General features: G+C 65.1%; 49 protein-coding genes, 3 tRNA genes and 4 pseudogenes (1 of these 56 running past the window's edge). 27 read left to right on the top strand and 29 right to left on the bottom strand.

Annotated elements, in window-relative coordinates; genetic code table 11:
- Positions 1–124: 124 nt before the first annotated feature.
- Positions 125–1282 (top strand): CaiB/BaiF CoA transferase family protein, encoded by a 1158-nt coding sequence (locus tag AC10V3_RS28040; RefSeq protein WP_022538622.1) that lies wholly within the window; start codon positions 125–127, stop codon positions 1280–1282.
- A complete protein-coding gene (locus AC10V3_RS28035; protein WP_022538621.1) occupies positions 1279–2262 on the top strand; it encodes a Bug family tripartite tricarboxylate transporter substrate binding protein in 984 nt (327 codons plus the stop codon). Before AC10V3_RS28040 ends, AC10V3_RS28035 begins: the two co-directional genes overlap by 4 nt.
- 99 nt (positions 2263–2361) lie before the next feature.
- Here AC10V3_RS28035 and AC10V3_RS28030 read toward each other — a convergent pair whose 3' ends face one another.
- Positions 2362–3063 (bottom strand): nitroreductase, encoded by a 702-nt coding sequence (locus tag AC10V3_RS28030; RefSeq protein WP_022538620.1) that lies wholly within the window; start codon positions 3061–3063, stop codon positions 2362–2364.
- Between the two features lie 65 nt (positions 3064–3128).
- Entirely contained in the window at positions 3129–4541 is a 1413-nt protein-coding gene (locus tag AC10V3_RS28025) for an MmgE/PrpD family protein (RefSeq protein ID WP_022538619.1), read from the bottom strand.
- A 318-nt stretch (positions 4542–4859) separates the two neighbouring features.
- Between AC10V3_RS28025 and AC10V3_RS28020 the strand changes: the two genes are divergently transcribed.
- The 8 genes from AC10V3_RS28020 (at position 4860) to AC10V3_RS27985 (ending at position 13237) form a co-directional block, all read left to right on the top strand.
- On the top strand, positions 4860–5819 hold the full coding sequence (locus AC10V3_RS28020) for a LysR family transcriptional regulator (RefSeq protein ID WP_022538618.1): 960 nt from the start codon (positions 4860–4862) through the stop codon (positions 5817–5819).
- 136 nt (positions 5820–5955) lie between these two features.
- Positions 5956–6426 carry a MaoC family dehydratase gene (locus AC10V3_RS28015; protein WP_022538617.1) on the top strand — a complete coding sequence of 157 codons (471 nt, stop codon included), beginning with the start codon at positions 5956–5958 and terminating at the stop codon, positions 6424–6426.
- Positions 6427–6654: 228 nt separating this feature from the next.
- Positions 6655–7545 (top strand): HpcH/HpaI aldolase/citrate lyase family protein, encoded by an 891-nt coding sequence (locus AC10V3_RS28010; RefSeq protein WP_041681781.1) that lies wholly within the window; start codon positions 6655–6657, stop codon positions 7543–7545.
- 45 nt (positions 7546–7590) lie between these two features.
- Positions 7591–8046, top strand: coding sequence for a MaoC family dehydratase (locus AC10V3_RS28005; protein ID WP_022538615.1), 456 nt, complete (start codon positions 7591–7593; stop codon positions 8044–8046).
- Between the two features lie 22 nt (positions 8047–8068).
- Positions 8069–9262, top strand: a complete 1194-nt coding sequence (locus AC10V3_RS28000; RefSeq protein ID WP_490923771.1) for an acyl-CoA dehydrogenase family protein — start codon at positions 8069–8071, stop codon at positions 9260–9262.
- A 71-nt stretch (positions 9263–9333) separates the two neighbouring features.
- Entirely contained in the window at positions 9334–10578 is a 1245-nt protein-coding gene (locus AC10V3_RS27995) for a CaiB/BaiF CoA transferase family protein (protein WP_490923769.1), read from the top strand.
- Positions 10579–10791: 213 nt separating this feature from the next.
- Positions 10792–12183: an IS4 family transposase gene (locus AC10V3_RS27990; RefSeq protein ID WP_490923767.1), complete on the top strand. Its 1392-nt coding sequence runs from the start codon at positions 10792–10794 to the stop codon at positions 12181–12183.
- An 88-nt stretch (positions 12184–12271) separates the two neighbouring features.
- The gene (locus AC10V3_RS27985; protein ID WP_454753109.1) at positions 12272–13237 is read left to right on the top strand and encodes a Bug family tripartite tricarboxylate transporter substrate binding protein; all 966 of its coding nucleotides are present in this window, start codon (positions 12272–12274) and stop codon (positions 13235–13237) included.
- A gap of 21 nt (positions 13238–13258) precedes the next feature.
- Here the strand turns inward: AC10V3_RS27985 and AC10V3_RS27980 are convergent, their stop codons facing one another.
- On the bottom strand, positions 13259–13906 hold the full coding sequence (locus AC10V3_RS27980; RefSeq protein ID WP_022538611.1) for a TetR/AcrR family transcriptional regulator: 648 nt from the start codon (positions 13904–13906) through the stop codon (positions 13259–13261).
- Between the two features lie 219 nt (positions 13907–14125).
- On the opposite strand from AC10V3_RS27980, the gene AC10V3_RS27975 reads away from it, so the two are divergent.
- On the top strand, positions 14126–15028 hold the full coding sequence (locus AC10V3_RS27975) for a LysR family transcriptional regulator (protein WP_022538610.1): 903 nt from the start codon (positions 14126–14128) through the stop codon (positions 15026–15028).
- Positions 15029–15051: 23 nt separating this feature from the next.
- On the opposite strand, the gene AC10V3_RS27970 is transcribed toward AC10V3_RS27975, so the two are convergent.
- From AC10V3_RS27970 to AC10V3_RS27950, 5 genes are all read right to left on the bottom strand, one after another.
- Positions 15052–16584 carry a class I adenylate-forming enzyme family protein gene (locus tag AC10V3_RS27970; protein ID WP_022538609.1) on the bottom strand — a complete coding sequence of 511 codons (1533 nt, stop codon included), beginning with the start codon at positions 16582–16584 and terminating at the stop codon, positions 15052–15054.
- 161 nt (positions 16585–16745) lie between these two features.
- Positions 16746–17903: an acyl-CoA dehydrogenase family protein gene (locus AC10V3_RS27965; RefSeq protein ID WP_022538608.1), complete on the bottom strand. Its 1158-nt coding sequence runs from the start codon at positions 17901–17903 to the stop codon at positions 16746–16748.
- Between the two features lie 39 nt (positions 17904–17942).
- Positions 17943–19151 (bottom strand): acetyl-CoA C-acetyltransferase, encoded by a 1209-nt coding sequence (locus AC10V3_RS27960; protein ID WP_022538607.1) that lies wholly within the window; start codon positions 19149–19151, stop codon positions 17943–17945.
- A gap of 49 nt (positions 19152–19200) precedes the next feature.
- Positions 19201–20502, bottom strand: a complete 1302-nt coding sequence (locus tag AC10V3_RS27955; RefSeq protein ID WP_490923764.1) for an acetyl-CoA hydrolase/transferase family protein — start codon at positions 20500–20502, stop codon at positions 19201–19203.
- 47 nt (positions 20503–20549) lie between these two features.
- Positions 20550–21443: a MaoC/PaaZ C-terminal domain-containing protein gene (locus tag AC10V3_RS27950; RefSeq protein ID WP_490923762.1), complete on the bottom strand. Its 894-nt coding sequence runs from the start codon at positions 21441–21443 to the stop codon at positions 20550–20552.
- Between the two features lie 298 nt (positions 21444–21741).
- On the opposite strand from AC10V3_RS27950, the gene AC10V3_RS27945 reads away from it, so the two are divergent.
- The 4 genes and pseudogenes from AC10V3_RS27945 to AC10V3_RS27930 all read left to right on the top strand — a co-directional run.
- Positions 21742–22092: a helix-turn-helix domain-containing protein gene (locus AC10V3_RS27945; protein WP_349605934.1), complete on the top strand. Its 351-nt coding sequence runs from the start codon at positions 21742–21744 to the stop codon at positions 22090–22092.
- Between the two features lie 72 nt (positions 22093–22164).
- Complete coding sequence (locus tag AC10V3_RS27940; RefSeq protein WP_022538603.1) at positions 22165–22455, top strand: hypothetical protein; 291 nt, start codon at positions 22165–22167, stop codon at positions 22453–22455.
- Positions 22456–22662: 207 nt separating this feature from the next.
- On the top strand, positions 22663–23898 hold the full coding sequence (locus AC10V3_RS27935) for a bifunctional alpha/beta hydrolase/OsmC family protein (protein WP_022538602.1): 1236 nt from the start codon (positions 22663–22665) through the stop codon (positions 23896–23898).
- 183 nt (positions 23899–24081) lie between these two features.
- Positions 24082–24837 (top strand): annotated as a pseudogene (locus AC10V3_RS27930) (ISNCY family transposase); the annotation flags it as partial.
- A 41-nt stretch (positions 24838–24878) separates the two neighbouring features.
- On the opposite strand, the gene AC10V3_RS27925 reads toward AC10V3_RS27930, so the two are convergent.
- The 3 genes from AC10V3_RS27925 to AC10V3_RS27915 form a co-directional block, all read right to left on the bottom strand.
- A complete protein-coding gene (locus AC10V3_RS27925; protein WP_022538600.1) occupies positions 24879–26936 on the bottom strand; it encodes a recombinase family protein in 2058 nt (685 codons plus the stop codon).
- Between the two features lie 286 nt (positions 26937–27222).
- Complete coding sequence (locus tag AC10V3_RS27920; protein ID WP_022538598.1) at positions 27223–27690, bottom strand: helix-turn-helix domain-containing protein; 468 nt, start codon at positions 27688–27690, stop codon at positions 27223–27225.
- 170 nt (positions 27691–27860) lie between these two features.
- The gene (locus AC10V3_RS27915; protein ID WP_490923638.1) at positions 27861–28166 is read right to left on the bottom strand and encodes a DUF5372 family protein; all 306 of its coding nucleotides are present in this window, start codon (positions 28164–28166) and stop codon (positions 27861–27863) included.
- Between the two features lie 23 nt (positions 28167–28189).
- Between AC10V3_RS27915 and AC10V3_RS27910 the strand changes: the two genes are divergently transcribed.
- From AC10V3_RS27910 to AC10V3_RS27885, 6 genes are all read left to right on the top strand, one after another.
- Positions 28190–28912, top strand: a complete 723-nt coding sequence (locus tag AC10V3_RS27910) for a transposase family protein (protein WP_490923761.1) — start codon at positions 28190–28192, stop codon at positions 28910–28912.
- Between the two features lie 156 nt (positions 28913–29068).
- Positions 29069–30415, top strand: coding sequence for an ISNCY family transposase (locus AC10V3_RS27905; protein WP_490923760.1), 1347 nt, complete (start codon positions 29069–29071; stop codon positions 30413–30415).
- Between the two features lie 173 nt (positions 30416–30588).
- Complete coding sequence (locus AC10V3_RS27900; protein ID WP_022538595.1) at positions 30589–31068, top strand: carboxymuconolactone decarboxylase family protein; 480 nt, start codon at positions 30589–30591, stop codon at positions 31066–31068.
- Positions 31069–31274: 206 nt separating this feature from the next.
- A complete protein-coding gene (locus AC10V3_RS27895; RefSeq protein WP_454753103.1) occupies positions 31275–32780 on the top strand; it encodes an efflux transporter outer membrane subunit in 1506 nt (501 codons plus the stop codon).
- Positions 32777–33955 (top strand): HlyD/EmrA/EmrK family protein, encoded by a 1179-nt coding sequence (locus AC10V3_RS27890; protein ID WP_022538593.1) that lies wholly within the window; start codon positions 32777–32779, stop codon positions 33953–33955. Before AC10V3_RS27895 ends, AC10V3_RS27890 begins: the two co-directional genes overlap by 4 nt.
- 27 nt (positions 33956–33982) lie before the next feature.
- Complete coding sequence (locus AC10V3_RS27885; protein ID WP_490923758.1) at positions 33983–35506, top strand: MFS transporter; 1524 nt, start codon at positions 33983–33985, stop codon at positions 35504–35506.
- A 76-nt stretch (positions 35507–35582) separates the two neighbouring features.
- Here the strand turns inward: AC10V3_RS27885 and AC10V3_RS27880 are convergent.
- The 5 genes from AC10V3_RS27880 to AC10V3_RS27860 form a co-directional block, all read right to left on the bottom strand.
- Positions 35583–35657: transfer RNA gene (locus AC10V3_RS27880), tRNA-Thr, on the bottom strand.
- Between the two features lie 33 nt (positions 35658–35690).
- Positions 35691–35766 (bottom strand) — tRNA-Gly (locus AC10V3_RS27875).
- Positions 35767–35771: 5 nt separating this feature from the next.
- Positions 35772–35847, bottom strand: a tRNA-Asn gene (locus AC10V3_RS27870).
- A 146-nt stretch (positions 35848–35993) separates the two neighbouring features.
- Positions 35994–41498, bottom strand: a complete 5505-nt coding sequence (locus tag AC10V3_RS27865) for a trifunctional serine/threonine-protein kinase/ATP-binding protein/sensor histidine kinase (protein WP_490923756.1) — start codon at positions 41496–41498, stop codon at positions 35994–35996.
- A gap of 364 nt (positions 41499–41862) precedes the next feature.
- Complete coding sequence (locus tag AC10V3_RS27860) at positions 41863–42900, bottom strand: LysR family transcriptional regulator (protein WP_022538590.1); 1038 nt, start codon at positions 42898–42900, stop codon at positions 41863–41865.
- Between the two features lie 431 nt (positions 42901–43331).
- Here AC10V3_RS27860 and AC10V3_RS27855 point away from each other — a divergent pair, with 431 nt between their 5' ends.
- Complete coding sequence (locus AC10V3_RS27855) at positions 43332–43703, top strand: response regulator transcription factor (RefSeq protein ID WP_022538589.1); 372 nt, start codon at positions 43332–43334, stop codon at positions 43701–43703.
- Between the two features lie 29 nt (positions 43704–43732).
- Here AC10V3_RS27855 and AC10V3_RS27850 read toward each other — a convergent pair whose 3' ends face one another.
- The 6 genes from AC10V3_RS27850 to AC10V3_RS27825 form a co-directional block, all read right to left on the bottom strand.
- On the bottom strand, positions 43733–44407 hold the full coding sequence (locus AC10V3_RS27850; RefSeq protein ID WP_022538588.1) for a response regulator transcription factor: 675 nt from the start codon (positions 44405–44407) through the stop codon (positions 43733–43735).
- Between the two features lie 166 nt (positions 44408–44573).
- Positions 44574–45419: a class II glutamine amidotransferase gene (locus AC10V3_RS27845; RefSeq protein ID WP_041681779.1), complete on the bottom strand. Its 846-nt coding sequence runs from the start codon at positions 45417–45419 to the stop codon at positions 44574–44576.
- A gap of 244 nt (positions 45420–45663) precedes the next feature.
- Entirely contained in the window at positions 45664–46449 is a 786-nt protein-coding gene (gene pcaD, locus AC10V3_RS27840) for a 3-oxoadipate enol-lactonase (protein WP_022538586.1), read from the bottom strand.
- Positions 46450–46542: 93 nt separating this feature from the next.
- A complete protein-coding gene (locus tag AC10V3_RS27835) occupies positions 46543–47556 on the bottom strand; it encodes a tripartite tricarboxylate transporter substrate binding protein (RefSeq protein WP_022538585.1) in 1014 nt (337 codons plus the stop codon).
- Positions 47557–47593: 37 nt separating this feature from the next.
- On the bottom strand, positions 47594–47872 hold the full coding sequence (gene catC, locus AC10V3_RS27830) for a muconolactone Delta-isomerase (protein ID WP_022538584.1): 279 nt from the start codon (positions 47870–47872) through the stop codon (positions 47594–47596).
- Between the two features lie 34 nt (positions 47873–47906).
- A complete protein-coding gene (locus tag AC10V3_RS27825) occupies positions 47907–49043 on the bottom strand; it encodes a muconate/chloromuconate family cycloisomerase (RefSeq protein WP_454753099.1) in 1137 nt (378 codons plus the stop codon).
- 112 nt (positions 49044–49155) lie between these two features.
- On the opposite strand from AC10V3_RS27825, the gene AC10V3_RS27820 reads away from it, so the two are divergent.
- The gene (locus AC10V3_RS27820) at positions 49156–50052 is read left to right on the top strand and encodes a LysR family transcriptional regulator (RefSeq protein WP_454753098.1); all 897 of its coding nucleotides are present in this window, start codon (positions 49156–49158) and stop codon (positions 50050–50052) included.
- A gap of 4 nt (positions 50053–50056) precedes the next feature.
- Here AC10V3_RS27820 and AC10V3_RS27815 read toward each other — a convergent pair.
- Positions 50057–50338: pseudogene (locus AC10V3_RS27815) on the bottom strand (LysR substrate-binding domain-containing protein); the annotation flags it as partial.
- Between AC10V3_RS27815 and AC10V3_RS27810 the strand changes: the two are divergent.
- Both AC10V3_RS27810 and AC10V3_RS27805 read left to right on the top strand, forming a co-directional pair.
- A pseudogene (locus AC10V3_RS27810) lies at positions 50325–50543 on the top strand (benzoate 1,2-dioxygenase electron transfer component BenC); the annotation flags it as partial. The pseudogenes AC10V3_RS27815 and AC10V3_RS27810 sit on opposite strands and share 14 nt — an antisense overlap.
- A 23-nt stretch (positions 50544–50566) precedes the next feature.
- Positions 50567–51360 (top strand): annotated as a pseudogene (locus AC10V3_RS27805) (1,6-dihydroxycyclohexa-2,4-diene-1-carboxylate dehydrogenase).
- A 23-nt stretch (positions 51361–51383) separates the two neighbouring features.
- Here the strand turns inward: AC10V3_RS27805 and AC10V3_RS27800 are convergent.
- Positions 51384–51779 (bottom strand): cupin domain-containing protein, encoded by a 396-nt coding sequence (locus AC10V3_RS27800; RefSeq protein WP_349605982.1) that lies wholly within the window; start codon positions 51777–51779, stop codon positions 51384–51386.
- Positions 51780–51834: 55 nt separating this feature from the next.
- Positions 51835–52233 (bottom strand): DUF1801 domain-containing protein, encoded by a 399-nt coding sequence (locus tag AC10V3_RS27795; protein WP_041682064.1) that lies wholly within the window; start codon positions 52231–52233, stop codon positions 51835–51837.
- A 176-nt stretch (positions 52234–52409) separates the two neighbouring features.
- Between AC10V3_RS27795 and AC10V3_RS27790 the strand changes: the two genes are divergently transcribed.
- Complete coding sequence (locus tag AC10V3_RS27790) at positions 52410–52907, top strand: hypothetical protein (RefSeq protein ID WP_022538578.1); 498 nt, start codon at positions 52410–52412, stop codon at positions 52905–52907.
- A 38-nt stretch (positions 52908–52945) separates the two neighbouring features.
- On the opposite strand, the gene AC10V3_RS27785 is transcribed toward AC10V3_RS27790, so the two are convergent.
- Complete coding sequence (locus AC10V3_RS27785) at positions 52946–53962, bottom strand: 1-aminocyclopropane-1-carboxylate deaminase (RefSeq protein WP_022538577.1); 1017 nt, start codon at positions 53960–53962, stop codon at positions 52946–52948.
- Between the two features lie 179 nt (positions 53963–54141).
- On the opposite strand from AC10V3_RS27785, the gene AC10V3_RS27780 reads away from it, so the two are divergent.
- The gene (locus AC10V3_RS27780) at positions 54142–54657 is read left to right on the top strand and encodes an Lrp/AsnC family transcriptional regulator (RefSeq protein WP_454753097.1); all 516 of its coding nucleotides are present in this window, start codon (positions 54142–54144) and stop codon (positions 54655–54657) included.
- 326 nt (positions 54658–54983) lie between these two features.
- Here the strand turns inward: AC10V3_RS27780 and cyoD are convergent, their stop codons facing one another.
- The 3 genes in view from cyoD to cyoB are tightly spaced (each overlapping or abutting the next) and all read right to left on the bottom strand, a layout consistent with a single transcriptional unit that may run on beyond the window.
- Positions 54984–55421, bottom strand: a complete 438-nt coding sequence (gene cyoD / locus AC10V3_RS27775; RefSeq protein WP_022538575.1) for a cytochrome o ubiquinol oxidase subunit IV — start codon at positions 55419–55421, stop codon at positions 54984–54986.
- Positions 55418–56077, bottom strand: coding sequence for a cytochrome o ubiquinol oxidase subunit III (gene cyoC / locus AC10V3_RS27770; RefSeq protein ID WP_490923751.1), 660 nt, complete (start codon positions 56075–56077; stop codon positions 55418–55420). Before cyoC ends, cyoD begins: the two co-directional genes overlap by 4 nt.
- On the bottom strand, positions 56070–56327 hold the end of the coding sequence (gene cyoB, locus AC10V3_RS27765) for a cytochrome o ubiquinol oxidase subunit I (RefSeq protein WP_490923749.1). Its footprint extends 1746 nt past the window's final position; the window shows 258 of its 2004 coding nt (coding positions 1747–2004); the start codon falls outside the window, past its right edge; the stop codon is at positions 56070–56072. The genes cyoC and cyoB overlap by 8 nt, the downstream gene beginning before the upstream one ends.

Genomic DNA, 56327 nt, shown 5'->3' with positions numbered 1-56327 from the left:
TGGCAAGTTGAGTTCCGGGGGGACTGGGCGCACGATCGGAACGTGCCGCCTCTCGGAGGCGCGGACGCTTTCGCGCCCATTGCAGTCGTGCGCGAAAACACGATCCAGATACCAGGAGACAATAGTGGGACCACTTGCTGGAGTGCGCATCGTGGAGCTGGCGGGAATCGGGCCGGCTCCCTTTTGCGCCATGTTGCTTGCAGACCTCGGCGCGACCATCATCCGCGTTGACCGGAAAGAGCCATCGGGGCTGGGCCTGTCACGGCCGCTGCAGTTTGATCTGGTGTTGCGCAACCGCAAGTCGATTCAGGTCGACTTGAAGGATCCGGCGGATCTGGAGTTGGTGCGTTCCCTGATCGACAAGGCTGACGCCCTGATCGAGGGGTTCCGCCCCGGTGTCACCGAGCGGCTCGGGCTCGGTCCTGACGCGTGCCTTGCGCGCAATCCGAAGCTGGTATACGGCAGGCTGACGGGCTGGGGCCAGGATGGGCCGCTGGCCCAGACGGCAGGGCACGATATCAACTACATCGCCATCACCGGACTGCTCAATGCGATCGGGCGCGAGGGCCAGGCGCCGACGGTACCGCTCAATGTCGTTGGCGACTATGCGGGCGGCTCGGTCTATGCCGCACTCGGTATCGTGAGTGCCCTCCTGGAGGCACGTTCCTCCGGCAAGGGCCAGGTCGTGGATGCCGCCATCGTCGATGGCGTGGCGTCGCTGCTGACCGTGCATACCGGGCTGCGCGCGGCAGGCCTGACGGGGCCGGACCGGGGCACCAACCTGCTGGATTCGGGAGCGCCTTTCTACGATGTCTACGCGTGCGCCGACGGCAAATACGTGTCGATCGGTCCGATCGAGCCCAAGTTCTATCAGCAGCTTCTCGAGCGGCTGGAACTGGATGCGTCTGCGCTGGGCAAGCAGGCGGACCGTGCCGACTGGCCGACCGCCCGCCGCGTGTTTGCGGCGCAGTTCATGACGCGAACCCGTGCGCAGTGGACCGAACTGCTGGAAGGCAGCGACGTGTGCTTTGCGCCCGTGCTCGACCAGGAAGAAGCCTTTGCGCATCCGCATCTGAAGGCGCGCGGCACCTTCGTTGAGGTGGATGGCGTGATGCAGCCGCGCCCGGCGCCGCGCTTTTCGCGCACCAGCCCGGCCGATCCGGTTCCCCCGGCTGCCGCGACGCCGGAGAACGCCGCGCAGGCACTGGCGGAATGGCTTTCCAAAGAGGAGCTCGATCACCTGGCCGCCGCTGGCCTCTTCCAGAAGGAGGCAACGCGATGATGACACGCCGCACCTTCCTGCAGTCGCTGCCGGGGCTGGCGGCTGTACCGGTATCGTTCCCGGCTTCGGCGCTGGCCCAGGCCTATCCGTCCCACCCGGTGCGAATCATCGTGCCGGTCAGCCCCGGCTCGGGCAGCGATGTCGTGGCGCGCTACATGAGCGCTGAGTTGACGAAGCTCCTGGGCTCACCGTTTGTCGTGGAAAACCGCCTTGGCGCAAGCGGGATCATCGGCACCGATTTCGTGGCGAAGGCGCCCCCGGATGGCTACACGCTGCTGTGCACGTACGCCGCGCACTATTCGAACCAGTGGGTCGAAAAGACGCCGTACGATGCGGTCAGGGACTTCGAGCCGGTCGCCCGGCTGGGCATGTCGGCGTTGCTGCTGACTACCGCGGCCAATTCGCGGTTCCGCACGGTTCAGGACGTCATCGCAGCGGCCAGGCGCAAGCCCGGGAGCGTGTCCTTCGGATCCTCCGGAAACGGCACCACGTCCCACATGGCGGCGGCGCTGATGAGCAGCATGGCCGGCATCGAAATGACCCACGTCCCGTACAAGGGGCCGGCGCAGGTCGCGGTCGATACGGCGAGCGGCCAGGTCGACGTCGGCTTCGGCGGCGTGGCCTCGTCGCTGGCGCTGGTCAAGGCGGGCCGCCTGCGCGTGCTGGCGGTCACCAGCCTGCAGCGCTCGAGCCAGCTTACGAGTGTCGTGACCATGGACGAGGCCGGCCTGAAGGGCTATGAGCTGATCTCGCCGATCTGGGTCATGGCCCCGCGGGGCACACCGCCTGCCATCGTCACGCAACTGTCCAAGGCCATGACGGCGGCTGCCGCGACGCCCGCTTTCAAGTCTTACTGTATCGGGCAGGGACTGGAGGTCGACATCGCGGATGCTGCCGCGGTTCGCGCCAATGCACCGGCTGAACTGGAGCGGTGGAAGAAGCTGGTAGCCCTGACGGAAGCCAAGGCAAAGGCCGGGTGATATGGAGTGCGAGCCGACGCAGGTCGGCTCGCTCGTTTGCTTTGATGGTTTGTCCGATTCGACGAATCCCGGCGCCTGCTTGCCGGGCAATGTCGGCCGTTACACCAGGCGCATGATCTCTTCGTCAGGCGCCCGGCTCGTCCGGAAGCTGTTCGCTGCGTGATCGGGATCTGCATAGCCAAACGAGATGGCACAGATCATCTTGCGGTCGTCGCCGATGCCGAAGTGCGAGCGGACGAACCCGGCGTGCCGTGCCAGTGCCGCCTGTGGCGTCGTGGCGACACCGTGCGCATGCGCAGCCAGCAGGAAGGAAGCGACAAAGCCGCCGCAATCCACCGCCCCGTATGGTCCGAGATCCGCAGCTGTGGTAACGATCGCCACGTGCGGCGCCCCGAACATCCTGAAGTTCTCGAAGCTCTGGCTGGCGCGGCGCTCGCGGTCGTGACGCTCGATCCCGAGCGCTTCATAGAGCCGGTATCCCGTTTCCTGCCTGCGCTGCGCGTGGACCCCGCGATATTCCTCAGGGAAGGGCAGGTCCGAGTCGACCTCGGGGGCATCGGCGGCGTGCTCGACCAGTGCGCTGCGAAACCGCTCCGTGGCCGCCACCGAGCCGATGACCAGGTGCCAGGGCTGCACGTTGCACCAGGAAGCGGTCTTCTTCGCAACGTTGACGATGCTTCGAATCACCGGCTCTGGCACAGGTTTGGCCAGGTATGCCCGGCATGTGAACCGATTCGACATCAACCGCTGGAGGGTGTCGACGTCGCTCCCGGACGGGATGCTGGCGGTGTCGTGCTGCATTGCTTGTCTCCTAACAATCGTGAAGCGGCCGCCCCGGCCCATCCGGACAGGGCGGCGGGTCTTGCCTAGTGCGTCAGGGCCATCAGGTCGGCGGCCTTGATGCGTGGATCCATCTGCCTGAGCGTGGCCAGGAGCGTCTGCGCCCGGTCTTCGCCAAGCACGCCGGAGGTCAGCTCCATGAACTTCGCGTCCTGCTCGCTTTCCGGCATCGGGTTCGCCAGTGAGCCGATCGGGTTTTCAACGAACACCTGCTCGGACGTGCCATCGCGGAACGCCACCGTCACATCGGCGACGAACTTGCCTGGGTAGCGCTGTTCGAGTTCCGGCGCTTCGGTGATGCCGATGCCGCGCGCGGCTTCCGCTACCGGGCCCATGTCGAGCTTGCCGTCCAGGTAGTCGCGGTGCACCTTGTAGCCATTGCCCAGGCCGAGCACGGCGAATGCCATCTGCGTTGGCAGGCTGAACTGGACGTGCTCGATGTTCTTCGGCTCGTAGGCGTTGGCATTGGCGGTACCGACGACCACGTTGAAGGCGGGCTGGATGCGGACCTGGATGTCGGCAATGTCGGCGCGGCGCGCGGCGAACGGGCGGATGGCGTCGATATACGCATGGGTGCAATAGCAGGCGCAGTACGCCTTGAGCCAGACCGTGCCGATCTCGAATGGCTGGTCGAGGCCGAAACGCGCCTCGGGGCGTTCGCCGGCGCCACGCTGCAGGAACGTACGGAAGAACCCCTTGTTGCCGCTCAGGAAGGAGCGAGGCCCCGTGATGCCAGCTTGCGCCATATCCGCGGAGACCATGCCGTTGCGCGTGCCGATGCCGGCGTGCACCCGCTTGACCGATCCGCCGGTAGAGGTGTACTCCGTAGTGCCAGCCGCATGGCTCAGCGCGATGGAGAGTGCGTGCAGGGTGGTCTCCGCATCGAACTTGCGCAGCTTGGCAACGACCGCCGCGGCACCGAAGCTGGACAGCACGGCGTGCGGGTGATAGCCGCGTTTGAGCAGGTCCGGCGCTGCCAGGACGCCGATCCGGGTGTAGACCTCGTAGCCGGCCACGATCGCGGTGATGACCTCTTCCAGGCTCGAGCCCAGTTCCTCGCCAAGCGCGAACGCCGCGGGGATCACGCAGCTGCCGGGATGACTGGCGCTGGCCCCGTGCGCATCGTCGTACTCGAAGCCATGCCCATAGGCCGCGTTGACGAATGCGGCGTCCGCGGCACTCATGGTGGCGGTGCTGGCGGCTACCCGGCTGCGGCCGGGGCGTTGCTGGGCGGTGGCGAACGACAGCACCTGGCGCGACCAGGGCATCTGTGATGTGCCGATCTGCAGGGCGAGCTGGTCGCGCATGAGGCGGCTGACCCCTGCATGCGCAGCAGCGTCTAGCTGATCGAACGTCAGGTCCTGGATGAGGCGAACCACGGCGTGCTCAAGGGGAGGGCAGTTGGTCGGCGTAATGGAATCGGGTTGGGTGGTAGTCACGGGAGTTTCCCCTGGCGAAGTGTTGGACGCGTCTGGCCCGCGCTCAATGGCGATGCGGTCTGGTTTGGTGAGCAGATTCCTCGTGAGCATCCGGCGTGTCAATCCGGGGCGCGATCCGGTTCCGTACATTGAGCGGGCGCCGCGGCCCGCTCGAGAGGCAGCCGCGACTCGCCGGACATCACGCTATACTCGCTTTGCGATTCGCAGCTCACGTAAACCGGCGCCCCCGACGTCAGGCATGCTCTCTACGCTGCAATGCAGCGAGGGCGCGACGCCTGGCCCGGGCGACAGACCGGTTCCCGGATTGGAGGAGACACAATGAGCACGCTGAGCGTGCATGGCCTGACCCGGCGGGTCGACCTGTTTACCCTGCGGCTGTTCCTGACCGTGGTGGAAGAGCGCCAGATCCGGCGCGCGGCCCTGCGCGAGAACATCGCCGCGTCCGCGGCGACCAAGCGCATCCAGGATCTCGAAGACATTGCCGGGGTGCAGCTCTTCGAGCGCAATCCCAATGGCGTGGTGCCGAGCGCGGCCGGCGAAGTCCTGGCGCGCCATTTGCGCCTGCTGTTCGAGAACCTGGAGGACATGCGCCGGGAGCTCGGCGAATTCTCCGAAGGCATTCGTGGCCATGTCACGGTGGGCACCACGGGCGCCGTCATCATCCAGTACCTGGCACGCGAGATTGGCGAGTTCTCACGTAACTTTCCGCTGGTCGAACTGGAGCTGAAACAGGACGCCAATACCAATCTCGTGCGCGCGGTGGTGGCGGGCGATGTCGACCTGGCCGTGTATATCGTCAGTCCGGATATCGACGATGAGCCACTGGACAGTCTCCCGTATCGCATCGACCGCCTCGTCGCGCTGGTCCCGCGTGGTCATCCGCTTGGGGAGCAGCCCGAGGTCGCATTCGCCGACCTGATCCGCGAGCCGTTCATTGCCATGCACCCGAACACCACGCTGATGTCCGACGTGAACCGCGCAGCGCGCGCGCTCGGCCAGGTCGTGCACCCAAGGTTCACGATCAATGGCCCGGAGGCCGCGCGCAGCCTGGTGGAGGCGGGTCTTGGCGTGACCATCCTGCCCGAATGCATGGTGCCGATCGAGGCCATGACACGCTCGACCGTGCTGCGGATTCCGGAGCCGTGGGCTACGCGCAGCGTGCGCATCGGCACGCGCAAGGGCAAGGCGATCACTTCGGCAACGCGCGCGTTGATCCGCCAGCTGACCGAGCAGCCTGAGCCGGCACCGTCCGAATCCAGCCCCACCGCAGGCGGTTGATCCAGATCGCCGATCGCGAATCGCCGCGTCGCGGAACATCACTTGGCGCGGCTTCTCGTTGCTGATTACCCTTGAGACGTGACGGGGCTTTGGCGTCCTACGGACGCGTAAGCCCCGCCTTTCAGGGGAACGCATCATGTCCGACGCTGTTACCGGCCGCTACTTCGAGCAGTTTGTCATCGGCGACGCCTGCCGGCATGCCATCCACAGGACAATCACCGAGGCCGATAACCTCCTGTTCAGCACGCTGACGTACAACACGGAGCCTTTGCACGTGGACCAGGCGTACGCCGAAGCCGCGCTGTACGGTACCCGCGCCGTCAACAGTATCTTCGTGCTGGGGCTGGTATCCGGCATCGCTGCAGCCGAACCGGCGCAGGGCCTGGTATCAGGGAACCTTGGATTCAGCGAGGTGCGGTTCACGCGGCCCGTCTTCATTGGCGACACCATCCACGCTGAGAGCGAGGTGGTGGACAAGCGCGACGACCCCACGCGCCCCGACGTCGGCATCATAGAACTGGAGCGTCGCGCCTATAACCAGCGAAACGAGGTAGTGGCCAAGTTTCGCAGTCTGCAGTGGTGGCCGAGGCGCCATCCCGCGGCCTGAGTGCCGGAGTGTTCCGCCATGCACGCGCAAGGAAATCCCGGCTGGTTCGCGCAATGCGAACCGGTGGTTCGCCAGTCACTACTTGAGTGCGACCGCCTGGACAACCTAGCATCTAGTCAATCCCGGGACATTGGCGGCCACTGCAAAAGCCGCCAGGTTCGCGGTCAAAAAATTTTCGATGTTTATCTAACGTTTGTAAGGCGTTTAAATCGTGACCAGGAGACGAGGATGAGTGTAAGTGCCATGAAGCCGATGCGATCCATGATGTTCGTGCCGGGCAACAAGCCAGACTGGATCGAAAAATCGGTAGCAGCCAGTGCGGATGCGCTGATCCTGGATCTGGAAGACAGCGTGCCGCACGACCTGAAGGTCGAGGCGCGCGGCATCGTGCGCTCCAGGCTGGCGTGGCTGGCGCAGCAGGGCCAGCGCCTGTTCGTGCGGATCAACCGCAGCCCGCACCTTTATGACTTCGAGGACATCGTCGCCGTGGTCGGGCCCCATGTGGAAGGCATCGTGATCTCGAAGCCCATCGGGCCGGAGGATGTCGACTGCGTGTCGATGATGCTGTCGGAGGCGGAATACCGCAACGGCGTGGCACTGGGTTCGACCCGTGTCATTCCGCTGCTGGAAACCGCGCGTGCGCTGGAGCTGGCCTATGAGATCGCCAAACGCGACCGCGTCGGCGCCATCTGCGGCTGCACCGCCAGGAACGCGGATGTGGCGCGTGCGCTGGGCTATGTCTGGACCCCGGACGGCCGCGAAACGCTGTACCTGAAGTCGCGTGCGGTGATGGCGGCGCGCGCCGCCGGCAAGCTGCCCATTGGCGGCGTGTGGCAGCAGGTGCGCGACCTGGACGGCCTGAGGAAGTCGTCGCTGCTGGACCGCAACCTGGGCATGAGCGGCGAGCTGGTGCTGCATCCGTCCAATGTCGCCACCGCTAACGAGGTCTACAGCCCGTCGCCGGAAGAGGTGGCCTACTACGAAGGCATGATCGCCGCGCTGGAGCAGGCGCAGGCCAACGGGCGTGCCTCAACCATCTACGACGGCGAGCACATCGACATCGCCCACGTCAAGACGGCGCAGGACATTCTTGCGCTCGCCAAATCCTTTAGCGCGTGAACCAGCGCTTGCATTCACACCTGATTTCCCCAAGGAGACAAGAACATGGCCGGACTTTATTTCGAAGATTGCCGTGAGGGCCTGGTGGTCGAACACGCGATCCGCCGCACCGTCACTGAGACCGACAACGTGCTGTTCTCGGCGCTGACGTACAACTGCGCGCCGCTGCATATCGATGCCGAGTACTGCAAGGACTCGATCTATGGCCAGCGGCTGGTCAACAGCATGTTCCTGCTGGCACTGGTGGCGGGTGTCACGGTCTACGAGACCACGCTGGGCACCACGCTGGGCAACCTGGGCTTCCAGGAAATCAAGTTCCCCAAGCCGACCTTCCATGGCGACACCATCCGCGTGCGTACCGAGATCGTCAACGCGCGCCTGTCCAAGAGCCGCAACGACTCCGGCATCGTGACCTTCCGCCACGTCGGCATCAACCAGCGCGACGAGGAAGTCTGCGTGGCCGTGCGCACCGGCCTGATGAAGCTGCGCCCGCAGCAGTAAGACACGAATCCGGAGAACGAAGATGGCAGAGATTCTTTCCGCATCCTACGCCGCGCAGCGCCAGCGCGAACAGGAACTGGGCGAGGTCCGCGAAGCGGCCCGCACGCTGGCGAACAAGTTCCCGCTGTCCTACTGGCGTGAGTGCGACAAGGAAGAGAAGTACCCGTGGGAGTTCGTCAAGGCCTTCGCCGCCGCCGGCTGGATGGGCATCATGATGCCGGAGGAGTATGGCGGCATGGGCCTGGGCGTGACCGAGGCCGCGGTGATGCTGCAGGAGATCGGCGCCTCGGGCGCCGGCATGAGCGGCGCCTCCGCGATCCACTTCTACGTCTTCCCGCCGGCGCCGATCCTGCGCCACGGCTCGGAGGAGATGAAGAAGCGCTATCTGCCCGCGCTGGCGCGCGGCGAGATCCTGATGGCCTTCGGCGTGACCGAACCCACCTCGGGCGTCGACACCTCGCGCATCCGCACCCGTGCCGAGAAGAAGGGCGATCGCTGGGTCATCAACGGCCAGAAGGTCTGGAGCACCAACGCGCAGAACGCCAACAAGTACCTGATCCTGGCGCGCACCTCGCCGCGCGACGAGGCGCGTCCGCTGGACGGCATGACGCTGTTCTTTGCCGACATGGACCGCAAGCACTGCGACGTGCGCGTGATCGACAAGCTGGGCCGTGCCGCGGTGGACTCCAACGAGGTGTTTATCGACGGCCTGGAAGTGCCCGAGGAAAACGTCGTCGGCGAAGTGGGACGCGGCTTCCACTATCTGCTCGACGGCCTGAACCCGGAGCGTGTGGTGGTGGCGATGGAGGGCATCGGCATCGGGCGTGCGGCGCTGGACCTGGCGGTCGACTACGCCAACTCCCGCGTCATTTTCGACCGCCCGATCGGCAAGAACCAGGCCGTGGCCCACCCGCTGGCCGAGTGCTGGATGCGGCTGGCCGCCGCCGAAGCGGTGGCCCTGCGCGCCGCCACGCTGTACGACAACCACCAGTCCTGCGGCGCCGAGGCCAACACCGCCAAGTTCCTGGGTGCCGAAGCCGGCTTCCTGGCCTGCGACCAGGCGATGCAGACCCACGGCGGCTACGCCTATGCCAAGGAGTACCACATCGAGCGCCTGTGGCGCGAAGTGCGGCTGCTGCGCCTGGCGCCGATTTCGCAGGAGATGGTCTGCAACCATATTTCCAACAAGGTGCTCGGTCTGCCGAAGTCGTACTGAAGCCCCTGGCAGGCGGTTTGGAACAACGGCCCGGCCGCAGGACGGCCGGGCCGACAAGAAAGGAGACTGCAGTGGCAGCACATCAATCGCGGCCGCTCGAGGGCATCCGGGTACTGGACCTGACAGTGGCGCTTGCCGGGCCCTATGGCTCGCTGATGCTTGGCGGAATGGGCGCGGAGGTGATCCGCGTGGAAGCGCCCGGCGGCGGGGACATCGCACGGACCAACCCGCCGTTCGTGGGCAGCCATGGCATCCACTTTGGCCAGCGTGAAGACGACGAGGTATCGCTGACGGTGCTGAACCGGGCCCGCAACAAGAAGAGCATCACGCTGGACCTGAAGTCCGAACAGGGCCGCGAGCTGTTCATGCGGCTGGCGGAGGAATGCGACGTGGTGCTGGAGAACTTCAGCGAGGGCACCACCGCCAAGCTTGGTATCGACTACGAGCAGGTCAGGCGGCGGAACCCGCGCATCGTCTATGCGTCGATCAAGGCAATGGGCGAACCCAGTGCTTTCCCCGGCCTCAAGGGCATGGACATCATCGTCCAGGCGCTCAGCGGCCTGATGGAAGTGACCGGCTACGCCGACGGCCCGCCGACGCGCTGCGGCCTGCCGATCGCGGACCTGGTGGCACCGATGTACACCGTCAATGGCATCCTGGCCGCACTGATCCACCGCGGCCGCACCGGCGAGGGGCAGCGCGTGCAGGTGTCGATGCTGGATTGCCTGGCGTCGTGGGTGGCAGAAGAGCACTTTGACGTCATGGGGCGGGAAGGCTATCCGTCGCGCACCGGCAACTACCACGACCGGCTGGCCCCGTTCGGGGTGTACCCGACGCAGGACGGGCATGTGGCGATCGTTGCGTTCCAGCCGGACCGGATGCGCGGGCTGCTGGAGTCGATCGGCCAGCCCGAGTTGCTCGACGACCCGCGCTTCAGCAGCCGCGGGCCGCGCATGCGCAATGCCTCGGTGCTGAACGAGGCGATCGCAGGCTGGACCAGCCAACGCAGCACTGCCGATGTGGTGGCCGAGCTGCTCGACAAGCGCGGCGTACCCTGCGCGCCGGTGCGCAAGCCCAACGAGGTGCTGCACGACCGCCGCCTGCATGACAGCGGCGCGTTGATGAACCTGGCCCACCCCCAGTTCGGCCCGGTGGATGCCGTGGGCATGGGCCTGCCGATCCGGTTCTCGGCCACGCCCTCGCAGTTTGACAAGCCTGCGATGGCGCTGGGCGGTGCGAATGAAGAGATCTATGGGGGCTTGCTCAAGCTCAGCCGGGAAGAGATTGCCGTGTTGCGAGAAGAGGGGGTAGTCTAGCGGCCGCCCAACGGCAGCTTGTTTGCTCCCATTTATGGGAGAGGGGCCGGGGGAGAGGGCAGGCGTGTCTGGACGCGACGCGCCGCGCTTCGTGGAAGCTCCTGCCATCTCCCCCAACCCCTCTCCCGCAAGCGCTTGCCTTTACCCACATCTCGATAGGAAAGGTTGTAAACCGGATTGGACGGTGTTAACTTCGGGTGAAGTTGACAATCAGTGGTGGCAATTTTGCCTGATACGGAAGATCTGGAAGACTGGGCCAGCGACGAATTCGGTGGCGCTCAATTGGGCGATGCACGTCGCACGCAGCGCCTTGTGGCATTGGCGCGCGGACTGGCGCAAAAAGCCCATGTTTCGTTCCCGCAGGCCTTGAGTGGTGCCCAACTCAAGGCAGCATATCGCTTCTTTGATAATGAGGCGGTTGACCCGGACGGAATACTGGCGAGCCACGTCACTCAAACCGTGGGTCGCATGCAGCAGGTGCCTGTCGTATTGGCGGTGCAGGACACCACGGAATTCAATCTGGCAAATTTGCCCGCGACTGAGGGACTTGGTCACGGCACGGGCGGCAATTTGCACGGATTCATGTTGCACAGCGTGCTGGCGGTGACGCCTGAGGGCCTGCCACTGGGCGTGTTGAGCATGAAGACGTGGGTGCGTGCGCCGCAAGCATCGGGCAAGGCCAGGCAGCGCCGGGCGCTGTCCATTCGCGAGAAGGAAAGCGTGAAGTGGCTGGAGGGGCTGGAATGCCTTGAGCCGCTCAAGATGCAGTGTCCGGACACGCACCTTGTTGCCGTCAGCGATCGCGAGGGCGATGTGTATGACGTGTTCCTGGCGCCGCGCCCAGCGGGGGTGGACTGGTTGGTGCGGGCCGCCTGGAATCGGGGCGTGGACCACCCAGAGAAGTATCTGTGGGAGACGGTTGCCGCGGCTCCTGTACTTGGGGAGACCGTACTGCACGTGCCCAGGTCCGGCGCCAGGCAGGCACGTAGTGCCCGACTGGCTTTGCGCTGTGTGCCGATCCAACTGCGAGCGCCGCGCAGCCGCGGTGCAGAGGGGCTACCGAGTCTCGAAGTGTTTGCCATTCACGCGCTGGAAATCGAGCCGCCCGAAGGCGTTGAGCCGCTCGAATGGATGTTGCTCAGTTCGATGCCCACCCAAACGCTGGAAGATGTGCTCGAACGGCTGAGCTGGTACGCCCGTCGCTGGACCATTGAATCCTGGCATCGTGTCCTGAAAAGTGGCTGCCAGATCGAAGCCCGGCAGTTCGGGACGCTGGAGCGGTTCCTGCGGGCCACGGCGCTGTTCGCCGTAATCGGCTGGCGCATTTTGTACGCGACTATGCTGGGCCGACTCGAAGCCGATATCCCTTGCTCGGTGCTACTGCAATCGCTCGAATGGCAGGCCTTGTACTGCCGCACGCACGGCACAACCAAGCCACCGGAGCAGGCACCCAAACTCAGCGAAGCGGTCCTTTGGATCGCCAAGCTCGGCGGCTACCTGGGTCGCAAAAACGACGATCCCCCCGGTGCTACTGTCCTCTGGCGCGGCTTCCTCGTTTTGCACGAAATCACCGAAATGTATCGGATCTTCCAGAAAAACGAGTAAGCCGCCGGAAGTTGTGGGTAAAGGCAAGCGCAAGCGGGAGAGGGGAGAAAACCGCCGGCCGATCCCGGAACATAAGGAGACAAGAACCATGATGTCACGCCGTACCTGCCTGCAGCTCTTCCCGGCGCTGGCCACGCTACCGCTTACGGCGCTTGCGCAGTCTTACCCAGCGCGCCCGGTCCGCATCATCGTGCCGCTCAGTCCCGGTTCGGGTACGGACGTTGTTGCGCGCTACATGAGCAGCGAGCTGTCCAAGGCGATGGGCGGCTCGTTCGTCGTCGAGAACCGTGCCGGCGCAAGCGGGATCATCGGCACGGACTTTGTCGCCAAGGCGCCCGCCGACGGCTACACCATCCTGTTCAATTACGCCGCCCACTACTCGAACCAGTTCGTCGACAAGACGCCGTACGACGCCGTCAGTGACTTCGAGCCGATCGCGCGCCTGGCGACCTCGGCGATGGTGCTGGTCACGGCCGCCAATTCGCCGCTACGCACGGTGCAGGACCTGATCGCCGCCGCCAGGCGCAAGCCGGGCGGGCTGACCTATGGTTCGCCAGGCAACGGCACCACGCCGCACATGGCGGCGGCCCTGATGAGCAACATGGCCGGCATCCAGATGACGCACGTTCCCTACAAGGCGCCGGCGCAGGTCGTGGTCGATGTGGCGGGAGGGCAGCTGGATGCCGGCTTCGGCGGCGTGGCGACATCGCTGCCGCTGGTCAAGGCAGGGCGCCTGCGGGTGCTCGCGGTCACCAGCCTGCGCCGGTCGAGCTATTTTCCGGACGCGCCCTCACTGGATGAGGCTGGCCTGAAAGGCTATGAGCTGGAAACGCCGATCTGGGCGTTTGCCCGGCACGGTACGCCGCAGTCCATCGTCACGGCTTTGTCCGGCGCCATGACCAGGGCTGCCGCCACGCCCGCCTTCAAGGCGTTCTGTACCAGCCAGGGACTTGAGGTTGACATCCAGCCCGCCGCGAAAGCCCGCGCCAATGCGCCGGCCGAACTCGAGCGCTGGAAGAAGCTCGTGGCGTTGTCCCAGGTGAAGGCGGGATGACGCGCCACTGTAGCGGCCGGCTTACGAAGCCACGGCCTGCGCCCGCCGCGCTGGCTTGCGCACTTCCCTGGGCCGGACGCCTTCAAACAGGATCGTGCACAGTTCGTCGATCACCTTCTCGGGCGAACCCTTCTTCGGGTTGAACCAGGTTTGCACCGAGGTAATCGTGCTCAGGATGAAGACCCGGCACAGGGCGATGTCGATGTCCTCGCGCAGGCGGCCTTCGGCGCGCAGGTCTTCCAGCATGCCGTTCCAGAAATCCTGATGCTGGGCCCGCCGCTTGATCTGCCGCTCGCGCACCTTGTCCGGCAACTCGGCGAGCTGGCGCCCGTGCGCCAGGGTGTAGTCGCCATACTTGATCATCGCGCCGATGAGGCCGAGCAGGCCGGCGCGGAAGCGCTGTTCGGCGTCGGCGCCTGGCGTGAGCGCCGCGATGCGCGCCCGCGTGTGCGCAAAGATGCTTTGGGCCCCGTGCTCCATCACCGCTTCCAGCAACTCTTCCTTCGAGGAGAAGTGGTAATAGATGCTGGCCGCTTCGATGCCGGCCTGGTCGGCAATCCCGCGCATGGTCGTGGCGGCATAGCCTTGCGTGCCAAAGGCGCGTGCCGCGAGGCGCAGCAGCTTCTCGCGGGTGTCCACAGGGGTGGCATTGACCTGGCGTTTTGTCATGGTAGGTGAGGGCCTGGAAGCGGCGTATGCGCCGTGGGGTTATTCCCCATGGAAGTTACTCCATCGGGCGTCCAAAATCTACCTAACGTTTGTGAGAGGACGCCCGCAATGGCTGGCCGGGCCCCGGTCCGCCTCGAAGGAGGGCGGAAATTCACGCCGGGCGGGTCCGGAAATCGCTGCTTTGGGAGATAATCCGGTACGACGCTTGGGAAGGATGTGATGCGCTTTGATCTGGTCGATCTGAAACTGTTCACCCATATCGCGGAGGCCCAGAGCCTGACCGGCGGTGCACAACGCTCTCACCTGTCCCTGGCCGCGGCCAGTACCCGCATCAAGAACCTGGAGGAACACGTTGGCGTCAAGCTGCTGAGCCGCAGCAGCCAGGGCGTGAAAGTGACCGGAGCGGGGGAGACACTGCTGGCCCACGCGCGCCGCGTACTCCGCCAGCTGGAGCAGTTGAGCGGCGATCTGCAGGAATACGTGTCGGGCGTGAAGGGCCATGTGCGCGTCTTCGCCAACACGACGGCGATGAGCGAGTTCCTGCCTGCCGTGCTGCGCACCTACCTCGTCAACCATCCGGACGTGACCATCGACATGCACGAACGGCTGAGCCCGGACATCGTGCGCGCGGTCCAGGAGGGGATGGTGGACATCGGCATCATTGCCGGCAACGTGCGTACCGAAGGGCTGGAGGTCATGCCATACCGGCGCGACCGCTTGGTGCTTGCCGTCGCGCTGAGCCACCCGCTGGCCGAGCACAGCAGCGTGGATTTCATTGATACGCTGGACTACGACTTCATCGGCCTGCCAGAGGCGAGCGCGATCCACAATTTCCTCAAGCGGGCCGCCGCGGACTTGCAGCGTGAGCTGCGCTGGCGCGTCCAGGTCAGCAACTTCGAGACCGCCTGCCGGATGATCGAGGCGAATGTCGGCATCGGCGTGCTGCCGGAGAGCACCGCCGCCCGGCACGCGGTTACTATGGCGCTGCGGATCATCCAGCTCAACGACGAGTGGGCCGAGCGCAAGCTGCAAATATGCGTCGCGGACCTCGGCGCATTGCCGCTGTTTGCGCGCAAGCTGGTGGACCTGCTGGTGGAGGATGGCCTCGGGCGCCAGGACTGAAGGCGCCCCAGATACCTATCCTGCTATTTCTGCTCGGCGACCATCTGCCTGAGCTGGTGCTTGAGCAGCTTGCCGCTGGCCGTCGTCGGGATCGTGGCCACGCGCAGGATTTTCTCCGGGCGCTTGTATGGCGACAGGCGCTCGACCAGGTAGGCGTGCAGCGCCGAGGCATCGAACTTCTCTCCGTCCCTGATCTCGACGAAGGCGATCACTTCCTCGTTGCCGTCCGCGGTGGGCTGTCCGACCACGGCCGACAGGCGCACGGACGGATGCGTGTTGATGACCGATTCGACCTCGATCGGATAGACGTTGAAGCCGGAGCGGATGATCAGGTCCTTGGTGCGGCCGACGATGAACAAGGCGCCGTCCTGGCCGAGCCGGCCAATGTCGCCGGTGTTGAGCCAGCCTCCGGGGCGCAAGGCTTCGGCGCTCAGTGCCGGCGCGCGGTAGTAGCCGCGCATGACACCTGGCCCTCTTACCCATAGCTCGCCCGGCTCGCCCTCCGGCACCGGCTTGCCGGCCGGCCCGACCACCTGCAGTTCGGCGCCCTCGACGATCTCGCCCGCCGCGCAATCGGTGCGCGGCCGGTCCATACGCGTCACGAACAGTGAGCCCGCGTACTCGGTCATGCCGTAGCCATGGTGCAGCGGCTGGCCGAACAGCGCCTCGACCTCGCGCTTGAGCGTCGGATCGAGCGGGCCGCCACCTGTGTAGAGATAGCGCAGCCTGGGCGACGGCTCCAGTGGCATGCCGCTCGCCCGCACGTACGCGACGATGCGGTTGAACATCGTCGGCACGCCCTGCAGCAGCGTAATCGCGCCCTGCCGGATCGCTGCGCTAACATCCGCCGCATTGAAACGCGCGCTCAGGTACAGGCTCGCACCGGCCTGGAACGTCGAAACCAGCAGCGTCCCCAGCCCGAAGACGTGCGACATGGGCATGACCGCATAGGCGCAATCGTCGGCCTGCATGCGGCGGGAGTCCACCGTGACGCGCGCAAAGTGCAGCAAACCCCGATGCGTGACCATCACGCCCTTGGGCTGTGCCGTCGTGCCGGACGTGTAGATCAGCGCGGCGACCTCGCGCGCGAGCGCTTCAGGTTCGCGCTCGCTGGTCTCGTCGACGGCGCCGGCCATCAGCGGGCCGAGCCCGGCGGGCGCAATCTCCCGTGCCCGATAACGCACGCCGTGCCGCAGTGCATCCGGCGACGCAGCGTGGGTGAACAGCATCAGGCGCGGCAGGCAGTGCGCCCGGATCACCTCGATTTCCCGTTCCGAAAGGCGGGCGTTGACGACGACCGGCCACGCCTCCAGTTCCGACAGCGCGAACACCAGCGTGATCACCGCCAGGCAGTTCTCGGACACGATCAGCACCCGGTCGCCGGTGCCGACGCCCTGCGCTTGCAGGTAATCCTGCGCATCCTCGATGCGTGCCCAAAGCTGCGAAAAGGTGACGGTGCGGCCATCCTCGAAGACGGCCACATGGTCGGGCGTCTCCGTGGCCCAGTGGCGTGGGATGTCGCTGATCCGTTGGGTGGTGTCTCGGTCCGGGGGCATCTCGCGGAAATCCTTGTGCGGGGTAAAAAGCCGTTCGGCAAGGCGGACGCAAGCCGAACGACGCCAGTGTATGTGCGCCGGAAGTGAGGTGCAATCCCGGCGCTACACCACGCGCCTGACGCGCAAGGCTTCCGGTTGCTGCGGGCTGACCACGGCGACCATCAGGCGCCGCGCGCCTCGCGGATCATGTTGCGGGCAATGATGACCTGCTGGATCTGCGTGGTGCCCTCGTAAAGGCGGAACAGGCGCACGTCGCGGTAGAAGCGCTCGATGCCGAATTCGGAGATGTAGCCGGAACCGCCGAGGATCTGCACCGCGCGATCCGCCACGCGGCCCACCATCTCCGTGGCGAACATCTTGCAGCACGAGGCCTCGGTGGAGACGTTCTTGCCCTCGTCGCGACGGCGCGCGGCGTCGATCACCATGCATTCGGCCGCATAGAGCTCGGCCTGGCTGTCGGCCAGCATGGCCTGGATGAGCTGGAATTCGCAGATCGGCTGGCCGAACTGCTGCCGCTCCATCGCATAGTTCAGCGCGTCGCGCAGGACGCGCTTCGCCACGCCGACGCTGACGGCCGCGATATGCAACCGGCCCTTGTCGAGCACTTTCATCGCGGTCTTGAAGCCCTGGCCTTCCTTCAGGCCGATCAGGTTGGCGGCCGGCACGCGCACGTTCTCGAAGATCACGTCGCAGGTGTGGGCGCCTTTCTGTCCCATCTTGACGTCGCGTTTGCCGAAGCTGATGCCCAGCGTCTTCGCGTCGACGATAAACGCCGACACCCCGGCCGAACCCTTGATGTCAGGATTCGTCCGCGCCATCAGCGTGAACATGCCGGCCTGCGGCGCGTTGGTGATAAAGCGCTTGGTGCCGTTGACCACGTAGTGGTCGCCATCCCTGATCGCCGTGGTGCGCAGCGAGCCGGCGTCCGAGCCGGCGTCCGGTTCGGTCAGCGCAAACGATGCCAGGATCTCGCCGGTGGCCAGGCGCGGCAGCCAGGCGGCCTGCTGTTCCGGTGTCCCATCCATCAGGATGCCTTGCGAGCCGATGCCCACGGTCGTGCCCAGCAGCGAGCGGAAGGCCGGCGAGGTCTGGCACAGCTCCATGACCACGCGCACTTCCTCTTCCATGGTCAGTTCCAGGCCGCCAAAGCGCTCGGGAATGGTCATGCCGAACAGGCCCATCTCGCGCATGTCCTGCACGATGTCCTGCGGGATTTCGTCGGTCTCGGCGACGAGCGCCTCGGCGGGCACCAGGCGCTCGCGCACAAAGCGGCGCACGCTGTCGAGCAAGGCTTCCAGGGTTTCGTTATCGCGGATCATCTCAGTCTTCCCAAATGACGGGCCGGTGTGCTGGCTCGCTCAGCAGCGCTCAAAGACAGCGGCGATGCCCTGGCCGCCGCCGATGCACATGGTTTCCAGGCCATAGCGGCCGCCACGGCGCTGCAGTTCGTGCAGCAGCGTGGCCAGGATGCGCACGCCCGTGGCGCCGATCGGGTGGCCCAGCGAGATGCCCGAGCCGTTCACGTTGAGCTTGTGCTCGATTGCATCCTGGTCATTCCAATCCCAGCCCTTGAGCACGGCCAGCACCTGGCAGGCAAAGGCTTCGTTCAGTTCCACCAGGTCCATCTGGTCGAGCGTCAGGTTCAGGCGCGCCAGCAGCTTCTTCACCGCGGGCACCGGGCCGATGCCCATGTGCGATGGCTCGCAGCCGGCGGCGGCCCAGCCCACCAGCGTGGCCATAGGGGTGAGGCCCAGTTCGGCCAGCTTGTCCTCGGCCACGATCAGGCAGGCGGCCGAGGCGTCGTTCTGCTGGCTGGCGTTGCCGGCGGTGACGGTGCCGTTGGGCATCAGCGCGCGCAGCTTGCCAAGGCTTTCGCGCGAAGTATCGGCGCGGAAACCTTCGTCGCGCGCGAACTGCAGCGGATCGCCCTTGCGCTGGGGCACCTGCACGGGCACCACCTCGGCATCGAAGCGGCCGGCCTCCCAGGCGGCCGCGGCGCGCGCGTGGCTGCGCACGGCGAAGGCGTCGGCCTGCTCGCGGGTAATGCCGTAGTCGCGCGCCAGGTTCTCGGCCGTTTCGATCATCCCGGAGATCTTGCCAAAGCGCTCGACCGGCTGGGAACGTTCGCGGCCGCGGTCAAGGCGGTCGTAGAAACGCACATTGCCCGAGCGCGCGCCCCAACGCATGTCGGTGGTGTAGTACTCGATGTTGCTCATGCTCTCGACGCCGCCTGCGATGACCACATCGGCAGCGCCGCTTTGCACCATCATCGAGGCCGTGACGATGGCCTGCAGGCCGCCGCCGCAGCGGCGGTCCAGCTGCATGCCCGGCACTTCCACAGGCAGGCCGGCCTGCAGCGCGGCCCAGCGGCCCACGCAGGGTGTTTCGCTGTTGGCGTAGGACTGGGCAAAGACCACGTCATCGATGCGCGCGGGGTCGATGCCGCTGCGCTGCACGACGGCGCGTACTGCGGTGGCGGCCAGTTCCTCGACAGGCACGGGGCGCAGGCTGCCGCCGAAGGTGCCGACGGGGGTGCGAAGGGGGGTGACGATGGCGGCTCGGCGCATGGAAGTCTCCTTGGAAATCTGTCTTGGGTAGGCGACGAAGGGCAATTGGTCAATGCGTGCCCGGAAGGGCAACAAAAGCGGCGCCGCACTGGCGCAGCAAGGCGTGGGCCTGGCGCTCCAGGTCCTCGCGGTGTCCGGGGGCGGCGATGTCCAGCATGCGGCGCACGCGCTGCGACAGCGTCTGGCCGCGCAGATCGGCCACGCCGTGCTCGGTGACGATCAGGCCCGCGTCGCTACGGGGCGTGCTCACCGGCCCGGACAACTGCGCGACGATGCGGCTCGCACCCTTGGCGGTCGCCGGCAGGGCGACGATGGGCAAGCCCCCGCGGCTGCGCGCCGCGCCGCGCAGGAAGTCCACTGCACCGCCCACGGCGCCGACATAGACCCCAGCGGCGACTTCGGCGTTTACCTGGCCGGTGAGGTCGACCTCGATGGCGGAGTTGATGGCGGTCAGCTTGTCGATGCTGGCGAGCACCTCGGGGTGATGGGTATAGCTTGTCTCGCGCAACTGCAGCCGCGGATTGCGGTGCGCCCAGCGCCGCAGCCGTTCGCTGCCCATCAGGATGCCGGCGATGCCGACGCCGGCATCGATGCTCTTGCGCGCGTTGGTCAGCACGCCCGCTTCAGCCAATGCCGCAATGCCGTCGCCGACCGCGCCACTGTGCAGCCCCAGGTCGCGGCGGTCATGCAGCGCCGCCACCACGGCCTCCGGGAGGTTGCCGATGCCCATCTGCAAGGTGGCGCCGTCCTCCACCCAGCCGGCAATGTGGCTAGCGATGGCCTGTTCGGCCGGGCCGGGAGCGCTACGGTCAAGGCTGATCGGGGCGTGCAGCGCTTCGACCTGCAGGTCGATATCGTCCGCGGTGAGGTAGCGGCTGCCGTGGGTCCATGGCACCTCCGGGTTCACTTCGGCGATGACGACGCGGGCCCGGTCGAGTGCAGCGGGGATGTATTCATGCACCAGGCCCAGGCTGTGGCGCCCCTGTTCGTCGGGGGGCGACACCTGCACCAGCACCACGTCCGCGCGCAGCGTGCCCTGCCGAATCAGCCCGGGCAGGTGCGAATAGTGGCTGGGCACGATGTCCAGCACGCCGGCCTTGGCCAGCAGCCGGTGCGGGCCGCTGGCGGCGTAGCCGAAGAAGTCGAGCACGTCGGCCTGGTCCGGCTGCAATGTCTCCGACTGGCCGATGCCGACAAAGACACTGAGGCGCCCGCCTTGCGCGATCGCATGCCGGTGTTCGACCAGCGCGCGCGTCAGCGTCAGCGGCTCCGCGGTCGCCTGTCCCCACCAGACGTGGTCCCCGGGGCGGATCAGGGCTTGCAGCTGTGAGGCCAGGGTGTGCGTGTCCACGTTACAGGAGATCATCAGGCAGGAGTCAGTCGGCAATCGGGCGCGTTTCAGGCAATCTCGGCCCAACCGTGGCTAAGCACGACCTTGTCGCGCTCCAGCACCCTGGCGCGCAACTGGTAGTGGGACGGGTTCTCCGGCATGCGCCAGATTTCCGTGACCAGGGTTTCGCCGGGAAACACGGGGGCGGCAAAGCGGATGTCCAGCGCGCGCAGCCTGGCCGGGTCGTAACCCGCGCATTGGCGCACCAGTGCGTGCGCCACCAGGCCGTAGCTCGCCAGCCCGTGCAGGATGGGGCGCTCGAACCCCGCCGCCTTCGCCACCGCCGGGTCAGCGTGGAGCGGGTTGAAGTCGCCCATCAGGCGATACAGCAACGCGGCCTCGGGGCGGATCGCCTGGGTGTCGGTGAAGTCGGGCGCACGGTCCTCCGGCGTCGGGCGCAACGCCGGCAGCGGCGCATCGCTGGGCTGGCCGCCATCCAGCTGGCTGTAGCCGCCGTCGCCGCGCAGGAACGACACCTGCTGCACCGTCGCCAGCAGTTCGCCCTGCACGGTTTCCAGGCGTCGCTCGGTGACCATGATGGCGCCTTTGCCTTCGCCCTTGTCGGTCAGGTGGGTGATGCGATTGTGGCCGACGATCTCCGCACTGGCCGGCAGTGGACGGTGCAGGCGCATGCGCTGTTCGCCATGCAGCAGCTTGACCCAGTCGATGCCGGTGTCTGCCTCGCGTGCCCAGAAGCCCGGGTAACCCAGCACTACCGCTTGCGAAGGCAGGGTGCGCAGCCCCCCGGCAGCGCCTTCGAAGACAAAGGGCAGGGCAGCCGCGTCCAGCGGATCGGCGCCCAGCCCCAGGCTGAGCGCGTACAGCATGGTGTCGCGCTCGGTGTAGCACTGGCGAACGGGGGCGAACGGACGTTGCTTCAGATGGTGGTAGCTGACTGCCATGTCGTTGTTCCTATGTCCTCATCAGGAAATTGTGCAAAGCATGTCGCCAAAGCGGGTTTTGCGCTATTTGACAATGCCAATGGTCGACTTTGGCGATTGCGAAAACGGGGCTTTGGCGAGAAGGAAGGCGCGCTGTCAAAGGGTTGATTGCCGAAGTAACTGCCGGGGGAGAGGGCAGGCGGTGCGGGGACCACGCTGGCATCAACTGACCCAGTCGCAAGGAGACAGATGATGCAGCCCTACAGTGGTTCCGGCGTCGGTGTGCCGGACACCCTACGCCCACATCCAGGATGCGCGCGTGCGCCAGGCCGCCCATTTCATCGAGCAGCGCATCGACAATCCGCCCTCGCTCGATGCCATTGCGCGCTATGTCGGCCTGGGACGCCGTCAGCTCGAGCGCGCCTTCCATGAAGCCCTGAGCATGTCGCCGATGAGCTTCCAGCGCTCGCTGCGACTCGAATACGGCAGCTGGCTTCTACAAAATGGGCACAGCAATATCACCCAGATCGCGCTGGATTGCGGATTTTCCGACGGCGCGCATTTCTCGCGCGATTTCCGCACGCGCTTCGGCATGACGCCGCGCGAATTCCAGCGCCAGTGGCGTTCGGCGGCCCAGCCATCGTCATCGTGCACTTCTCCCGCATCGTAACTAGACTGGTGCCATCACACCTTCTCTGCGCGACTGCGCGAAATCCGGGGCCATTCATTGGAGGGACGGATCATGCACTCTGTTATCAGAGCCTATTCTGGAAGCGGCGCCAGGGAGCTGTTCGATCTGCTCGAAAAGCGGACATCGGAAATTGAATCCCTGATGCGTTCGGTCCAGGGTTTTGTCAGCTACACGCTTGCGCGGACCGCCGATGGCGGCTTTTCTGTCACGACCTGCAATGACAAGGCGGGCGTGGATGAGAGCGTCAAGATGGCGAAGGACTGGATCGCCGCGAACGCTGCCGGCACCGGCGCGAGCGCGCCGACGATTTCCGAGGGGACCGTCATCCTGCATGCGAAATAGCAGCATTGGCTGGCATCGCCTTCGCGCTTGCGTCGTCGTCATCCTGAGTGCTGCTTGCTGTTGAGCGGCACAATTGCTGCGACTGGCGGCAGATTTAGTGAAAGTCTCCAATACAAAGAATGGAAATTTCCACAGCGTAGTGCTGCGCGTGTAAGCGTGATCTGCAAGCGAAGCCGGCCGTCGATCGGACGGGGGCGGGAGGAAATCATGAATTCCCAGCGTTTGACCTTTCCCGGAAGCAACGGCCAGCAACTGGCCGCTCGGTTGGACACGCCGGAGGGGCCGGTTCGGACCTTCGCGCTGTTCGCGCATTGCTTCACCTGCAGCAAGGACACTCTGGCCGCAAGCCGGGTTGCGCAAGCGCTCACGGCGCACGGCATTGCCGTCCTGCGCTTTGATTTCACAGGTCTTGGCGGCAGTGGAGGGGATTTTGCCAACACGAATTTCTCTTCAAACGTCGCCGACCTGCACGCGGCATCAGGCTATCTGAGAGAGAACTTTCAGGGTCCTGCCTTGTTAATAGGCCATAGCCTTGGCGGCGCGGCAGTGCTGAGCGCAGCCGGGGGAATACCTGAGGTCAAGGCGGTCGTGACCATCGCCGCACCGAGCGACCCAAGCCATGTGGTCGGCCTGTTTCAAGACCATACCGCGCGAATTGAAAGCGAGGGCGAGGCGGAGGTGATGCTTGCCGGACGCCCATTCCGAATCAGGCGTCAATTCATTGATGATGTGAAAGAACAAAGCCTGCTGGCTAGTGTCTCCAGGCTGCACAGAGCCCTGCTGGTCATGCACGCACCACACGATGACACCGTCGCCGTCGAGAACGCTACGCATATCTTCAGTGCTGCCAAACATCCTAAAAGCTTCATTTCCCTTGATACGGCAGACCACTTGCTGACGCGAAAGGAAGATGCAGACTATGTAGCCGACACGATCGCCGCGTGGAGTCAGCGGTATCTCGGTATCGATACCTCCAGTCTTCCCGCCGCCGTGGCCGAGGAGGGGCTGGTACGCGTAGAGGAGAACCACGTTGGACGATATCAGCAGCGCGTAATTGTCGGCCCGCATCGCCTGGTGGCTGACGAACCGGTTTCCTTCGGCGGTCTGAACGGCGGCCCTGGACCTTACGACCTCCTGCTTGGCGCGCTAGGCGCATGCACGGCGATGACGATGCGCATGTACGCGGAGCACAAAGGACTGCCACTGGAGCACGTGGCCGTGTCCCTCCGGCACGAAAAGATTCATGCGGCGGATTGCGGGGATTGCGCAACGAAGGAAGGGAAAATCGATTGGATCGAGCGGGAAATTCACATGAAAGGCCCGCTCGACCAGGAACAACGCGCCGCATTGCTTGCGATTGCTGAGAAGTGCCCGGTACATAGAACGCTTCACTCGGAAGTGGTAGTACGAACGCGCGATGCAGAGGCTGGAGCAGGCAAGTAGTGGCTTTTGCCAGCAGTATCGCGCCCGCAACTCCATACCGAGGGCGGCACATCATTTTACATAAGATAGATTATGCGAAAGTGACATGTAGCGGCTAAGCGGTAATGTCCGGTTCTGGCTAAGTTCAAATGTCCGAGTTTGGCAGGCGTAAGCTTGACGGCTTCCAGCGCCCGGGAGCCCGTCATGCCAGCAGGAGCCATTACCATGACGATACGGCAGATCGACCGGCTCAAGGTCGTTCAAGCGCTGGCCGACGGCTATCTCAAGACCGGGATTGCCGCCTCCAGGCTTGGACTGAGCGCCCGCCAGACCCTGCGCCTGCTGCGGCGCTACCAACAGCACGGCGCTGCCGGCTTGCTGAATCGCCACCAGGGTCAGCCGGCCAACAACCGGACCCCACCGGGCCTTGCGGCGCGAGCGCTCGGGCTGATCCGCGACAGCTATGCCGACTTCGGCCCGACCCTGGCCGCCGAGAAGCTGCGCGAGCGCCATGGCCTCAGCCTGGCCAAGGAGACGGTGCGCCGGCTCATGATCGACGCCGGCTTCTGGGTGCCGCGGAAGCTGCGTCCGCCCAGGGTGCACCAGCCGCGCAATCGCCGTGCCTGCCTCGGCGAGCTGGTCCAGATCGACGGCAGCGACCACGCCTGGTTCGAGGACCGGGCGCCGGCCTGCACGCTGCTGGTCTTTGTCGACGACGCCACCAGCCGGCTGATGGCGTTGCGCTTCGTGCCGACGGAATCCGCTTTTGCGTATTTCGAGGCGACCCGGGCTTACCTGGCGTGCCACGGCAAGCCGGTCGCGTTCTACAGCGACAAGGCCAGCGTGTTCCGGGTCAACCGGCCCAATGCCACTGGCGGCGACGGTTACACGCAGTTCGGGCGCGCGCTGTTCGAGCTCAATATCGATAGTCTGTGCGCCAACAGCAGCCAGGCCAAGGGCTATGCTTCACAATGCACCTCATGGGTCGAGTGGGATGATGTTTACGCGGCGACTGCGTGTTTACCGCGGGTTTTGCATTGATGGCGATACTTCACTGGCGCATCCGCGCCAGGTTGTTCGAAGAGACACTGCCCCTTGTCATCGTAGCGGTGCGCCACGAGCAGGCCGGCACGGCGCCATATCTTGACGGTAGTCGGTGTGACATCGAGGCACTTTGCAATCTCGTCCAGCGTGAGCAAACCACGCGCGCGCAGCCTGTCGTAGCGACTTCGCAGATCGTAGGAGAGCCGAATCCGGGTGACCATTGCGTGGTGAAACGGTTTGCCCTGACCTGACGTGAGTCCCTGGCGATTGAGCAGCTCTGCCGCTTCACCGTCGGTGTGGTCTTCCAGAAGCCGGTCGATCTCAGCGACGACGGCTGGCGGGGTCTGCCGCAACATCCACGCGGGCTTGGATAGTGGCACGTGCAAGGTGTGCGTTGCACCGCCGTTAAAGCGTATCTGAGCGCTGACGTCCGTGCCTTTTAGCAGGGTCACGTCGGTGATGAGTAGGCGTGCCATGCGCTTGCGCTCACGATCTGGCGTGTGGGGATCGTTCCACAGGCGAGGAAAGTCCTTCGCAAGTGCCATGATGCTTGTGCGCTGTGCGTCGTCAACTCCGGCGCGATCAGCTTCGCGCTGCTTCTCGTAGCGTTCCTGGGCCTCACTGAGAGCGCGGAGCGCATGGTTCCATTCCGCTTCCAGCGAGTCCGCAACCAATCGATGTTCCGGATCGACTTGCATGTAACGACGGCGCGCCAGATCGGTCTCGTAGCGCGCTCGCTCGACCTCTTGACGGCGTAGTCTGTCGCTCTCCTCGGTACGGCTCTCAAGCTCGTTCTGCACGGCCAGAGCGACCTCAAGCGTTACCGGCGTGACCAACTCCACGAGCAACCGGCCAATTGCATCGTCAAGCTCACCACCATGGACACTCTGGCACACAGGGTGCGCGTGCTGAATGCCCCGGCGCTGGCACATGTAATCCGGCACCCTGCGCGTGCCTTGGATGTGATAGCGCACGGTCATTCGCTCGCCGCATTTGGCACAGATCGCCAAGCCTTGCAGCAGCGCCGGCCCCTCGCGAGGTGCCCCTCTCTCACGGTCGAGGCCAAGTGCGTGGGCATTGTCGCGTAGGATTTGAACGTTCTGTTCGAACTCCTCCCAGCTCACGTAAGCCTCGTGCGCATCGCGAATCAGCGCCGTCCACTCCTCGGGCGGCAGTCGCAGGCAGACGTTCTGACCATCGGGATGCTTGCGTTGCCGCGTGCGCCCAAAGCAGAATGCACCAGCATAGCGCGGATGATGGAGGGCCCACAGCACGCGTGAGTGTTCGAGCTCGGTCCACAGCACATCGCCTTTGCGCTCTCCGCGGTGAATCCGGCGCGGGAACTGAAGACCCTGGTCACGAAAGGCCTTGACGGTCGCAGTGGCTGAGCCCGTGCGACGAAACGTGCGGAAGAGCTGACGAACACTCTCCTGGATACGTGCATCCGGGTCCAGGCGCACACGCCCCTCGGTGTCGTAGACAAAGCCGATCGGCAGCCGCATCTCGAGTTCTCCGCGGCGCGCCTTGTTGAGGATGCCACCGCGTAGCCGTGCCCGCATGACGTGCAACTCTGCCTCGCTCATCGTGCCTTTCAGGCCGAGCAGCAACCGATCATTGAAATGCGCAGGGTCGTAAATTCCATCTTCGTCAAGAATTAGGGAGTCGGCGAGTGCACAGATCTCCAATAGCCGATGCCAGTCGGTTGAGTTGCGCGCCAGCCGCGACACCTCCAGACCCATCACGATCCCGGCCCGTCCCAGGCTCACCTCGGTGACGAGGCGCTGGAAGCCCTCGCGCTCGACCGCCGATGCACCGGATAAGCCGAGGTCCGAGTCGATGACCACAACTTGATCGTTGCGCCATCCGAGCGCGATGGCGCGCTGTCGCAGATCATACTGGCGCTTGGTACTCTCAGTATTCTCGAACATCTGCCGCAACGAGGACTGCCTCACGTACAGATAGGCGTTCCTCTTGAGGTGTCTTGCCTGTACTTTCGAGTGGGTCTCTGCAGTCATCTCATCCCCTCTAGCGCTGTCGCGATCGCCATGGTTGCCACGATGTCAACCAGATTCTGTTCGATACCTACAGGCAGACTCAGCCCGCTCGTCGCGACTACAGGCACCGGACGAGGCGAGCAGTCTTCGGCCGCACACTTCATCCAGGCGGCCATCCCCTTGAACATGACGAGTGCGCGACCGCGCATCATCGTGTGGCCGCGTCCGCCCAACTCGACGACGTCTTTTCGCAACGCCTCGTAGTATCTGGTCAGCGCATGAACATCGAGCGCTGCAGTGGGGACTTTTATGGCCGTTTTTTTTTCGATCGCGCCAGGGCGCGTTCTACGGTGCGTCGATGCACTGTCAAACCGAAGCGTTCTGCAATCCGCTCGACAAGAACTTGAGCATCGAGACCGTCCTCCGCGGCACGTGCTTCTTCGATGAAGCGCATCACGTCGTCGGTGATCTTGTGTGGTCCGTGAGGACCTCGCTTGTCTGGCAGCAGCCCGACCAGGCCCTCTCGATCGAAGTCGGCCTGCGCCTTGTAGAACGTCGGTCGGCTGACCCCAAAGTGCGCGGCGGCATCGGCGATGGCCTGACCATCGACACGTACGCGACGCAGCATTTCGTAGCGGGCCTGTACCAGATCGCGCGGGTCGAAGAAATCGCCGGCGATAAAAGCGGGATCATCGATGCCCTGCGAGTGAGGATTCACCGTGCCGCTCTCTTCGAGCGCTGCAAGCTTGGGGTCGGATTTTCGGATGCGGGTCATATGTAATCTAAATTATGCCCACGTATTGCCGATGTCAAGGATTTTATACGGACAAAGAATAGCAGTGCCCCCGTAACCTCCCTGCTCTATGCCCGCCCTTGAATCATGCGCCCATGGAGAGGTATAGGCACGGATACTAAAACGGCATAAATATCTTTACATCAACGGCATCATTCCCTTGACATCTTGCGCTTGCGCGCTCGCGGCCCTCCAGATCTCTTAGCCTCCCGCTGTCGGGCAATCAGCGCAACAAGTTGCAACAGGTCCTCGACCCGGAAATGCGATCGTCCGGCCGACGTTACCTCGAATGCGTTTGGCGCCGCTGCGCTCGTCCAGGTCGCCGGCATGCGCCTGAGGTTGCCCATTTCGTCGTAGAAATAGACGCGGTCCTCTCCCCACGCATTGCGCCATTCCAGCAGCGCGAATTCTCGCCCGTAAAGCGGATGGAAGGGATGGGTAACCCGGAAGGATTGCATCCCACCGGTCAGATCACGTGTAGTTGACTGCTTTTGAGAAGGGCCGGGTCGAACGGATGAACGGCACGCTGCAGGACCGCCTGGTCAAGGAGTTGCGGCTGCGCCGGATCTCGTCCCAGGCCGACGCCAACGCCTTCGTGGCGGTCTTTGTGGCTGACTTCAACGCCCGCTTTGCCAAACCGCCCAGGAGCGACTTTAATGCACATCGCCCAGTGCGCGCCGATGAGGATCTGGCGCGGATCTTCACCTGGCGCGAATGGCGCAAGGTGTCGGCCAGCCTCACGCTGCAGTACGACAAGACGCTGTACCTGCTGGCAGACCAGCCCGCGCATCGCGCTCTGATTCACCGCTACCTCGAGGTGGCCGAGTATCCGGACGGCCGGATCGAGCTGTGGGCCGATGGCGCTACCCTGCCCTACACCACCTATGACCGCTTGGCCGAGATCGACCAGGGCGCGATCGTCGAGCACAAGCGGCTCGCTCACGTCCTGCGCGTGGCGCAGGAGATGCAGGCCAAGCGCGATAGCCGGCGCAGCGCCAGCGCACCCGCGCGGACCGCCACCGGCACGCCCCCGCGGCCTCGCCAGGCGGCCCCGGGCAAGAAACCGCAGCGGCAGCTCAGCCCTGCAGACCTGCAGGCCGCCATCGAAAAGACCGTCAAGGCACCACTGCCTTACGGGAAACCCTTGAAAGACAAGCCACCGAACCTCAACACCAGCCCGTCCAAATCGGACATTTCAGCTTAGCTGAGCGCCGGACATTTGAACTTAGCCTAGACATGACATGTAGCGGCTAAGCGGTAATGTCCGGTTCTGGCTAAGTTCAAATGTCCGAGTTTGGCAGGCGTAAGCTTGACGGCTTCCAGCGCCCGGGAGCCCGTCATGCCAGCAGGAGCCATTACCATGACGATACGGCAGATCGACCGGCTCAAGGTCGTTCAAGCGCTGGCCGACGGCTATCTCAAGACCGGGATTGCCGCCTCCAGGCTGGGACTGAGCGCCCGCCAGACGCTGCGCCTGCTGCGGCGCTACCAACAGCACGGCGCTGCCGGCTTGCTGAATCGCCACCAAGGTCAGCCGGCCAACAACCGGACCCCACCGGGCCTTGCGGCGCGAGCGCTCGGGCTGATCCGCGACGGCTATGCCGACTTCGGCCCGACCCTGGCCGCCGAGAAGCTGCGCGAGCGCCATGGCCTCAGCCTGGCCAAGGAGACGGTGCGCCGGCTCATGATCGACGCCGGCTTCTGGGTGCCGCGGAAGCTGCGTCCGCCCAGGGTGCACCAGCCGCGCAATCGCCGTGCCTGCCTCGGCGAGCTGGTCCAGATCGACGGCAGCGACCACGCCTGGTTCGAGGACCGGGCGCCGGCCTGCACGCTGCTGGTCTTTGTCGACGATGCCACCGGGCGGCTGATGGCGTTGCGCTTCGTGCCGACGGAATCCGCTTTTGCGTATTTCGAGGCGACCCGGGCTTACCTGGCGTGCCACGGCAAGCCGGTCGCGTTCTACAGCGACAAGGCCAGCGTGTTCCGGGTCAACCGGCCCAATGCCACTGGCGGCGACGGTTACACGCAGTTCGGGCGCGCGCTGTTCGAGCTCAATATCGATAGTCTGTGCGCCAACAGCAGCCAGGCCAAGGGCCGGGTCGAACGGATGAACGGCACGCTGCAGGACCGCCTGGTCAAGGAGCTGCGGCTGCGCCGGATCTCGTCCCAGGCCGACGCCAACGCCTTCGTGGCGGTCTTTGTGGCTGACTTCAACGCCCGCTTTGCCAAACCGCCCAGGAGCGACTTTAATGCACATCGCCCAGTGCGCGCCGATGAGGATCTGGCGCGGATCTTCACCTGGCGCGAATGGCGCAAGGTGTCGGCCAGCCTCACGCTGCAGTACGACAAGACGCTGTACCTGCTGGCAGACCAGCCCGCGCATCGCGCTCTGATTCACCGCTACCTCGAGGTGGCCGAGTATCCGGACGGCCGGATCGAGCTGTGGGCCGATGGCACTTCCCTGCCCTACACCACCTATGACCGCTTGGCCGAGATCGACTCGCGAGGAGCGGCAGCAATTCCTCGCGCGAGTACAACGGCTCGGCTACGAAGCTGGCTACAAGGGCGTGCGTATCACCAAGTCAGGCCAGCGCTTCATGATCGAGGAGGCGACGCTGTGGCAACTTCTCGATGCGGACGGCAAGCAGCACGGCCAGGCGGTCGTCATCCCGCGCACGCGGAACATCTGATTGCGCATGCTGGCTGATTACCGCTTCAGACTGACCGTGCGATTGGTGCCAAAGCGACAACATTGTGCGCGCCGTGACGGCGCTACCGGCATCCTGAGCCGAAGCCTAGGATTCACTCCAAGCCGTCCCTGCGGCAAAAGATTCAACGCAGGTTCGATGAGCGAAATTCCCGAGGTCACCAGGAAAGATCATGACGCAACGCATTAACTACTTTCAGCAATCCCCGGAACTGTCCAAGAAGCTCATGGAGTTCGGCGCGCTGTTCCAGAAAACCACGATCGAGGAGCCCGTTCGCGAGCTCGTCGAGATTCGCGCATCGCAGCTCAATGGCTGCGCATTCTGCGTCGACATGCATATCAAGATGGCAAAGATCCACGGCGAGCGCGAATTGCGCCTGCACCACGTGGCGATCTGGCGCGAGTCGACGCTGTTCTCGCCGCGCGAACGCGCCGCGCTGGCCTGGACCGAGGTGCTGACCAACATTCCCGCCCATGGCGTGCCCGACGAAATTTATGACCGCGTGCGCACCCAGTACAGCGAGAAGGAGCTGTCGGATCTCACGTTTCTCGTGGGGGCGATCAATACCTGGAACCGCCTGAACGTGGCGTTCCGCATGGTGCCCGGTTCGTCAGACAAGGCGTTCGGGCTCGACAAGGCCAATCTGGAGTGATGCGATAAAAGGGGGGCCTTTGCGTCACGGCAACCATGCTGTTGTCGTGCCTGATGGAATTTGCAGGCAAGGCGGTCCAGATGATCGCCAACGCCGGTGCCACTTTCCACAAAGGACCCAACGCGATCCACACCGTCGGGCAAAACGCCAGCAACACGCCGGCCAGATTTGTGCCCAGGCATATTTGGGCTGGCCGGAGAAAGGCGATGACTATTCCACTTAAGGCGCGTGCCGTCCCGGCCTTGCGGTGTCTCGGCGTACTGGGCGCAGCCGTGCTGCTGGCGAGCTGCGCCAGCATGAAGGGGCTGAAAACGCAGGCCACGGTCGATGATGCCAACCGCCTTGCCGCGAGTGCGTCGCTGGGCGCTACCCCCGTGTCGCCGGCGGCATGGCCGGAGCGCGCATGGTGGCAGGGCTTTGGCGACCCGCAGCTGGATGCGCTGGTCGAGGCGGCCCTGGCCGAAGAGCCGACGCTGCGCATCGCCGCTGCGCGAGTGCGCCAGGCGGATGCGCTGGCGGGCGGTGCCGAAGCCGCGCTGTCTCCGCAAGTCAACCTGAACGCCCGGAGCACGCGCCAGCGCTTCAGCGAGAACGGCCTCGTGCCGCGGCCGCTGGCAGGCAGCTGGAAATGGGCCAGCGACGTGCAGCTTGGCCTCGGCTACGAACTGGACTTCTGGGGCAAGAACCAGGCGACGTTCGACGCCGCGCTCGACCGCGCCCGCGCCGCGGAAGTCGACTACCACGCGGCGGAACTGATCCTGACCACGTCCGTGGTGCGGACCTACCTGAAGCTCGACGCCGCCTATGCGCAGCGCGCGCTGACCGAACAAACCTATCGCCAGCGCCAGAACACGCTGGACCTGACACGCCAGCGCGTGGCCGCGCAACTCGACTCGCGGCTCGACATGAAGCAGGCCGAAGCGGCGCTGCCGGCCACGCGCGAGCGCCTTGCCGCGATCAACGAGATCATTGCGCTGACCCAGAACCAGCTCGCCGCTCTGGTCGGCAAGGGCCCGGACGCGGGCGCCGATATCCGCCGCCCGCAGCTTCGCGATGACTACGCGGTAGCAGTCCCGGCTTCGCTGCCGGCCGAGCTGATCGGCCGCCGGCCGGACGTGGTCGCGCAGCGCTGGCGCGTGGAAGCCGCCAGCCATGACATCAAGGCGGCCAAGGCCCAGTTCTATCCCAACATCAGCCTGACCGCGTTTGCCGGCCTGCAAAGCCTGAGCCTGTCGGACCTGCTGACGGCGGGCAGCCGCACCTTCGGCATCGGCCCGGCGATCTCGCTGCCCATCTTCGATGGGGGCCGGCTGCGCTCCAACCTCGGCGCGCGGCAGGCGGAGTACGACGCCGCCGCGGAGCAATACAACGCCACGCTGGTCACCGCCCTGCACGACGTGGTCAGCCAGCTGGTGTCGCTGCGCTGGCTGGCCGAGCGCGCCGGCGAACAGCACCAGGCGCTGCAGCTGACGCAGGAGGCCTACGACATGGCCGTGTCGCGCTATCGCAGCGGCGTCGGCAACTACCTGCAGGTGCTGTCGGCCGAAGGCCAGGTCCTGCAGCAGAAGCAATTGCTGATCGATCTCGAAACCCAGGAACGCACGCTGCACCTGGAACTGATCCGCGCCCTCGGCGGCGGATACGAAACGGCTGCCGCGCCCGCCAACGACACGGGCACGGCCAAAACCCCCGTGGCAAGGAGCGCATCATGAACCCCGCCAGCCAATCCAAATCTGCCATCGACACACCGACGGAACAGGCTGACGTCCGCCCGGCGCGCCGCTGGCGCATCGTCGCCGCCGCCTCGGTCGCCGTCGCTCTCGCCGCCGCAGCCGGCTACTGGCTGCAATACGCTCGCTATTGGGTATCGACGGAAGACGCCTATGTCGAAGGCAATGTGGTGCAGGTGACGCCGCAGGTAGGCGGTGTTGTCACCGCGATCCTCGCTGACAACACCGACCTGGTCGACTCCGGCAAGACGCTGGTCGAACTCAACGGCGTCGATGCACAGCTCGCCCTCGCCGCGGCGCAGGCCCAACTGGCCCGCACGGTGCGCCAGGTGCGTGGCCAGTTTGCCGCCGCCGGCCAGGACCGGGCCAACGTGGAACTGCGCTCGGCCGACCTGGCGCGGGCCCAGGAGGACATGGCGCGCCGCTCGGCGCTGGTCGCCAGTGGCGCGATCTCGGGCGAGGAACTGGTCCACGCCAGGCACGCCGTGCGCAGCGCGAAGGCGTCGCTGGCCATGGCGACCGAGCAGCTCAAGCGCAACCAGGCACTGGTCGAGCGCACCTCGGTGGACTCCCACCCCGACGTGCAGGCGGCAGCCGCCCAGGTGCGCAATGCCCGCATCGCGCTGTCGCGCACGCGCATTCCGGCGCCGGTCGGCGGGGTGGTCACCAAGCGCTCGGTGCAGGTGGGGCAGCGTGTTAGCGCCGGGGTGCCGATGATGTCGGTGGTGCCGCTGGACCACCTGTGGGTTACGGCCAACCTGAAGGAATCGCAATTGCGCGATATCCGCCTGGGCCAGCCGGTCACGCTGACCACCGACCTGTACGGCGACGGCGTGGTGTTCCACGGCCGTGTCATCGGGCAGGACGCCGGCACCGGCAGTGCCTTTGCATTGCTGCCGGCGCAGAACGCCACCGGCAACTGGATCAAGGTGGTGCAGCGCGTGCCGGTGCGTATCGCGCTCACCCCCGCGGAAGTCGCGGCCCACCCGCTGCAGATCGGCCTGTCGATGAAGGTCTCCGTCGATACGCGTTCGCGCGACGGCAAGCGGCTGGTCGCCGTCGATGCGTCGGGCCAGAACTACCGCACCACGGTGTTCGCCGACGAACTGGCCCGCGCCGACGAACTGGTGCGCCGCATTGTCCAAGAGAACCTGTAGGCACCGCCATACAACGGAGACGCCGGCATGAAACCCGCTAAACCCCAAGGCCTGCTGCTGCTGACGATCGGCGCGCTGACCTCGATCGACTTCCTGCAGAACGGCATGGTGGCTTTCGCCGCCACCCCCATCATGGGCGAGATCGGCGCCAGCCCCGAGGAGTACAGCACCGTCGCGGCGGCCTACGCCAGCGTGGCCGTGGTGGTGATCGCGCTGCAGCGCTGGATGGTGGAGCGCGTGGGATGGCGCCGCTATGTCCAGGCCGCGCTCGGCGTGGCTGCGACCGGTGCGATCCTGTGCGCGAATGCCGAAAGCTATCCGGCCTTCCTGGTTGGCCGCATGGTGATGGCGCTGGGCTGCGCGGGCATGGTGACTTCGTCTCGGCTGGCGGTGAATCTGATTCCGCCCAGCCCTGCGCGCTTTCTCGGCATCAAGGCGCTGGCCACGGGCGTGTGCGGCGGCATGGCGCTCGCGCCCTGGCTGGCCTCGGCCATCGTCACCTCGGACCGCTGGCCGTTGATCTTCTGGCTGGCGGCCGCGGCCGCGCTGGCGCTGCTCCCCGCCACCAGCGTCCTGCCCACGGCCACGCTGGCGCCGGCGCAACGCTCGGACGCCCATCCGGTGCGGCTTGCGGCGCTGGCGGTCGGCAGCTTCCTACTCCTGTTCGTGCTGCAGCGTTCCTACTACGACTTCTACGCCGACCGGCTGTGGCTCGTGATCGGCGCCGCCACGGGCGCCAGCGCCCTGTTGGCATTCATCTGGACCGAATCCAAAAGCGCACGTCCGCTGCTCAAGCTGCGCAGCCTGGTCGAGCCGCGCTACCTGAGCGGCCTGGCGCTCTTTACTTTCTGTTATGTCACGCTCGGTTCGAACGGCTATCTGCTGCCGATCATGCTGCAGCGCTCGCTGGGACATTCATGGGCCACCACCGGGCAGTTCTATGCGCTTGGCCTGGCCGCCGGCGTCGCGACCTGGCTGACAATGACGCGCCTGCTGCCGCGCTGGCCCAGCCCGCGCAAGTACTTTGTCGCGGGCTTCCTGGCGCTGGCGGCCTCAGCCTGGCTGATGAGCCGGACCCCGCCCGCGCCTGACCTGTGGGGCCATGTGCTGCCCGCGCTCGCGCTCTATGGAGTTTTCATCATGACGCTGATTCCCGTCACGGCCATGCAGACTTTCAACGGCGTCATGCACGACGAGTCGGTGTTCTCGCACGCGCAGCAGACCAAGAACATGCTGGGGCAGATGGGCCAGGCGCTGGGCGTGACGCTTGCCACGGTCGGGCAGCAGTGGTTGACGACGTTGCACTACGGCACGCTGCATGGCGCGATCAATCCTGCCAACCCGCAGTACCAGGAGACCTACGCGCGCTTCACGGCGGCGTTCTCCGCCTCGATGGAACCGGTTCGCGCCGCGGAGCTCGCCACGGCGCAGATCGCGCAGGTGCTGGCGCAGCAGTCCGCGCTGCTGGCCAATCTCGACCACTTCCGCGCGCTGGCGGCAGTGGCGGTGCTGGCGATCGCGGTGAGCCTGGTCCAGAAGGTGATCCGATGAGCGCTCACCCGCGGCACCGCGTGCACGAGCATGGCACCACGCAGGTCTTGCGCGATGCCGAACCAAACAAGTGAGATGGTGCCCATGGGCAGGATCGAACTGCCGACCTCTCCCTTACCAAGGGAGTGCTCTGCCACTGAGCCACATGGGCATACGCGCCGGATGCGAGACAACCGGAACGATCTGGAGCGGGAGACGAGTCTCGAACTCGCGACCTCAACCTTGGCAAGGTTGCGCTCTACCAACTGAGCTACTCCCGCATGCATGGCTCCCCGACCTGGGCTCGAACCAGGGACCTGCGGATTAACAGTCCGTCGCTCTACCGACTGAGCTATCAGGGAATACATCGCCTTTCAGCGAAGCGCGGATTCTACAACAACGCGATGCGTCGGGGCAATAGGTCGCGCCAAGACTCACTTCAATTCTGTGTCGTGCGTTCACGCTGGCCAGCGCAACGCCCGGACGCCCGCATGGGGCTGCGTGGCGATCACGAAGCAGCGGCCGGATGGGTGGGCACGGTGAATTGAACGATGGCGCCGCATGGCAGGTTCTCGCTCGCCCACAATCGGCCGCCATGCGCGTCGATGATCGACCGGCAGATCGACAGCCCCATCCCCAAACCGGCGGGCTTCGTGGTGTAGAAGGGAGCGAAGACGCGCTCGGCGCCGTCCGGAGCAAAGCCGGGCCCCGAATCTCGCATTGTCACGAGCACGCAGTCAGTGTCGTTCCCTGTGCTGATGAGCAATTCTCGTTCGCCGTCGCTGACGCCTCTCATTGCCTCGAGCGCGTTGATGGTCAGGTTGAGGAGCACTTGTTGCAGGCCGACACGGTCTCCTTCGATGCATGGCAAACCGTCCGCGAGTTGCGTCTGCACCGCGGCCCCGCTCTTCGTGGCTTCGCCACGGGTGAGCTCGATCACCTCGCGGATCGCCGCGTTGATGTCCACCGATTCCTTCCGCGGTGGCGTCTTCCTGATCAGCTCACGGATCCGGCCGAGCACGTCCCCCGCTCGATTGGCATCCTTGATAATACGGCCAAGCACCTGCCTGACCTCTTCGACATTAGGAGGCTGGGCGCTGAGCCACCGCAGTGCAGCCTGGGCGTTGGTCACCGTCGCGGCGATCGGCTGGTTGACTTCGTGAGCGATCGAGGCCGTGAGCTGCCCCATGGTTGCGACGCGGTTCGCGTGTGCCAGTTCCGTCTGCACCTCGCGATAGCGCCGCTCGCTCTCGCGGACTCTTTCCTCCGCCTGCTTGCGCTCGGTCAGATCGAGCACAAAAGCGACCCCCTCCTTCCGGCTTGCTTCGAAAGTGGCCGCACCGACTATGACGGGCACACGGCTGCCATCCTTCCTGATGTACTCCTTCTCGTAGGGCTGGGTGAGCCCCGTCTGCCCGGCCTCTGCCACGGCGCGTTCGGTGCCCTCACGCCATTCCGGCGGTGTCAGATCCTTCCAGCGTACGCGACCCGAGACAAGATCCTCCCGTTCGTATCCCACCATGCGAAGAAACGCGTCATTGGCCTCAAGAATGTCGCCACCGGCATTCCACATGATGATCCCGATGATGTTGGCGTCGACGAGGCGCCGGATCTTTGCCTCGCGTTCCGTGAGGTCGCGGTACAAACGGGCATTCTCCAGCGAGATCGCGGCCTGCGAGGCCACCAGTTTCAGCATGGCGATGCGGGTCGGGCTGAACACGCGCGCAGTCAGATTGTTTTCGAGGTAGAGCGCGCCGGTGAGCTTTGCCTGATCCATCAAGGGCAGGCAGAGAATGGAACGGGCGCGATGCTGACGGATGTAAGGATCTGCGGCAAACGGGGACTCGGCTGCGGCATCGTCGAGAAAGACGCTCTCCCGGGTGCGCAGGACATGGTAGAGGATCGACTCCGGCAGCATCGCCGCGCTCACCGGCACATCGCGCAGCTGCAACTGGGTCGCGTCGCCGCCGGTCGTCGCTTCCGCTGCGATCCGTTGTTCGCCGCCGTCCGACAGGATCAACAGACCTCGTTCGGCGCCGGCCTGTTCGATGGCCGTACGCATGACCATATCAATCAGCTTTTCCAGGACGATGTCGCCCGAGGCGGCCTGCGACACCTTGATCACGGTCGCGAGGTCGAGGTGTTCGACCGGCGTTGCGATCGTGTTCGTCGGGCCAAGCGCGGGCTCTTCCGTTCTCAGGAACGGATACCTTTCCTCGAGTTGCCGCACCTTCCCATCGGCTCCCCAACGCAGGTAGCCGTAGCGGGCGTCCTGTAGATACACACGGGCGATCTTCTCAAGCCCGCGCGCCGCGTAAAAGCGGGACGCGAGTTCGTTGGCGAGCGCCTCAGTGTGGACAAAGCCGCTTTCCTGCGCCAGGTGGATCGCCTGCTCGTAAAGCTGCTCAGCATCCACCACGCGGCCTTCGAGGCGGGCGATCTCGGCCCCGACCAGCACGGCGCGGTTCCCGAAATTCTCCGGGCAGTTTTCCGCCCAGACCTGGAGCTGCCGGTGATGCGCAGCCATGGCGTCCAGGTGCTGAGGCTGCACGTCGACCGGGGCGAAGTCCCAGCAGGCGGCGTGGGCAAGCGCGCCGTAGAAGTGATATTCGGCTTCCTCGAAGAACGAGGATGAGGTCCAGAGCAGCTGTTCCGCCTTCGATGCGGCATCCATGGCCGCCGCATAGTCGCCGGCGAGATAGCGCGCCTGCAGTTTCCGGGTCCAGTACCAGCATGCAGCGAGCGCCAGGCCAGGGTTGCTGGACAGATGGGCTTCGTTGCGAAGCTCATTGAACTGCCCGTCGTCAAAGCAGCCGAACGTCGGCGTCAGGCCGCGGAGCATCCGGATCAGCGCGAGTTGCGTGGCGATGAAGTCGATGACAAGACCGAACCGCACCTTCTGGGCGTACGCAAGTCCGTGTTCGGCTTCGCTTTGCACCTCGGGCAGCGGCTCGCCGGCGAAGAGCAGGTCCGAGTTGAGGCTGTTGCCCGCATAAGCGCCATACGGGAGGTCTCCGATCCGGTTCGCCGCGGCGAATGCGCGGCGCAGCAGATCGCGGCAAGTCCGCACGGGTTTCAGCCAGCGTACGACAAAAATCGAGAAGCAAAGATAGGTCTTGGCCTCAAAGCGTTTGAGCCCGCGTCGATCGACGAGTTCGCAGCCGAGCTGGCCGAACCGATATCCGGCCTGGTAGTCGCCGAAACGCCGTCCGGCAACCCTGCCGACATTGGCATATAGCACACAGGAAGCATCGCAGTTGCCCCGCTCGAGGCTGAGACTGACCGCCTTGCAGATCGTCAGGCAAGCCAGGTTCGCATCGGTCTGCAAGGCCGGCGCGAAGAGCTTGCTCAGCGCCTCGACGGTCCCGAGGGAGGCCGCGTCCTCCATCAGCGGCAAATCGATGAGGTCCTCGATGGCACGGTCCCCTAGCCGTGACCAGATGCTGTCGTATTCGCGCCGCACCTCGTCGTCGTCCGGATGGGGTGACCACTCGATTCCGACATGCCGGAGGTAGGCGAGACAGACCGCGACCGCGCGCTCGCTCCGATCGAGGACCAGGTAGACATCCAGTTGCAGGCACGCGACGAGGGCTCTTTCGACCGTTGTGGTGGCGCGATCGGACAGCGCCGCCAAACGCTCGTCCGCAGCCGCCAACTGCCCTGTCAGGAATTCGCATTCGGCCCGGTTCAGCTCCAGCGCAAAGATCAGGTCATGCCGGCGCTCCCAGCAATCGTCGCCCAACAGTTCCGCACCGGTGACGAGATAGGAGAGCGCCGAGGCATAGGCCGTCGACGCCTTGGCGCGCTGGCCGGCGATCAGGTTGAACTCGGCCAGCTGCTCCCGCTCGTCCTGCCCGGTGATCAGCGCGGCGCCGCGATTGAGCTGGCCCGCGATCTCGAAGATTGCCTCTTCCCTCTTTTCCGGGGCCGTCTGCGCGGCGAGCAACCGCCCGATCCGCAGATGGGCCTCGGCGCGCGAAGCTTCGGGGGTCAGCGAATAGGCGGCTTCATGAACCCGGTCGTGAACAAACGCATAGGCGCCGTCCGGGCGCTCGACCAGTTCCTGGCGAATCGCCTCCCACAACGCCGCGTGGACCTGCGCCTCCGGGGTGCCGAGAACGGTCGAAAGTGTCGCGATCTCGGCGACGTTCCCGAGACAGGCAAGCTGCTGCAACGCCTGCTGCGTCGCAGCCGGCAGGCGGGTCAGCTTGCCGACCATCAGGTCCACCACATTGTCGGTGTAGCCCTTGGCATGGATGCGATCGGGATCCCAGCGCCAATGCCCCGCGTCATGATCGAAGGTGAGGAAATCCTCTTCGACCAGCGCGTGCAGGAACTGTATGACGAAGAATGGATTGCCGGCGGTCTTGTCATGCACCAGTCGAGCCAGGGGCTCGATGCGCTCCGGCTCGCAGTGAAGCGCCTCCGCGGTCAGCTGCTGGACGTGCTCACTGGCAAGCGGCGCCAGCCTGATTTCATCGATCTTGACGCCCGCGTTCCTGATGGCCTGAAGCTTGCGCGTCAGCGGATGCGTGGCATCGACCTCGTTGTCGCGGTAGGCGCCGATTAGCATCAGGTGCCGCAGATCCGAACCGGTCAGCAGATCCTCGAGCAGGTCGAGCGTCGCCGCGTCGAGCCACTGCAGATCGTCGAGAAAGAGCGCGAGCGGATGTTCCGCCCTGGCAAATACACCGATGAAACGCCGGAACACGAGCAGGAAACGGCGTTGCGCCTGTTGTGGCTCAAGCTCCGGGACCGGTGGCGGCTCACCGATGATGAGCTTCAGTTCGGGAATGAGGTCGGTCATGAGGCCCGCATTGGGGTCCAGCGCCTCCAGCAACGCACTGCGCCAGCTCGCCAGCTCCGTGTCGGACTTGCCAAGAAGCGGCCGCACCAGGCTTTGAAATGCCTGCACCAGCGTCGAATAAGGGATGTCGCGCTTGTACTGGTCGAACTTGCCGGACGCAAAGAGCCCCCGCGGCGGCACCAGCACCTTGTGCAGTTCATTGACGACTGAGGATTTGCCGATGCCGGAATAGCCGGAGACCAGCACCAGCTCCGGCGCGCTGCTCCCGACGATCCTGGCGAACGCGGCGACCAGGGTGTCGACCTCGTGCTCCCGCCCGTACAGCTTCTCGGGAATCAGCAGCCGGTCAGGCGTGTCGCGTTCGTGCAGCGGGAAGTCATCGACGCGGCGCTGACGCTGCCAGTCGGCCAGGCAGTGCTGCAGATCATGTTCAACACCGGCGGCAGTCTGGTAACGCTCCTCGGCCGTCTTGGCGAGCAGCTTCATGACGATCTGGGAGACCGCGGCAGGGACGGTCGTCACCCGTGCGCTGGGCGGAACCGGCTTTCTGGCGATATGGCAGTGCACCCATTCCATGGGCTCGGCGGCCGTAAACGGCAGCGCGCCGGTCAGCATCTGGTAGAGCGTGATGCCGAACGCATAGAGGTCGCTGCGCGAATCGATCGAGCGATTCATCCGGCCGGTCTGCTCGGGCGCCATATAGGCAAGCGTGCCGGCGATGGTCTCGGGCGGCTCGGGCGCCTGCCGCTCGCGCGGCAGCCGCGAAGCGAGGCCGAATCCGGTGAGCCGCGCCTTTCCGTCGGTGCAGTTCACCAGGATATGGGTGGGCTTGAGATCCTTATGGACGAGGCCGCGCTGGTGGAGCTTGCACAGCGCCGCAGCGATGCCGGCGGCGAGCCGCAAGAAATTTTCCATCTCCATGGGCGCGCCGAGCAGTTGCGCCAGCGGCTCGCCACCGGGGTCATCGAGTACCAGCAGGGTCCGGCCGCCTTCGCGCACCAGCTCCAGCGGCCGGACCGCCCACGCGGCATCGAGTTCGTCCTTCAGCCCAAGCTCGTGTGCGAGGCGATCGAGGGTGGCGGGTAGTGGATGCTCGGCGGCTGGCCGCGCAAGCAGGACGTTGGGGCCGCCCTCCTCGCCCGGGCGCTGCCCGCGACACAAGACGCGCTCGCCATCGTCCCACAAGATCTGGAGTCTGTTACCCATCGGCGCCGGAACCATATGTAGGTCTTCATCTGCCGCACGCTGCCAGCAAACTGCCGCCCGTTATTGGGTTGGACGCTATGTTCGTCCGAGCATAATCCGGGCAGGGCACGCTCCGAAAGCGACTTACAACACGGCAGCTCCGCGATTACCAATCGCTCTCCAGAATACACCGCGGCGCCATCGGGAGTGGTCGGAGGGACGGGATGGGGCAAGCGCCGTTGAGGCCACTTCGTCGAAGGCGATACCCCGCGTGAAGTCTGAGGAAAAGGCGGAGGGTCACGACCAATAGCGCCTGTCTGGCGCGAACTTGTGGCATTGCCTTCACATGTTTGACGATCCGCTGCTGGTGCGACCGAAACCAGATTCAGGCCGCCAGCTTTTCTGTCGAAGTCCCGGTGTCATGCGTGTCGAAGTCGGTCAGGTAATTCAGATCGAGCGCGCGGATCTGCTCAGTCATGAAATCGACAAACACACGAATGCGTGACGGCAAATGCTGTCGGCAGAGGTAGCAGATGTAGTGGCCCCGGTCGTCCGGCACATACCGCCTTAACGCCATGACGAGCTCATGGCTCGCGATGTGATCGCGAATCAGATACGCCGGCATCTGGGCAATTCCGCGGCCATCCAGGACTGCCTTCAGTACTAGGTCTGCGTCATTGAAAGTCAATCTGGCGGTCGGCAGATACTTTCGCATATGGCCGTCAACCTTGAACTCCCAATCCAGGACGCGACCGCCGGCGAATCTTAAGTTGATACAGTCGTGCTGCCTCAGCTCTTCCAGCGTAGAGGGCAGTCCCCGCGTCTCGGCATAGGAACGGGACGCGCACAGTACCATCTGCATCGGAATCAACTGTTTCGCAATGATGCTGGAATCCTCGATGCGGCCATCGCGAAATGCGACATCGATCTGTTCGGAAGCGAAATCTGTTGGCCGGTCATCCAGAAGCAGGTCGACCGCGATATCGGGGTAGACCTCGGAGAACCTGGAAAGCAGCGGCGCAACCACCTTGCGTCCGAACCCGACTGTCGAGCTGATGCGAAGCAAGCCACGAGGCGGCCCCTGGCGGAGCTCCAGCATGTCGTTCATTGCCTCGACAATGTGGGTCACGCCCTGGTTGCAGTTCTCGAAGAATCTCTCGCCCTCTCGCGTCAGCTGTGTTGTCCTCGTGGTGCGGAGAAACAGGCGCGTACTTAGCTGCGTTTCAAGCTTCTGGACATTTCGGCAGACCGCCGAGCGCCCGATCCCCAACCGCTCCCCCGCCTTGGCGAAGCTTCCCTCCGTGGCGACCGCCATGAACGCGATGATTCCGGTGTAGCTCGTCGCGAAACAGGCGGACAAAGTATCAGCGCTATTTGGCAAGCCAACGCGAAAGCCACGCTGCGATGTATCCGATTGTTCCATTGAGAGCCCCCACCATTTGGCGCACTGCGCAATCGCACCGGCCATGAGACTAGGGTAGGCGCGCGGGCGCTACAAACCCATTCTACGGACGGGTAGCGCTGCCCCTACATAGGCTTCGAACGCTCATACCAGGGTATGACCCGCGGGACCGGGGCACGCGCCCACGGCTGAGATGTACGGAACGCCGGAACTCCTATTACGGACCGCCGGGACTCATATCAAAGTATGTATTCGCCGTTTCAGCGGATCTGCACGATACCTGGCGTAGACGGTCTTCGGGGCAGGCTTTGGCGATCTGCTTGCGGCGCGCCTATACGTTTGTATGATTCTCGGCCGCTGATATGAGAATTACGCTGGGTATCGTAGACGCACGTGAAGCACCCGGCGCCGTTCTGGCTGCGTGCGCTCTTTCCTGAAGGTGGAGGGGTCCCTTGTGTTCCGCCCAGCTAGTTTCGATTGTCGATGACGACGAGGCCGTCCGCCTCGCGACGGCGAGTCTCGTACGCTCGTTCGGCAGGCAAACATGCCTGTTCGCATCGGCAGAGGAATTCCTGCAATCCGGCCAAATCGCCGCGACGTCATTCCTGATTTCCGACGTCATGATGCCCGGCATGTCGGGGATTGCGATGCACGACCGCATCCTGGCACTCGGATATGCGCCGCCGACCATTTTCATCACGGCGTTCCCGACGGACGACCTGAAGGCGAAGGCCCTGGCGAGCGGCGCGCTGGCTGTACTCGACAAGCCGGTCGATGCCGATGCCATTGCGCATTGGCTCAGCGTCGCGCTGGACCAGCCGTAGCGGAAATCGACGATCCGACGCCGCCGATCTCAAGGCGACTTCTGCGGCTGCGGATCGACGCCCAGTGATTCTGATTTTCTGACGAGATCCGCGACGGATCGCGCCGCCATTTTCTTCATTACCTGCCCACGGTGAATCTTCACGGTAATCTCACTGAGATTCATCTCGGAGGCGATTTGCTTGTTCATCAGGCCGGCCACGACGAACCCCATGACTTCTCGTTCGCGCGGTGTCAGCGAGCCGTAGGCAGCACGAAGCGCCGCGATCGATTGTTCGGCCGCGAGACGTTCCCCGTCGCGCGCCAACGCATTGGCAACTGCGTCAAGCATGTCCTGGTCGCGAAACGGCTTCGCGAGGAAATCGACTGCTCCCGCTTTCATGGCCTTGACTGTCATCGCGATGTCGCCATGCCCTGTCATGAATACGATCGGCATGCGCACGCCGCTCTTCGCAACGTGCTCCTGGAAGGAAAGGCCGCTTTCGCCGCGCAGCCTGACATCGAGAATCAGGCAACTGGGGGCGTCGGTCTTCGGGAAAGCAAGAAAGTCCTGCGACGATTCGAATGTCTCCACGCGCAGCCCGACCGAGCGCAGCAGACCGCCGAGGGCGAGTCGCATCCCCTCGTCGTCGTCGACCACATAGACCACTGGCTCCTTACCGTCGTGTGGGCTTTGTGCCGAAGTCGAATTCGACCCCGAACTCATCTCGCCTCCTCTTCCCGGCCGGTGCATGCGGCATGCACATCACCGCCGGAGATCACGATAGCTATTCTAGTTGATCTGAAGTGCGCACGACGTACCCTGGCGCCTGCCAGGTCCGACGCCACCCGCCTCGCGGCGCCCCTGACGCTGCCCCTTCGCTGCCCCTTACTTATGTCGAACGGTTCGGCAGCCGCGGCAAGAAGCGGTTGTGCTCGATCTCGCCATTGCGGGCAATCAGGATGGTCGCCTCGGGAATCTCCTCCCACACGCCCTGCACGTCGATCAGCGGCTCGGACAGCACCAGGAAGGCATTGTCGCCGGCGGCGATGATGCGCGGGTCGTCCGGATAGAGCGCGCGCAACTGCCGGAACGAGGTACTGTGGAACAGCGTGCGCGAGTCGGCCTCGCTCGAGTAACGCGCCGCCACGATCTGCTGGCCATCGGTCACGCAGACGGTCATGTTGAGCGGAAACTGCACGTCGTAGCGGTGGCCGACGTCCTCGATCAGCCCCGCCATCTGCTCCAGCGCGCCGCGCGGGTCGCGCTCCAGGCCAAAGCTCAGGGCCAGGAAGAACATCACCTCGGAATCGGTCGATCCCTCGATCCAGCGGAACAGGTGCGGCGCCACGGCCATCATCAGATCGCGCCGCACGAGGGGGTATTCGCGGATCAGGCCGTTATGGACGAAGAGCCAGCGGCCGAAGCGGAACGGATGGCAGTTGGTCTCCTGCGTCGGCGTGCCGGTGGCCGCGCGCACGTGGGCGACGAACAGCGGTGCCCGCACCGCCCGCGCCGTCTCGCGCAGGTTGGTGTCGCTCCAGGCCGGGTGCAGGCAGCGGTAGCGGAACGGCACTTCCGAGTGACGTCCGTACCACCCGACGCCGAAACCGTCGCCATTGGTGGTGGTATGACCCAGCCGCGAATTCAGGCTCTGGTCGATCAGCGAGTGTTCCGGCTGGAACAGCACCGTTTCCAGCGCAACGGATTTGCCCGAGTAGGCCAGCCAGCGGCACATGATGCTCCTCCTCGAATGCGGTCCGGTGCCTTCCGGCCCACACTCCAGTTGTAGGACGGCAAGGCGCGAAGGGCAAAGCGGCCGAGGCCAATCATGCACCGCGTGAGGAAAGCGTGGGAAACCGCGGCCGCGGCGCGGCCGCAGCTTGCAGCGCCGCCATTCAGCCCGGGCCCGCCCTGCCCCGCCCGCTCTCAGAACGAGGCCGTCGCACAATCATAAAGTGCTCCATTCGCCGCAAAATAAGTCAGCGGCTACGCTGCAGGAAAGCGGTCACAGCATCCGCAAACTCGCCGGGCAGCTCCCAATTGGAAAGGTGAGCCGCATTGAGCGACAGATAGGCCGCGCGAGGAATCAAGTCAGCCACGGCTCGCCCCTGCTCAGGCGTGGTCGCCGCATCCTGAAGACCGGCAATGACCAGAACTTCAGCCTCGATAGCCGGCAGCAACTCGCGCAGGTCCGCGTCCCGCACCGCCGCGCAGTTGGCGATGTAGCCCGACCCATCGGCCTGTTCAAGCATGGCGCGCACAGGAGCGACACGGGTGGGATCGCCCGCCAGCCAGGCCGGCGTGAACCAGCGTGCCAGGACGCCTTCGACAATGGCAGCCATGCCGTCGCGCTGCACGGTCTCGATGCGGGTGTTCCAGCCAGAGGCCGGCCCGATCAGCGCAGCGGTGTTTGCCAGCACGAAGCGTCCGAAGCGATCCGGGTGATGCCGCGCGAGCCACATGCCGGTCATGCCGCCCATCGACAGGCCACAGAAGTGAGCGCGCTGTACGCCTGCATGGTCCATTACCGCCAGCACATCGGCGCCGAGTTCGGCCATGCCGAATGGCTGCACGCTCACCGACGAGGCACCATGACCGCGCGTGTCGTAGCGCAGCACGCGAAAGTGCTGGCGCAGTAGCGGCATTTGCGGATCCCACATTGCCAGCGTGGTGCCGAGCGAGTTGGACATGACCAGCACCGGCGCATCGGCCGGTCCCTCGAGTTCGTAGTGGAGGCGAAGATCGCCGCGTGTCGCGATACTCATACGTTCGTGTTCCTTGAAAAAATGCCGAGGCGGCATGCATCGCTGCATGTCCGCCTCAGCTAGACCATGGTGACGCGGCGCCCGGCCGCGTCATCAATCCGCGTGAATGCCGCGCGCCCGGATCAGCTCGCCCCACTTGGCGGTCTCGCGGGCCAGGTGGTCGCGCAGCGCTGCCGGCGTGCTGCCGATGGGTTCCGCGCCGATCGCCGCCAGCCGCTTCTGCACGGCAGGCTTGCGCAGCGCCTCGAGCATGGCGCGGTTCAGCCCTTCGATCGCGGCGGACGGCGTGCGCGCCGGCACGAAGGCAGCGAACCAGGGCGACAGCTCATAGCCGGGCAGGCCCGACTCGGCCACGGTGGGCACATTGGGCAGCGCCGTCGAGCGCTTGCTGGTCGTTACCGCGATGGCGGTGAGCTTGCCGGAATCGATATGCGGCTTGGCCGAGGTAATGCTGTCGAACATATAGTCGACCTGGCCGCCAAGCAGGTCGGTCATGGCCGGGCCGCTGCCCTTGTAGGGAACATGCAGCAGGTCGACGCCCGCCATGGAAGTGAACAGCTCGCCCGCCAGGTGGATCGAGGTGCCGTTGCCCGCCGACGCATAGGTGTACTTGCCCGGCCGCGCCTTGGCATTGGCCACCACCTCCGCCACCGTCTTCGCGGGCGTCTTCGCCTTGCTGGCCACCAATACATTGGGTACCACCGCCAGCAGCGACACCGGGGCAAAGTCCTTCACCGGATCGTAGCTGAGCTTGCCGTACAGGGCCGGATTCACCGCCATGCCGTTGGCGACGATGATCAGCGTGTAGCCGTCGGCCGGCGCGCGCGCGACCAGCTCCGCGCCGATATTGCCGCCGGCGCCGGGGCGATTCTCCACCACGATGGCCTGGCCGAGCGTGCGCGACATGTCTTCACCCAGCGTGCGGGCGATATTGTCCATGGCGCCGCCGGCGGGAAACGGCACGATCCAGCGGATCGGGTGGTCGGGCCAGGCGGCATGGGCGGGCGCGCTGGCCGCGGCCAGGGCCAGCATCACCGCGGCAGCGCCGGTGCGGGCGCCAGGTGTCGTCGATGGCCGCAGGAACAGCCGGTGCAGCAGGGATTTCATCGTCTCCGGTCCTTTCTTTTAATGTCGAGCAGCGCGTTCAGCGTATCGACGACGGATGCTTCGCCAGCGGCGTCACCGCGAGCTTCATATACGGGAACAGCGGCAGGCCGGCCAGCAGCGTGTGCAGTTCGTCGTTGGATTCGACATCGAAGATGCTGTAGTTGGCGTATTCGCCCACCACGCGATAGAGCTGCTGCCACTTGCCCTGGCGCTGCAGGTCCTGCGCGTAGGCCTTCTCGCGCGCCTTGATCTCATCGGCCTGGGCCGCGGGCATGTCGTGCGGCAGGTTGACGTCCATCCGTACCAGATAAAGCATGAGGGTTCCTCCGATCGTGTTGGGGGGCTGATGTTCAGCCTTGCTTGCGGCGATAGTGCGCCAGCTTGTCCTCGTCCAGCGCGAGCCCGAGGCCCGGCCCCTGCGGCAGGTGCAGCGCGAAATCCCGGTACTCCGGCCGCGTGGCGACCACATCGTCCTTGAGCAGCAGCGGCCCGAACAGCTCCGTGCCCCACGCGAGCTGTGGCAGCGTGCAGAAGCCGTGGGCCGCGGCGATGGTGCCCACGCTGCCTTCCAGCATGGTGCCGCCATAGAGCGCGATGCCGGCGGCATCGCCGACTGCCGCGGTGCGCAGCATGCCGAAGATGCCGCCCGACTTGGCGATCTTCAGGGCAAACACGTCGGCGCCGCCGATGCGCGCCAGCTCCATCGCGTCTTCCGGCCCGCACACCGCCTCGTCGGCCATGATCGGCACGACAAAGCGCGCGGCCAGGCGGGCCAGCGCGGCCCGCTGCTCGCGTGGCGTGGGTTGTTCGATCAGGTCGATGCCGGCGGCTTCCAGCATGGCGATGCCGGTGGCTGCCTCGGCCTCGTTCCAGGCCTGGTTCACGTCCACCGTCACGCGGGCGCGATCGCCCAGCGCGCGCTTGATCGCCGCCACGTGGGCCACGTCGTCGCGCACGGCGCGCCGTCCGATCTTGAGCTTGAAGGTGTTGTGGCGACGCGCTTCCAGCAGTTGCTCGGCCTCTGCGATATCGCGCCCGGTATCGCCGCTGGCCAGGGTCCACAGCACCGGCAGCGTGTCGCGCACGGCGCCGCCCAGCAGCGTGGCCAGCGGCACGCCCAGGCGCTTGCCCTGCGCATCCAGCAACGCGGTTTCCAGCGCTGACTTGGCGAAGCGGTTGCCGCGCGCGACCTTGTTCAGGCGCGCCATGGCCGCATGCACGTTGGCGACGTCCTGGCCGACCAGCGCGGGGGCCAGGTACGTGTCGATGGTGAGTTTGATGCCTTCGGGACTTTCATCGCCGTAGGACAGGCCGCCGATGGTGGTGGCCTCGCCGATGCCTTCGATGCCGTCGCTGCACTGCAGCCGCACGATGACCAGCGTCTGCTGCTGCATGGTCGCCATGGCGAGCTGGTGCGCCCGGATGGTCGGCAGGTCGACCAGGATTGCCTCGACTGCCGTGATCGTCGTTTGGATGCCCACTTTCATACCTTTTGGATGCAATTTGATATTGCACCGGAGTATGCGCCTTGACTTTATTGGAGTCCAAGACCGATGATGTCTGATCCCATACCCAGAAAGTATGAATAAAGGTCATGACATGGAACTCCGCCACCTGCGCTATTTCCAGACCGTCGCCCAGGAGCTGAATGTGACGCGGGCGGCGTCTCTGCTGCATATGGCCCAGCCGCCACTGTCGCGCCAGATCCGGCAGTTCGAGGAAGAAATCGGCGTGGCGCTGTTCGACCGCGTCGGCCGCGGCCTGCGCCTGACCGAGGCCGGGCGCTTCCTGCTGGAGCAATCTCTGCAACTGACCCAGCGGCTGGACGAAGCCATCGAGGGCACGCGCCGCATCGGCCGCAACGAGAAGCGCTGGTTCGGCATCGGCTTCGTGCCCTCGGTGCTGTATGGCTTCCTGCCCGAACTGATCCGCGAGCTGCGCGGCGCCGACAGCCAGGTGGAGGTCGGCCTGAGCGAGATGATCACGGTGCAGCAGGTGGCGGCACTGAAGGCCGGGCGCATCGACCTGGGCTTTGGCCGCATTGCGCTGAACGATCCGGCCATCACGCAACAGGTAGTGATGGCCGAGCCGCTGGTTGCCGCCCTGCCCGCAGCGCAGCCGGTACCGCGCGATGGCTCGCTGACCGCCGAGACCCTGGCGCACCACCCCTTCGTGCTCTACCCTGCCCGGCCGCGGCCCAGCTATGCCGACCATGTGCTGTCGCTGTTCCGCGCACAGGGGTTGCAGCTACGCGTGGTACAGGAAGCCAACGAACTGCAGACCGCGCTGGGGCTGGTGGCGGCGGGACTGGGCATTACGCTGGTGCCCGCCTCCGTGCAGCGCCTGCACCGCGACGACGTGCGCTACTGCCCCATCGACGCACCGGGCTTCGTCTCGCCCGTGATCATGAGCCAACGTGCGGGCGACACCTCGCCCTTCCTGGCGCGCGCGGTGGCCTGGGTACTGCAGCAGGGCCAGCCGGACGCGCTGGCATAGTTCCCTACTCTTGCGTCGGCGGCAGATAGGCGATGCCCGCCTCCTCGTACAGCCGATAGATCATTTCCTGCATGGCACGCAGGTCGGCGGACTCGTCGAGCATGCGCATGCTCATGATGATGGGTGACACCAGGTTGGGATCGTCCAGTTCCACGTAGGTGACATCGTCGCGCTTGAGGCCATGCACGCTGCTCGGCAGCACCGAGATCCCTTCGCCCGCGGCCACCAGGCCCAGCGCGATCTGCAGCTCGCGCACTTCCTGGATACGCCGCGGCTTGAGCGCGCGCACCTGCGTCGCCGATCCCGCCAGCGCGCATCCGCGCAACGGCTACGTGACCGCGCACGTGGATGACACCTGGCTCAATGGCGGCGATGTCGACGTGTACCTGTGCGGCCCGGTCGCGATGGTCGAGGCCGTACGCAGCTGGCTGCAGCAGGCGGGGATCACGCGCGCGGGCTTCTACTACGAAAAATTCTCGGCCAGCAAGGCTGGCCTGACTGCAAGGAGGCAAGCATGCAAGCAAGGGACCGCAATGCCCGCTTCGCGGGCAAGGTCGTCGTCGTTACCGGTGCCGCGCAAGGCATCGGGCGCGGCGTGGCGCTCGCCACGGCGGCCGAGGGTGCGTCGGTGGTGCTGGTGGACCGCTCTGACCTCGTGCACGAGGTCGGCGGCGAGATCGCCGCCGGTGGCGGCAAGGTCGTCGCCGTTACCGCGGACCTGGAAACCTATGCGGGCGCGTCCGAGATGGCACGGGCCGCGCTGGACGCTTGGGCCCGCGTCGATGTGCTGGTCAACAACGTCGGCGGCACCATCTGGGCCAAGCCCTACCACCACTACGAGGAAGACCAGATCGAGGCGGAGATCCGGCGCTCGCTGTTTCCCACGCTGTGGTGTTGCCGCGCGGTGCTGCCCGGCATGGTGGAGCGGCGCCACGGCGCGATCGTCAACGTGTCGTCGATCGCGACGCGCAGCATCCACCGCGTGCCCTACGCGGCGGCCAAGGGCGGCGTCAACGCGCTGACCGCGAGCCTTGCGTTCGAGCATGCGGCCGAAGGCATCCGCGTCAACGCGGTGGCCACCGGCGGCACCGAGGCGCCACCGCGCCGCATCCCGCGCAACGCCGCGCCCCAGTCGGAGCAGGAGGCGGCCTGGTACCAGGCCATCGTCGACCAGACCGTGGCGTCGAGCCTGATGCGCCGTTACGGCACGATCGACGAGCAGGTCGGCGGATTCTGTTCCTGGCGTCGGACGAGGCCTCGTACATCACCGGAACCGTTTTGCCAGTGGGCGGTGGCGATCAGGGCTGAGCAAGGTGCCGGCCGCTGCGGCCTCAGGGCGCTGGCGTCGCCAGCGGCTTGCCCTTCTCGACCACATACACGCCAATCACGCGCGTCGGCGAACTGCCTGGATTGTGCGCGTCATGAACGACCCCGGCCGGAACCACGAAGGATTCTCCGGCCTTGACCAGCCGGGGCGGCTGCCCGTCGATCAGCAGTTGGGCCTCGCCCTCCATTACATAGCTGATCTCGTCGCCTGGATGCATGTGGCGCCCGGCACGGGCGCCCGGTGCCACTTCCACACGCGCCACCACGGCTTCGCGTCCCGGAACGGAAACGTCCGCGCGACCAACAACCGTGCGGGACAAGCCGCCGGTCTGCGCCAGCACGGCGCCGGAGGCGATCCAAAGCCCGGCGGCCGCCAGGATACTCGGTATCTTGGAATTCATCATTTGTCTCCCTCCTGGGTTGTTCTTGTCTTGCTGGTGTACCCGCTCGCGTGGATCAGCTTTTGGCTTTTGACTTGTTCAGGCTCACGGCGGCGCGAACGAGAGTCTTCAGCGCTTCCTCGTCGATCTTCTCGCCCTCGTGGAAGTCGATGGCACGCCTTGTGTTCCCGTCAAGACTGGAGTTGAAGAGGCCCGATGGGTCCTTCAGAGCCGCCCCTTTGGCGAAGGTCATCTTCACGACGCTCTTGTAAGTCTCGCCTGTGCAGATCAATCCGTCGTGCGACCATACCGGAACCCCTCTCCACTTCCACTCCTCGACGACCTCGGGATCGGCGTCCTTGACCAGGGTACGGAGCCGGCTGAGCATCGTGCCCCGCCAGTCGTCCAGTTCCTTGATTCTCGCGTCTATCAGCTGAGAAGCAGACTGGCTTTCCTGCGTGTCGTTGTTCTTCATGCCCATTTCTCCTCAAGCGCGAACGCTGGACCAAGGGGGTGCCAGAGCCAGATTATGCGCGATGTGGGTGTCAGAGCCGATTCTAATGTCGGCTTACAGGCGGATTCAATGCCCGTTCACGCGCCCCACCCATGGTGTTGTATGCTCGCGGGTCCCCGACCAGTACGACGAAATTGATGCACCACACCGACGACGCTCTTTCCGAGCACGAATCTTCCGCCATCCACGAGCCCCGGCTTTGGCGAGACAAGGGCTGGACCGCCCGGGTTATCAAGAACGAGGATGGCGACGGCTGGGCGGTCGAAATGATCCGGGACGGCAGCGCCGAGCCGGCGCTGGTCGGACCCTGGACCATGGGGCGGAACAAGGTCGATCCGAAGCCGCTCGATGCCACGGCCCACCAGACGCTGGTCAAGACCGCCGCGGAAGTCATCCGGCGGCACGAGCAGCAACTGCACGCTCAACTCAACAAGCAGTGCAGCATCGAGACCGAATCCGGAACCGTGACCGTCAGGCTGGTCATCACGCCAGATGAATTCGAGCCCTTCGGCACGCTCACGGCACTGGATCCCTTCGGGGATGAGTTGGCGACCGTCAAGGTGCGGCCCGACTTTCGCCTGACGCGCGAAACCGCCGACCGCTGGGCGGCTGGCGGGTTTGACAAGATTCGCTAGCCGGCTGCTACGGCAGCGAATCCGGGCCGTGGATCGCGTCAGCCGTCCTTGAACAGGAAGCTGTAGGCGTTCAGCGCGGGCGCGCCGCCAAGGTGGGCGTACAGCACGCGGGAGCCCTGCGGGAACTCGCCGCGGCGCACCATGTCGATCATGCCGTGCATGGATTTGCCTTCGTAGACCGGGTCGGTCATCACGCCTTCAAGCCGCGCGCAGAGGCGGATAGCCTCGAGCGTACCTTCGGACGGCAGGCCATATTCCGGACCGCCGTAGCGCGTATCCAGCACGACATCCTCTTCGGCGATATCGCGGCCCAGGTCCACCAGCTCCGCGGTATGCCGCGCAATGCGCAGGATCTGGGCGCGCGTCTGCGCCGGTTTCGCGGAGGCGTCGATGCCAATGACGCTGTCGGCGCGGCCATCCGCCGCGAAGCCGACCACCATGCCAGCCTGCGTGCTGCCCGTGACCGAGCAGACCACGATGTAGTCGAACTTAAAGCCGAGCTGGGCTTCCTGCGCGCGCACTTCCTCCGCGAAGCCGACAAAACCCAGCCCGCCGAGCGGGTGCTCCGAGCAGCCCGCGGGGATCGGATATGGCTTGCCGCCCGCGTCGCGCACGCTCTGCATGGCATCCTCCCAGCTCGGGCGGATGCCGATGTCAAAGCCGTCCGCCACCAGCCGCACGTCGGCGCCCATCATCCGCGACATCTGGATATTGCCCACGCGGTCGTACACGGCGTCCCAGTAGTTCACCCAGTTCTCCTGCACCAGCACACACTTCATGCCGAGGTGGGCCGCCACGGCGGCCACCTGGCGCGTCTGGTTCGACTGGATGCCGCCGATCGACACCAGCGTATCGGCGCCCTGCTCCAGCGCATCGGGCACGAGGTATTCCAGCTTGCGCGTCTTGTTGCCACCAAAGGCCAGACCGCTGTTGCAGTCTTCGCGCTTGGCATAGAGATGCACCTTGCCGCCCAGGTGCTCGCTCAGGCGTGTCAGCGGGTGGATTGGCGTGGGACCGAACGTCAGCGGGTAGCGGGGAAAGCGGTCGAGGTTCACGGCTTCGTCTCCGGATGGTGGCGTTGAGGGGGGTGTGGCACCGCCCTCCCTGGAAAGGTGAGGCGCTGCGTTCAGTGAAATGGTAGGCAATTGCCGGCGAAACGTGCTTGCAAAGATTGCTGTTCCAACACATCATTCCGATGTCACCCTACTTCGCTGCCTACGGTAGTTGCACAGAAATGTCTATCCGCAAAATAAAAGTTCGCGGTGATATCGCCCCGGCCCCGGAACCCGCGCCGGCGCTGGATCGCACGGACAAGGCCATACTCCGCCTGTTGCAGAAAGACGCCTCGATTTCGAACGTGGCGCTGGCGGCCAAGGTGAACCTGAGCCCGCCCGCCTGCCTGCGGCGCGTGGAGCGGCTGAAGGAAGCGGGGATGATCCGGGGCGTGGTGGCGCTGCTGAACCCGGTCGCGCTGGACGCGGGCATGCTGGTGATCATCGGCGTGGTGCTGGACCGCTCCACGCCGGAATCCTTTGCGGCATTCGAGAAAGCCGCGCAGAAGGTGTCCGGTTGCATGGAGTGCCATGTGGTGACCGGCGAATTCGACTACTTCCTGATGGTGCGCACCCGCGACAGCGAGAGCTTTAACCGGCTGCACGCGGAACAGTTGCTGTACCTGCCGGGCGTGAGGCAGATCCGCTCGTTCATGGTGCTCAAGCAGGTGTTGTCCACGACGCAGTTTCCGGTCTAGCGGGGGCCGCTCACCGAGAAACTTGCCTCTTTCCGCCGCGTCCAATGAAAGGCGTGTGCAAGAGACACGCCCTTTACCACGATGGAGACCACCATGAAAGGCTCGGGACGGCAACCGCAAGGCCCGGCAAAGACGGCTGGCAAAGCCAAGCCCATGACGCAGCCTGATGCGCCACGGATCCAGTCAGCTACCGCAAAGGCCATGGGTGGTGGAGTACCGAAGGGCAGCTTCGCCACTCGCGCGCAACGCGCGGCTTCGACCCGCGGACGCTAAAGCGCAAGCGGCCTGGCTGTACAAGCCAGGCCGCTTCGCCCGATCCTGCTTCCCTACTTCGTCTTGGGCGGCAGAATCGCAGTCCCACTCCCCGCTTCCGTCGTCCGGTCATGCTGCATCGTCGGCATCATGTTGCTGTTCAGGTGGAACATCACCCATAGCGACCCCGTCAGCGTGATCACCACCAGCACCAGCGTGAACATCAGCGACAGCATGTTCCAGCCGCCCTCCGATTTCGCGTTCATGTGCAGGAAGTAGATCATGTGCACCACGATCTGTACCGCGCCGATCAGCAGGATGACGATGGCCGTGGTCGACGTCTTCTCGAACACCTCGCCCATCACCAGCCAGAACGGGACGGCCGTCAGGAAGACGGAAAGCACGAAGCCCGTCAGGTAGCCGCCCAGCGTGGCGTGCGGCCCCACGTCTTCTTCATGTTCATGTCCATGGCCGTGTCCGGGGACACCCAGCGTATCGTCGTGCGCGCTCATGGCAACGATCCCATCAGGTAGACGAAGGTAAAGACGCCGATCCACACGACGTCGAGAAAGTGCCAGAACATTGACAGGCACATCAGCCGGCGTTTGTTGGCCGTGATCAGCCCGTGCCGCGCCACCTGCGTCATCAGCACGATCAGCCAGACGATGCCGAACGTCACGTGCAGCCCGTGCGTGCCGACCAGCGAGAAGAACGAGGTCAGGAACGCGCTGCGCTGCGGGCCTGCGCCCTCGTGGATCAGGTGCCAGAACTCATACAGTTCGACGGCCAGGAACGCCGCGCCGAAAACGCCCGTGATGGCCAGCCAGATCTGCGTGCCGGCGATGCGGTTCTGCTGCATCTGCAGCATGGCAAAGCCATACGTGATCGACGATATCAGCAGGAAAGTGGTGTTCAGCGCCACCAGCGGCAATTCGAACAGCTCCGCCCCGGTCGGCCCGCCCGCGTACTCGCGGCCGAGCACGCCATAGCCGGCGAACAGGCACGCGAATACCAGGCAGTCGCTCATCAGGTAGAGCCAGAAACCGAGTAGCGTGCCGTTCTGCGGGTGGTGGTCTTCGGCCAGATAGAACTGGAAGCCACCCGGTGGTGCTTCACCAGCTACCGCGGTGGCTTCCACGTGGCGGGGAAAGGTCGTCGTCTCAACCATGGCCGGCCATCAGTTGTGTGCGCGCCGCTTCGGTCCGATCCACTTGCTCGGTCGGAAGATAGTAGTCGCGCTTGTAGTTGAAGGTATGGATGATCGCGGCGATGATGGTTGCCGCGAACGAGGCAATCGCTAGCCACCAGATGTACCAGATCAGTGCGAAGCCACATAGCGTGGACAGGCCCGCCAGCACGATGCCGGCCGCGGTGTTCTTCGGCATGTGGATCGGGATAAAGCCCTGTTGCGGCCGCTG

The organism is Cupriavidus sp. PB-02 (genome assembly GCF_058252315.1).
This window is presented reverse-complemented; position numbering and strand designations above follow the sequence as displayed.

Coding starts and splice junctions, on each gene's coding strand:
- AC10V3_RS28035 (WP_022538621.1), top strand. CDS start 1,279: ATGATGACACGCCGCACCTTCCTGCAGTCGCTGCCGGGGCTGGCGGCT.
- AC10V3_RS28030 (WP_022538620.1), bottom strand. CDS start 3,063: ATGCAGCACGACACCGCCAGCATCCCGTCCGGGAGCGACGTCGACACC.
- AC10V3_RS28020 (WP_022538618.1), top strand. CDS start 4,860: ATGAGCACGCTGAGCGTGCATGGCCTGACCCGGCGGGTCGACCTGTTT.
- AC10V3_RS28015 (WP_022538617.1), top strand. CDS start 5,956: ATGTCCGACGCTGTTACCGGCCGCTACTTCGAGCAGTTTGTCATCGGC.
- AC10V3_RS28010 (WP_041681781.1), top strand. CDS start 6,655: ATGAGTGTAAGTGCCATGAAGCCGATGCGATCCATGATGTTCGTGCCG.
- AC10V3_RS28005 (WP_022538615.1), top strand. CDS start 7,591: ATGGCCGGACTTTATTTCGAAGATTGCCGTGAGGGCCTGGTGGTCGAA.
- AC10V3_RS28000 (WP_490923771.1), top strand. CDS start 8,069: ATGGCAGAGATTCTTTCCGCATCCTACGCCGCGCAGCGCCAGCGCGAA.
- AC10V3_RS27985 (WP_454753109.1), top strand. CDS start 12,272: ATGATGTCACGCCGTACCTGCCTGCAGCTCTTCCCGGCGCTGGCCACG.
- AC10V3_RS27980 (WP_022538611.1), bottom strand. CDS start 13,906: ATGACAAAACGCCAGGTCAATGCCACCCCTGTGGACACCCGCGAGAAG.
- AC10V3_RS27975 (WP_022538610.1), top strand. CDS start 14,126: ATGCGCTTTGATCTGGTCGATCTGAAACTGTTCACCCATATCGCGGAG.
- AC10V3_RS27970 (WP_022538609.1), bottom strand. CDS start 16,584: ATGCCCCCGGACCGAGACACCACCCAACGGATCAGCGACATCCCACGC.
- AC10V3_RS27965 (WP_022538608.1), bottom strand. CDS start 17,903: ATGATCCGCGATAACGAAACCCTGGAAGCCTTGCTCGACAGCGTGCGC.
- AC10V3_RS27960 (WP_022538607.1), bottom strand. CDS start 19,151: ATGCGCCGAGCCGCCATCGTCACCCCCCTTCGCACCCCCGTCGGCACC.
- AC10V3_RS27950 (WP_490923762.1), bottom strand. CDS start 21,443: ATGGCAGTCAGCTACCACCATCTGAAGCAACGTCCGTTCGCCCCCGTT.
- AC10V3_RS27940 (WP_022538603.1), top strand. CDS start 22,165: ATGCACTCTGTTATCAGAGCCTATTCTGGAAGCGGCGCCAGGGAGCTG.
- AC10V3_RS27935 (WP_022538602.1), top strand. CDS start 22,663: ATGAATTCCCAGCGTTTGACCTTTCCCGGAAGCAACGGCCAGCAACTG.
- AC10V3_RS27925 (WP_022538600.1), bottom strand. CDS start 26,936: ATGACTGCAGAGACCCACTCGAAAGTACAGGCAAGACACCTCAAGAGG.
- AC10V3_RS27920 (WP_022538598.1), bottom strand. CDS start 27,690: ATGACCCGCATCCGAAAATCCGACCCCAAGCTTGCAGCGCTCGAAGAG.
- AC10V3_RS27915 (WP_490923638.1), bottom strand. CDS start 28,166: ATGCAATCCTTCCGGGTTACCCATCCCTTCCATCCGCTTTACGGGCGA.
- AC10V3_RS27905 (WP_490923760.1), top strand. CDS start 29,069: ATGACGATACGGCAGATCGACCGGCTCAAGGTCGTTCAAGCGCTGGCC.
- AC10V3_RS27900 (WP_022538595.1), top strand. CDS start 30,589: ATGACGCAACGCATTAACTACTTTCAGCAATCCCCGGAACTGTCCAAG.
- AC10V3_RS27895 (WP_454753103.1), top strand. CDS start 31,275: ATGACTATTCCACTTAAGGCGCGTGCCGTCCCGGCCTTGCGGTGTCTC.
- AC10V3_RS27890 (WP_022538593.1), top strand. CDS start 32,777: ATGAACCCCGCCAGCCAATCCAAATCTGCCATCGACACACCGACGGAA.
- AC10V3_RS27885 (WP_490923758.1), top strand. CDS start 33,983: ATGAAACCCGCTAAACCCCAAGGCCTGCTGCTGCTGACGATCGGCGCG.
- AC10V3_RS27865 (WP_490923756.1), bottom strand. CDS start 41,498: ATGGGTAACAGACTCCAGATCTTGTGGGACGATGGCGAGCGCGTCTTG.
- AC10V3_RS27860 (WP_022538590.1), bottom strand. CDS start 42,900: ATGGAACAATCGGATACATCGCAGCGTGGCTTTCGCGTTGGCTTGCCA.
- AC10V3_RS27850 (WP_022538588.1), bottom strand. CDS start 44,407: ATGAGTTCGGGGTCGAATTCGACTTCGGCACAAAGCCCACACGACGGT.
- AC10V3_RS27845 (WP_041681779.1), bottom strand. CDS start 45,419: ATGTGCCGCTGGCTGGCCTACTCGGGCAAATCCGTTGCGCTGGAAACG.
- pcaD (WP_022538586.1), bottom strand. CDS start 46,449: ATGAGTATCGCGACACGCGGCGATCTTCGCCTCCACTACGAACTCGAG.
- AC10V3_RS27835 (WP_022538585.1), bottom strand. CDS start 47,556: ATGAAATCCCTGCTGCACCGGCTGTTCCTGCGGCCATCGACGACACCT.
- catC (WP_022538584.1), bottom strand. CDS start 47,872: ATGCTTTATCTGGTACGGATGGACGTCAACCTGCCGCACGACATGCCC.
- AC10V3_RS27825 (WP_454753099.1), bottom strand. CDS start 49,043: ATGAAAGTGGGCATCCAAACGACGATCACGGCAGTCGAGGCAATCCTG.
- AC10V3_RS27820 (WP_454753098.1), top strand. CDS start 49,156: ATGGAACTCCGCCACCTGCGCTATTTCCAGACCGTCGCCCAGGAGCTG.
- AC10V3_RS27800 (WP_349605982.1), bottom strand. CDS start 51,779: ATGAATTCCAAGATACCGAGTATCCTGGCGGCCGCCGGGCTTTGGATC.
- AC10V3_RS27795 (WP_041682064.1), bottom strand. CDS start 52,233: ATGAAGAACAACGACACGCAGGAAAGCCAGTCTGCTTCTCAGCTGATA.
- AC10V3_RS27790 (WP_022538578.1), top strand. CDS start 52,410: ATGCACCACACCGACGACGCTCTTTCCGAGCACGAATCTTCCGCCATC.
- AC10V3_RS27780 (WP_454753097.1), top strand. CDS start 54,142: ATGTCTATCCGCAAAATAAAAGTTCGCGGTGATATCGCCCCGGCCCCG.
- cyoD (WP_022538575.1), bottom strand. CDS start 55,421: ATGAGCGCGCACGACGATACGCTGGGTGTCCCCGGACACGGCCATGGA.
- cyoC (WP_490923751.1), bottom strand. CDS start 56,077: ATGGTTGAGACGACGACCTTTCCCCGCCACGTGGAAGCCACCGCGGTA.